A 48,318-nucleotide genomic window follows, 5' to 3' on the forward strand; every position below is an offset into this window, starting at 1 on the left:
TTGTACTTCGTTCGGTTTCGGATGTGGGTGTTTAACCGTTTTTCGCATTTATCGTGAAACGCTTTCGCGTTTTTCGTGCGCCGCCTCACTGGAAGAACACGACAAAATTGCGGTCCGTCACGCGCGCCGGCCTTTTCCGCTCCCCGGCGTCGGGCCTGGGCCTTCGATGAGTGCCCGCAGCGAAGACGACCTGGTGGGCTCAGCTGGCTGAAGCCTGGAAGCCCACCTTCCAGAGCGAGGTCGTTTTCACCCGGCTCTGGGATCGCCGGTCCGGTCAGCCTGCGCCCGGCGCCCAGCGGCCCCGCCCACCCCTGGGCTCCAGCACACCACCGCCGTCGGCGACGGACGGCGCGCGGCGAAGGCGTCGAGGTTCTTGTCGGTTTCGCGCCAGCGAGCCGCAGGCGGGTGCGTTCGTCTCCCGTCGCGGCGCGGGCGTTGCACCAGGCGATGGCCGTCGACCAGGTCGGCGTCGGCCTCCGGGCGTGATTGGAGGGTTGAGCCACCAGGCGGGTTCGCAGGCCCCACCCGTTCATCGCCAGCGTGACCAGGTTCCGGGCCGTCCTCCAGGTAGGCGACGATGACGCGGCGGGTCGCCGGTGCGGCGTCCGGTCGTGGTCAGCCGGAGCACCCCAGCGTCGCCCGCGCGGCCGCCGCAGCGCGACCCTCCCGCCCAGCACCCCGGTAACCGCCGCGGTGCACCACCCAGACCAGCCGGATGAACCAGCGCGGCGGCGGGCGTGGCGTCTGCGTCTATCGTCCGACCGGCACGACGGCCTCCCGATGCCCTCAGCAGCGGCGGTTCCCAGTACACGAAGGTAGCGGCAGGCGTCGGAGGCCGGTAGAGCCGTGGCGCCGGGCCTCAGGGGCAGTAACGGCGACGAGCCTGCCGGCTCAGGCGGGGGGCTCATCAGAGAAATTGTGCCGGATCGGGCGATCGGGCGACCGGTCGCGTCGAGGGTCAGCTCGATCCGACGAACAGCACCACGGCAGCAGCCACACCACCGGGCGGTGGGCAGCAGCGGAGTCCGGAAGAGCGGTCCGCCCGATGCCGCCACGTGGCGGGAGCAACAGCGTCCCCATGTCCTTGATGCCGAGATCCCGCTTGATCATGGACTCGCCCAGGTCACCGAGCGTCGCGCTGCACTGCGGCGACGAGGACACCGAGCACGCAGGCCCTGCCACCACGTGCCGTCGTCCACCAGGAACTGCATGCACAGCACGCCCGCCACCATCGCGAACGACAGCACCGCGCCGAGCAGACCCTCGGGTCTTGCCGGGAGCTGACCGCGGCGCGAGCTTGTGCTTGCCGAACCGCCAGCCGATCGCGTACGCCTCGGTGTCGCTGACCACGGTCAGGATCCCGGAACGTGAGCACCCGCCACGCCGTCGTCCGCGGTGAGCATCATCGCCACGAACGTCGCGAGGAGCAGGGACGTAGAAGGCCGCGAAGACACCGGCCGTGACGTCAGCTTCAGATAGCCCGGCAGTCATCCGTCATGCGCCACACCAGGACGGCCAGCGCGGTGAGCGCCATCGCCACCCAGGCGCCCTCGGGGGCCCCGGACGTATCCGGCGACGACCATCGCCGCGCCACCGACGGCGAGCGGCACGAGCGGCGCCTTGATGCCCTTGCGCGCCTCGAGCCGCGACGTCAGCTCCCACAGGCCGACGACGACGGCGACCGCCATCACGCCGACGAACACGGCCTTGACGATGAACAACGACGCGATGATCACCGCACTGAGCCCGACGCCGACCCCTATGGCCGCCCCGGAGGTCGCGGCCCGCGCTCTTCTTTCTCTGCTTTCGGCGCCGCCGCGGGGGCGGGGCTGCGGTGCTGCGCTGGGCATGGGCTCCTGCGGTGTCTGCGGCGCCTGCGGTGTCTGCGGCGTCTCGTCGCGGAACAGGGGGGCCGCTCAGCTGAGCGACCCCCGGTCGCCATCCTGGTCGGCGTCTCCGCCACCAGCGGGCACGCCGGGCATATCGGGCACGATGGGCATGGGCCGAGTCTCCTCCAACCGCGTGCCGCTTTCGTACGCGGGACCCGCCGGAGCGCGTCCCTGGTCGTACGAGGGCCCCTGACCGTAGGCGGGCCCGTGGCCCTGGTCGGCGGGCCCCCAGTAGCCAGGCCCGGTCGGCGCCCCCAGGAAGAGTCGTTCACGGATTCCTCGAACCTCGATGTTCCGCGCTCGCTCAGACTTCGAGCAGCTCGGCTTCCTTGTGCTTGAGCAGCTCGTCCACCTGGGCCACGTACTTGGCGGTGGTGTCGTCCAGTTCTTCTCGCCGCGACGGCCCTCGTCCTCGCCGATGTCGCCGTCCTTGATCGCCTTGTCGATGGCGTCCTTGGCCTTGCGACGGACCGAGCGGATGGAGACCTTGCTGTCCTCCGCCTTGGTCTTGGCGACCTTGATGTGAGTCGCGGCGACGCTCCTCGGTGAGCTCCGGGAACGTCACACGAATGATGCTGCCGTCGTTGCTCGGGTTGACGCCCAGGTCGGAGTCGCGGATCGCCTGCTCGATGTTGCGCAGCGCGCTCTTGTCGAACGGGGTCACCACGGGCCATCCGCGGCTCGGGCACCGAGAACGAGGCCAGCTGGTTGATCGGCGTCAGCGCGCCGTAGTAGTCGGCCACGATCTTGTTGAACATCGCCGGGTGCGCACGACCGGTGCGGATCGCGGCGAAGTCCTCCTTGGCGACCACGACGGCCTTCTCCATCTTTTCCTCGGCCTCGAGGAGGGTCTCTTCGATCACCACTTGCTCCTGCGTGTCTTGAGTGAGGCCCGGCATGCACGGGGGCGGCCGGCTGCGTCGCGTGTCTTTCCTGCACGGTGTCCGACCGGCAGGACATTGTCCATCCCTCGGGGACCTCCGGGGGCCCGGGGCCCCGGGGACGGACGGCTGGGTCAGGCGCGGGTGCCCTGCTCGCCCACGAGCGTCCTGATCTTCTCACCCTTGACGGCGCGCGCGATATTGCCCGACGTGAGGAGCTCGAAGACGAGGATGGGCAGCGTGTTGTCCCGGCAGAGGGTGATCGCGGTCACGTCGGCGACCTTCAGGTCGCGGGTGATGACCTCGCCATAGCTGAGGGCGTCGAACTTCACGGCCTCGGGGTTCGTCTTCGGGTCCGAGTCGTAGACGCCGTCGACGCCGTTCTTGCCCATGAGCAGCGCCTCGGCGTCGATCTCCAGGGCGCGCTGCGCCGCGGTGGTGTCGGTGGAGAAGTACGGCATGCCCATGCCGGCGCCGAAAGATGACGACGCGCCCCTTCTCCAGGTGGCGCACGGCGCGCAGCAGGATGTACGGCTCCGCGACCTGGCCCATCGTGATGGCGGTCTGGACGCGGCTGTCGATGCCTTCCTTCTCCAGGAAGTCCTGGAGGGCCAGGCAGTTCATGACGGTGCCGAGCATGCCCATGTAGTCCGAGCGGGCCCGGTCCATGCCGCGCTGCTGGAGCTCGGCGCCGCGGAAGAGTTGCCGCCGCCGATGACGACGGCGATCTGCGCCCCGTCGCGGACGACGGCCGCGATCTCACGGGCGATGGCGTGCACCACGTCGGGGTCGACCCGAGACCCCCGCCCCGGCGAACGCCTCACCGGAAAGCTTCAGCAGAAAGCGCCCGCGCCTTTGCCGTCGTCGCTCTTGTCGCCCTTGTCGGCCTGGGTGGTGGTCATGGAATCTCCTCGTGGTGCACATACGAAGAAGGCCATTGCCGGTGGGGGTGTTTCGCATCCCATGCGCGGCAATGGCCTCCGCTCACATCTGCGGTCGTCCGGAGCGTTCCCGAACGACTGCTGTCGACCCTATCGGGGTCTCGCGTCGGGCGCGGTACGGACTCAGATGCCGACCTTGATGCGCGAGAAGCGCTTCAGGGTGACACCGGCCTCCTGGAGGACCTTCTCGACGGACTTCTTGTTGTCGAGGGCGCACGGCTGACCGAGCAGCGTGGCCTCTCGAAGAAGCCGCTGACGCGACCCTCGACGATCTTCGGGAGCGCGGCCTCCGGCTTGCCCTCGGCGCGGGTGGTCTCCTCGGCGACGCGGCGCTCGGAGTCGACGACCTCGGCCGGGACGTCCTCGCGGGAGAGGTACTTCGGCGCGAAGGGCGGCGATGTGCTGCGCGACACCCTTGGCGAGGTCGGCGTCGGCCTTGTCCAGCTCGACCAGAACACCGATCTGCGGGGGGCAGGTCGGGCATGGTGCGGTGCATGTAGGCGGCGACGTAGGCGCCCGAGAACTGCGCGAAGCGGTCCAGGACGATCTTCTCGCCGAGGTTGGCGTTGGCCTCGTCGACGAACGCCTGACGGTCTTGCCGGCCTCGATCTCGGAGGCGAGCAGGGCCTCGAGGTCCGCGGGGCTCGTCTTGGCGACGTGCGCGGCGAGCTGGTTGGCGACCGACTGGAACTTCTCGCCCTTGGCGACGAAGTCCGTCTCGCACTTCAGCTCGACGAGGACACCGGAGGTGTTGTCGTCGGCGATGAGGGACACCACGGCGCCGTTCTCGGCGGAGCGGCCCTCGCGCTTGGCGACGCCCTTCTGGCCCTTGATGCGGAGCGCCTCGACGGCCTTGTCGACGTTGCCCTCGGCCTCGTCGAGCGCCTTCTTGCAGTCCATCATGCCGGCGCCCGTGAGCTCACGGAGCTTCTTGACGTCAGCGGCGGTGTAGTTCGCCATGATCCTGGTTTTCTCTCTACGAAGTCTGAAGCAGTCTGCGAAGGAAGGTCACGGGTGAACGGCGGGGGCCGAAGGGGCCCCCGCCGTCACCTCGCGAAACCGGTGTTGATGCCGGTACCCGTACGGGTCAGGCCTGCTCGGCGTCCGCGGCCGGGGCCTCGGCGGCCCGGAGCCTCGCGCGGCGGGCGCCTCGGCAGCGGGGGCCTCGGCGGCAGCGGCGTCGGCGGCCGGGGCCTCCTCAGCCTTCTCGTCGGCCTTCTTCTCGCTCCTCGAGCAGGTCGCGCTCCCACTCCGCGAGCGGCTCGCCGGCGGCCTTCTCGCCCGGCTTCTGGTCGCCCGTGGCCACGCCGGAACGGGCGATGAGGCCCTCGGCGACGGCGTCGGCGATCACGCGGGTGAGCAGGGGTGACGGAGCGGATCGCGTCGTCGTTGCCCGGGATCTTGTAGTCGACCTCGTCGGGGTCACAGTTCGTGTCGAGGATCGCGACGACCGATGTTGAGCTTCGGGCCTCGCCGACAGCGATGTGTCCTTCTTGGTGTCCACGATCCAGACGGCGCTGGGAACCTTGGACATCTCGCGGATACCGCCGAGGGTCTTCTCCAGCTTGGCCTTCTCGCGCGAGAGACACGAGAAGCTCCTTCTTGGTGAGACTGGACGCGCGACGTCCTCCGAAGTCGATCTGCTCGAGCTCCTTGAGGCGCTGCAGACGCTTGTAGACGGTCGAGAAGTTGAGTGAGCATGCCGCCCAGCCAGCGCTGGTTCACGTAGGGCATGCCGACGCGGGTCGCCTGCTCGGCGATCGCTTCCTGCGCCTGCTTCTTCGTACCGACGAACATGACCGTGCCGCTGTGGGCGACGGTCTCTCTGACGAACTCGTAGGCGCGGTCGATGTACGACAGCGACTGGAGAAGGTCGATGATGTAGATGCCGTTGCGCTCCGTGAAGATGAAGCGCTTCATCTTCGGGTTCCAACGACGGGTCTGGTGACCGAAGTGGACGCCGCTTTCCAGCAGCTCCTGCATCGTGACGACGGCCATGGCCGTACTCCTTGTGTGTTCTCGGTTGTGTCCTGACGCCCTGCTGCGCCTGCCGCGTACGTTCCGTACTGGGACCGATAGGCGCCTGACACGAACCTCATGAAGGACATGGGGGCCCGGTGCCGGGCGTGCGAAGTCGATCCGGTGGCCCGGATCGCCACATGAAGTGTACGGGACCCGCGAGGTACCGGGTGACGCGCTGTCCACAACCGATCGGTAGTCCACGTTTCCCGGCCAAGATCCCCGGACTCGGGCTCGCCCGGGATCGTGGGGCACCATGCGAAAAACTACTCAGCGTGATGCCGATGTCGCTGCTGTTCGCCCTCGCGACGCCGTCGTACGCGGCTGACTTCTGGCCGGTGGGCGACCGCCCGGCGGTGGTACGCCCCTGGTCTCCCCCGGCCACGCCCTACGGCCCCCGGCCACCGCGGCGTCGATCTCGCGGCCCTCCGATCGGCGCCCTCGGTCCGCGCGCTCACCGACGGCCGGGTCTCCTTCGCCGGCGAGCTGGCCGGCCGGGGCGTGATCGCGGTGGAACTGGCGGACACCGGAGACCCACCCCTGCGCACGACCTACGAACCGGTCACGGCGACGGTGGACCAGGGCGACGAAGTACGCGCGGGCGACCTGGTCGGAGTCCTGGAACTCCCGACGGGCCACTGCCCCCGCACCACGCCGTCCTGCTCCACTGGGGCCTGCTCCGCGGCACGACGTGCCTGGACCCGCTGTCCCTACTGTCCCCGTCCGCACGAACAAGGCCCCCAGCAAGACTCCTACCGATCTGGCCCTTCCCTCCACCTACACCTGAGCCCCACCTCGCTGCGGCGAGCTGCGGCTCGCCGCAGACAGTCGACCGCCGACTAACGACTCCGCCGCTCGCCTTGGGCGGTCTGCCGCCAGCTGACGGCTCCCCGTTGACGGCTCCCCTGCCTTGGGCAATCTGCCGCCTGGGGGCGGCAGGGTGGGCAAGGCGGCACCTCGGTGCAGCGCACCCACACGGGAGGCCCCACCACGACACGGCCAGAAACCCGGCCCCGCCCACCATCCCGACGACCAGAACCAATCACCGGCCACCCAGGCGGCAGCCCTCAGCCCTGAACGCCCCGCAAAGCCATCCCCACGGGCCGCATCCACGATCACGCCAGGATCCTCCGCGGCCCCCAGCTCGATCCGCCGCACGGCCGCGTCCACTACACCCCTGCAACAACATCGCCGCGAGCCGAGGCTGCTCGTGCCCCATCTCCCTGAGCGCCTCGACGATCATCGCGACGAGCCCCCGTGCGCGGCGCGGATCTTCTCCCGCGCCCCGGCATCCAGCTCACTCGGCTGCGGAGATCGCCACGATGCGGCCCGGTGCCGCCGGTCCCTCGACCAGCGCCAGCTGCTCACGCACGTACGCCTGACCTTGCCCCCGGGCGTCGCGGCCCGCGCCATCCCGGCCTGACCTCCGCGGCCCACACTGGGAAGTCGACCTCGCACAGCTCCTCGACCACGGGCCGCGCGGGACTTGAAGTACTCGTAGACGGACGACTCGCGCGAGCCCCGCCCGCTCAGCGAGCGCGGAACGCCAGCGCCTCCGTCCCGCCCTCTCGATCAGCAGGGAACGCGCCGCGTCCAGCGGGCGCCGCGCTGCATCGACCGGTGCTCGGGCCACAGAGGCCGCTCGGAATCCTTGGCACGTCTCCACTTTTACGGACGCGCCGCCCGGTACGGGAGCGCACCGGCCACCCGGGGCCGGGAGCAAGCTCCGGCAGGGACGATTCACCACGACCGCCCGCCCGGCACCCCCTCAGCGCCGGAAACTCGCCAGCTTCGCCCGCAGCTGCAGCACCGACTTCGTGTGTGATCTGACTGAACCCGGCTCTCGGTGACGCGAGCATCGTTGCCGATCTCGGCCAGCGTCAGGCCTTCGTAGTAGTAGAGCGTGACGACGGTCTTCTCACGCTCCGGCAGCGTGCGTTGATCGCTCGCCAGATAGCGCCGCAGCTCGCGGTCAACTCGGCGACCTCCACGGGATTGTCCGCCGCGTGGTCCTCGAGCGTGTCCATGAGGCTGAAGCCGGTCACCGCTCTCGCGGACGTGCAACAGCCCTCGAGCGCCACGGACGTTCGCGAGCGCCAACTGGCTGAAAAACCGCATGCAGTTCTCCAGCGCCACCCCCATCTCTCGGCGACCTCGCTCTCCGAGGGCGTCCGCCGCAGCTTGGCCTCGAGCGTCGCGTAGGCCCGCTCGACGTTGCGCGCCTTCTCGCCGCACGGACCGCGGGATCCAGTCCAGGGCCCGCAGCTCGTCGATCATCGCGCCGCGGATCCGGGTGATCGCGTACGTTCCCGAACTTGATCTTCCCGTCCGATGTCGAACTTCTCGATCGCGTCGATCAGCCCGAAGACCCCCGACGAAACGAAGTCGGCCTGCCTCGACATTGGGCGGCAGCCCCCATCGCTGGACCCGGCCCGCGACGTACTTTCACCAGCGGCGAGTAGTGCAGGATCAGCTGCTCCCGCAGCCGCTCGTCGCCTTCCGTCGCCTTGCAATGACCTCCACAGCTCCTCGAGGGAGGAGGGAGCCGGAGGCCGCACAGCTGGAACCGCGGGCCGCGGGAGGGACCGCCGCCCGGTCGGAACCGGAGGTGTGCCGTGGCATGCGCCGCCTTGTGCCGTTCTGCTGCGTACCGAGGAGCCGACCTCGAGAGACTCGGAGGAACTGGAGGAACTGGAGGAACCGGAGAAACTTGGAGAGACCAGTGAAAACCGGTGAGGTGCCTGAGGTGGTGGTCGTAAGGGCCGCTTTGGTTGCCTTGGTCGCTTTGGTCTTGAAGATGCCGTGCTGCCCGTCTGGTGATGACTGGCACCGAGCTGCCTACCTGATTCGCGGATTGAGGGGACGAACCCGAATCCTGGTGAGCGTAGCGTGACTGGAGTGTCGCAGTGTGCGAAGGGTAGGATCGTACGCGCGCAGATACGTTCCGTTGGGCGACTGGCGCGGCCTCTTTCGGGCTCCGCACGCGACCCGGGCCGGAGCGCCAACTGCTCTGAATTCGCCAAGCGTCATCGGGGGTCATCCGGACGGCGGAACGTCAGGCGTCAGGGGAACTCTTTCGAAAGTCCGGCCGGTCGCCTGGCGTGTCAACTGCCAGCCGTCGCCGTGCCGTTCGACGAACCCCACCGAGCGCAGTTCGTACAACTTCCCGATCGCCCCGTCCTGCGTCGCCCCGCGCGCCCGGCTAGGCCGATCTCCGCGACGCTGCGCGTCCCCGCGCGGGCAGCACCGCGAGGCAGTCGCCGCGCCGCCGCGGGCCCGCGGCAGCAGATCGCGCGGCAGCACGGGCCCCCGCCGCTCCGGCGCCAGCTCCCACATCTCCGACCAATAGCTCAACGACTTCCGCGGCGTCCGTCACCAGCACGGCCTCCTTCCGCAGCAGCGCCGTGCACGCGGAGACGCTGCTGGTCACCGGCCCCGGCACCCCCACCGAGTGCCGGCCGAGCCGCCGCGCCCACCGGGCCGTGCCCAACGCCCCCACTGCGATAGGCCGCCTCGACGACCACGGTGCCTCTGGTGGAGAGCCGCGATCACCCGGTTCCTGGAGGGATGAAGCGACTGGGGTCGGCGATCACCGGGGCGGCAACTCACCCACCACGAGCCCCTGTTCCGCGACCCGTGGTCGATCAACTGGGCGTGACCGCGCGGATAGACGCGGTCGACCCTGCAGGCGAGGACCGCCACGGTCGCACCTCGTCGCCCCCGAGCGCCCCACGGTGCGCCGCCGCGTCCACCCCGTACGCCCCGCCTGAGACGACGACCTGCATTGTCGCCCGCGAGCCCGGCCCCGAGGCTCGCCCCGATCCGGGCACCCTGTAGTCCGTGCAGGCCCGCGGCTCACCACGGCCACCGAGCGCAGCAGCGCCCACATCCGCAGGCTGGGCCCGCCCTGCACCCACAGACCGATCGGCCGCGTCCCCCAGGTCGTCCAGCTGACCTGGCCACTGGCGTCCCCGGGCACACGAAACCGCGCCCCCGAGCTCCGCGACCCGGGCTAAGTCCGCGCCCGCGGGCGGCGCTTCACGGGACCGGGCGACCAGTCCTGCCCAGCGCTCCGCCCGCACCCCCGGCAACGGCCCTGCGCTCGGCACCGGCACCACCGTCACGGCCATCACCGACGCGCCGGTCGCACCGGTCACACCGATCGCGGCCCTAGTCGTTCCCCGGCCGGCCGCCTCGCCGATCCGCCGCATCTGTCTCGACCGCCCCTGAACTTCCCGCAGCCACCGCCCGGACCACCTCCGAGCGCCGGGCTTCCGCCGATCCAGTGTCAGCTCGCGCCCGGGCGAGCCGCACCTTCGTCCGGGACGCCCACCCCGTCAGCTTGAGCCGGCCCCGATCGTCAATCGGCACTCCCGCGCGAGGATCCTCGGTCGCAGTTGCAGCGCGCGAGCGTCCACGTTCCGGCGAAGGGCCGCTCTGGCCCGCGAGGTCGGCGACGGTCCACGCCACCCGAAGCACCCGGTCGAGCCCGCGAGCGGTCAGGAAGCCGCGCTCCAGGTCCAGTTCGGCCTCGTCCAGGGCTCCCGGCGCGGCGCCATCTCGCGCGCAGCGCGTGCCCCGGCACCTCGCTGCTGGGTCCGCCACGGGGTGTCCGCGAACCGTGCGGGCCGCCCGCTCCCGCGCGCTTCCCGCACTCCGGTCGGCAACCACCTGCGTGCTGTCGCCCCGCGGCCCGTACCCGGCACAGTTCGCTGCGCGCGACGGCGTCCACCTCGACCCTGAGGTCCACCTGAGCCGATCAGCGGCCCGGAGAGCCGGGCCCGCACCGCCGCACGGCGGCCGGTGGACGCGTCGCACCCCCGCCCAGGGCGCGGTACTGACTCGCAGGGCGCACGGGTTCGCGGCCAGCGCCATCAGGGAACCGCGCGCAGCCGCATTCACTCCCTGCGCTCGCGCGATCACCACGTGCCCCGACTCCAGGGGCTGGCGCAGTGCGTCCAGGGCCCGGCCGTCCGGGTGAACCGGGCGCCTCGTCCAGGAAGAGCACGCCGCGATGCGACAGCGAGACCGCGCCGGGCCTGGCCACGCCGGGCCCTCCCCGACGAGGGACTGCATGGTCGCCGAGTGGTGCGGTGCGCAGCACGGCGCGGTGTCGATCATCGCCTTGCCGGGCGGCAGCATGCCCGCCACCGGAGTGGATCGCCGTGACCTCCAGGGACTCCTCGCGGGTGAGGGGCGGGAAGGACGGTCGGCAGCCGCTCGGCGAGCATGGTCTTGCCCGCGCCCGGCGGCCCGGAGAGCATGACGTGGTGGCCGCCCGCCGCGGCCACCTCGATCGCGGTGCGGGCCGACGGCCGTCCGACGTCCGGCGAGGTCGAGGCCCGTGGCCGTCGTGCAGTGAGTCCGCCGAGGCCGGTGCCCGCGCGCCGCTCCCGGGCATGCTGAGCCCGGCAGGCGGGAGATCGGGGCGGGTGCGGTCCTCCCGGCGGCTCGTCGGCACCGGCACCGTCCGTGAGCACCGCGATCAGCTGGCGCAGGCTGCGTACGCCGAGGACCGAATCCCCGGCACGAGGGACGCCTCGCCCGCCGTGCCCTCGGGGACCACGACCTGCTCGTACCCGCGTCGGCCGCCGCGAGCACCGCCGGGAGCACGCCCTCGACCGGTCGCACCCGCCCGTCCAGCCCCAGTTCGCCGACCATCACGATGTCGGCGAGGATCCGTGGGTCGATCCGCTCGGCGGCACCGGAGCACGGCGCAGGCGACAGCGAGGTCGAATCCCGAACCGCCCGCGGGCACGGACGCCGGGCTCAGTCCACCGTGAGCTTCTTCTGCGGCCAGTCCGCCCCGGAGTTCACCACCGCGGCCCTGACCCGGTCCCGGCTCTCGACGAGGCTCTTGTCGGGCAGCACGAGGTGTGACGGCAGACCCCCGGCTCCAGGTCCGCCTGCACCTCGACGACGACGCCGCTCGACCTACCAGACCACCAGAACACGTACGCGCGAATCCCATCAGGACACCGCGCGTACTCGACGCGGGCGGCCGCGCGCGGTCCCGGCAGCAGGATCCCCGATCACGTCGATGCGCACTCCGCCGGGTGGCGCTCCCGCCGTGCTCACTGCGCCCAGCGCTCCGCGAGGTCCCGCAGGCGTCGTTGCCTTGACCGGCGTGATCGCGGCCATCGGATGCCGGGAAGGCACCGTCCGCCCCGCGCCGCCCCCGGCGGGTCTTGACCTCAGCACACCACGATCGCGTCGCCGTCCCGCGCCACGATGTCGATCTCACCGAGCCTGCTCCGCGCGCCAATTCCGCGCGAGCACCCGTCATCCTGGCGATCGGCCAGCCGCCTCGCGGCCAGGTCCTCGCACGTGGTTTCCCCATCGCGCCCCGTGCGTTTCACGTCGGCACCACCTCTCCGGCACCCACGCTGACGCAGCGCAGAACAAGAAGTGGATCTTGGTGAACCACTCACGGGTTGTGGACAGAGTCCGCCACCCGCCAGGGGTTCCGCGACCGGCCGAGGCGAGGGAACGCCCGGCCTCAGCTGCCCGGAAGCTCCAGGTCACTCTTGTTGAGCTCCTCGATGTTCGACGTCGCTTGGAACGTCCAGAACGCGCACCTGCTTCACGAAGCGTGCGGGCCGGCACATGTCCGGAACCCAGGCATCCGCCATGGACACCTCGAAGAACACCTCGCCCTGGACCGAGCGCACTCTGCACCTCGTAGTCGTTGAGTGAGGTAGAAACGCCGCTCGGTCTCGATCACGTATTTGAACAGACCGACGACGTCGCGGTACGGTAGAGCTTCAGCTCCATCTCGGTCTCGTACTTCTCGAGGTCCTCGGCGCTCATGGCATGTTTCCCTTCAGCCGTGCGTCCCCTGTATTGCGCGCCAGCCTCTGGTGTCTCTAGACGATTTCCGTGTCGAGGACCAACGGCCGGCTCGGGGACCGTCGTCGAGCAATCGGTTCAGCAGCTCGGCGAGGTCTGGTCGGATACACCGTCTCATGCGCTTCGGCCAGTTCCTTGGTACGTCCACCAACGTGCTCCTTCGACGCTGCGATCGTTCGGGTCGGTCAGGCCGTCGTCGTTGATCTCGACCCGGTCCTGCGCAAGACGCCAGCCACGGGCCAGGAAGTACCACTCGTCCTGGTCCCAGCGCCGTCCGTCGAACGGGAACGAGCAGGTCCGCTGCCACAGCGCGGGGCCCAGCTCCACCTCGGTGATGCCGCCGGTCTCCCCGGCGGTTCCTGCGCCGCGCACGCGCGTCCACGCGTCTCGTCGCTCCAGACCGCCGCCCGGCGTGAGACCACCAGTCGACCGCCGCGCGTCATCGGGCTCGATGGCCGTGCAGGAGCAGGACGCGGTCCTCTACGGGTCGAGCAGCACGACCTCTTGCGCCACCTGGCGCAGCACCCTGCCGAGCCTCAGGCACGAAGGCCGCGCCTGGAGCGCGGTGCGCGAGCTCGCCGTGGCCAGCTTGGCGAGGGGCCCGTAGGCCGCCACTGCCGAGCACCAGGACCGCGTCCGGCCTGCGACTGGCACGGTCAGCATCAGCCTGAGCGTCCGGCGCGGAGGTCGCGGCGAGCACGCGCTCGAAGCCGGTGGGCTTGGCCGGCGCGCCGTCCGGCGGGCCAGGCTCACTGGTGTCGCGCGCCTGCACGGCGCCGGCGCTCCACCGAGCCGTTCGCGAGTCTCCGAGGTGGACGCTGAGTCGCCAGCGAGCCGCTGCGCTCGTCGCCGGGGAGGAAGAGGCGCTTGACGGTCGTGGACTTGATCGGTGAGCGAGGCGTTCGTGTCAGCCGGGAGATACGGTTCTTCGACCTTCTCGCCGTTGACGGTCAGCTTGCCGTCGGTGCAGCAGGCGATTCCTGTCGCCGCCGATGCCGACGACGCGCTTGACCATCGGCATGTCACCCCAGGTCGCCCTCACTGGAGACGACGACGTCGCCGCGCTTGACCTCACTGCCGTCGATGCGCTGGGCGAGGACGGTCGCCGGCGCCGATCGTCGGCGTCATCGAGGTCGGTGGGCACGCGTGCGGCTGGTACACGAAGCGCACTTCACACGAATCCGCCGAGGAACAGCACACAGCCGGGGGCCACGGCTATGCCCGACAGCGCGCTGCCGACCTTGCCGTGGCCCTCGGCCGCGTACCGACGTGTCCTGCTCATCCCAGTTGCCGCGTCGGTAGCTCGACCTTTCGCGGCCCGGCCTCGGAACGGCACGGACCGCGGAAGATCGGCGATCTGGGACGGCACCCTACCCGGCGGTACCGGTCGCAGAAACCCCTGGTGTTTCTCGGTAAGGCGCTGGTTGATCTTGCGCCTGCGCCACAGGACCAGCGGCAGCGCACCCGCGAGCCCGAGCGCGCCTGCCGCGCTCTTCGCCGCGGCGTCGATGCCCGACTGGTCGAAGGTGTCCGGCACGGGCAGCGTCGACCAGTGCGTGGGCGGCCAGGCGACGACGATGGCCCGCCCACGACGTTGTCGACGGGGACGAAGCCCTGGTTCTTGTCGTTCTGGTGGTAGCGTCCATGGAGTCCTGGCGGTGGTCACCATGACCCAAACTTTGCCTTCTGGAACCTTCACCTTGAAGGTCCCGCCCGCGTTGTCCCGGGCTGCACGGGGTGTTGCCCGCGTAGACGTACGGCTCGTTCAGCGCCTTGCCGTTGACCTTGAGCGCCCGTGCCCTTGCACTCGATGGTGTCGCCGCCGACACCGACGACGCGCTTGATGAGGTCCTTCTCGTCGGCGGACGGCATCAGACCGATCCAACTGAGCACCTGCTGCACGGCGTTGGGCTCCGCGGTGGGCTCGCCCTCCAGCCACCCGTCCGGGTCGTGGAAGACGATCACTCGCCGCGGTCCGGCTCCGGCAGCCCGAACCACGGGTGAGCTTGCCGACCAGCACCCGGTCGCCGATCTGCAGCGTGTTCTCCATCGACGCCGACGGGATCGAGAACGCCTGGACCAGGAACGTCTTGATCACCAGGGCCAGCACCAGGGCGATGGCGATGAGGAGCGGCAGCTCCTTCCAGAAGGAACGGGCTTCTTGGTTGCTCCTGGGTTCGTCGCCGTCGGCTCCCGAACCGCCCGTGGAGCTCGCCTCCACGCCGTCACCGTCCCGGGCACGGAACCCGTCACGGCCGGACTCGCCGCGTCGTCGGATCGCCCGGGCTGCTCCCTCGGGCCCATGCCCTGACCGTGCGCCGACCGCCAGTCCCCCACATCCACCTCACTCCGTGCCGCTGCCTGATCCCTACGCGATGCAGGCCCACCACTCCCATAACGAGCGGGAGTTCCGCAGGGAGTCGGGAGGGGGATCAATCCGTCCGAATCCGATGCGTTCCGGACGGTACGGCGCTGTTCGTGGTGGCCACCTTATGCGACGTATGAGAGCCGCTGGTCGACCCGTCGCCTTGCGCGTCGGCCACGGCCGAGAACGTCTCCGGCTCGCCGAGCGTGGTCCAGTGCCCGATGGGCCGACGATGCCGCGGGCCCGTCCGACCATCGACTCCTCGGCGACGGTTCCCTTTGAAGTCGTCGGTGAGGTGGTAGCGCGAGTCCGCCGAGTTGGCACGGTGGTCGCCCATCACGAACAGCCGACCCTCGGGGACCTTCACCGAGAAGTCGAACTTGACGGGCGTTGCCGGGGTGGATGTAGGCCTTCTCGTCCAGCGGCGTCCCGTTGACGGTGACGCGCCCCTGCTTGTCGCAGCACTTCACCGTGTCGCCGCCGACACCGACGACCCGCTTGATGAGGTCGCGGTCGTTGTCCGGACGGCAGGAGCCCGGATCCAGGTCAGGCCTTCGCTTGGATCTCGCTTTCACCCCGACCGGGGGTCCTGCTTGTCGCCCGCCTCCTGGGCGAGCTTTCAGTTCGTCGCTTGAAGACGACGACGTCACCGCGGTGCACCTGCGCGCCGAGCCAGGGGGTGAGCTTGTCGACCGCGACCCGGTCGCGTCGATCTTGATCGTCTGCTCCAGCTGGAGCCGGACGGAATCACGAACGCCTGCACCAGGAACGTCTTGAGGACCAGGGCTGCGAGCAGGGCCACGCCTATGAGGAGCATCTCCTTGATCGCGGAGCGCCTTCGGCGCCGCTTCACCTTGCGCGCGCGAGCTTGCGCCGCTCCGCACGCCCCGGCAGCGTGGGCCCCGCTGCGGGCCGGGCCCCCGGTGGGCAGCTGGTCGTCCGGACCGGTGGCCCGCGCGCACGAGCTTGCCCCGGCTACCCATGCGCACCCCCGGGTGCGGGCGCACGCGCGCGTAGACGTCGTTGCGCGGACAAGGAGTGCCAGTGACCCATCGGCGGAGCGATCCACTGGGCCCGGCCGATCACCTGGTCGACCGGGACGAACCCGCCGCCGGGCGCACCCAGGCACTCGCGGGAGTCACGAGTCGCTGCGGTGGTCGCCGAGCAGGAAGAGGGAGTCCTCGGGAACCTCGATGTCGAAGGGCACATCCGAAGGCGCGTCCCCGGCATGCAGCACGGCGCGCTCGTCCACGGACTGCCCGTTCACCTCGATCCTCCCGTTGCTGTCGCGGCAGACCACATGGTCTCACGCCCACGACGCGCCCGATGTAGTCAGCATCACCGAAGTACCCACTTGCCGTCGAGGCACGACCACGTCTCCCTCGCCTGCCCGGCACCGAAACGGTACGCCAACTTATTTACGAGGAACGCGGTCCCCGACCCTCAATGTGGTCTCCACCATCGAGCTGCTGGGGATCTGGAAACGGCTGCATCACGAAGACGCTGAAGGCGAGCAGGAACGCCATGCACAGTGGAGCAGCGAGAGCGTGATGCGGCGCCGGGCGGCCAGGCGGTCGCGGACAGCAAAGAAGAGAGCGCGACCGGTCCTCCCTCAGCCCTGTGAGGGTCGTGACTCATGGGGCTGGGAGGAACGCGGTCGCGCTCCACGTGCTACGTAGCTTCGGTGTCCATCGAGACCAGATGCTATCCGGCTCTCCTGAGGACTCCGCGGTCGCGAGATGCGCTGGCGCTCTCGAGGGGCGCCGAGCGGCTCAGTTCTCGCGCTTCCTCCTTGATCTTCGCGGCCTTGCCGCGCAGCTCGCGGAGGTAGTACAGCTTGGCGCGACGGACGTCACCCTTTGGTGACGAGCTCGATCTTCTCGACGATCGATGTGCACCGAAGGTGCGCTCGACGCCGACGGAGAAGGAGACCTTGCGGACCGTGAAGGTCCGAGACACCGGCGCCCTGGCGACGGATGACTACGCCTCGAACTGCTGCACACGGGAGCGGTTGCCCTCGATGACGCGGACGTGACGTTGACGGTGTCACCCGGGCGGAAGGCCGGGATGTCGCTACGCAGCGACGCGGAGTCGACGGAGTCGAGCAGGTGAGACATGATCGTCTGCTTTCTTCGCCGATGCCACAGGTCATCAGCGGGAGGTATGCGATGAGTTTCGGTAGCTGATCGCGTCGGGCCGCGCGCGTCCCCCTGTGGCAGGGGCGCAGGCTGGACGTACAGCAGCGGCCTATTTCCTTCCACGGCCTCGGGCGTTGGCCCAAATCGTCCGTCGGGACCCGGCCGCCAGCCCCAGGGATCGAGAGCATTTCCCGGTCCTTCTTGGTCGAAGGCCTTCGGGTCGGTGCGCTCGATCAGATCGGGCCGGTTGCGCGTGGTGCGACGGCAGCGCCTCGTCCCGGCGCCACCGCGCTGATCCTGCCGTGGTGGCCGCTGAGCAGCACGTCCGGGATGTCCCGGCCGCGCCACTTTGGAGGCTTGGTGTAGACGGGCCCTTCCAGGAGGTTGGCCATCGCGCCGGGCGCGAAGGAGTCGTCCTGGTGCGAGGCCGCGTTGCCGAGCACGCCCGGCAGCAGCGCGCGCCACGGCCTCCGTGACGACCAGCACGGCGGCTTCCCGCCCGCGAGGACGTAGTCGCCGATGGAGACCTCGTAGACCGGCATGCTGGGTCGCGTACTGCCGTCGATGACGCGGCGGTCGATGCCCTCGTAGCGCGCGCGTGAAGACCAGCCAGGGCGCTCGGAGAGCTCCACGGCGAGTTCCTGCGAAGAGGGCGCCCGGAGGGCGTGGAACGACCAGGACGGGCCCGTGGGCCCCGTTCTCGTACCCGTCGGCGAGGACGTCGTCGAGCAGTCGCCCCCACGGCTCGGTCTTCATGACCATGCCGGGGGCCGCCCCCGTAGGGGTGTCGTCGACCGTGTTGTGCCGGTCGTACGTCCAGTCCGCTCAAGTCGTGCACCTGGACGTCGAGTTGGCCACGCGCGCGTGCCTTGCCGACGAGCGAGACGTTCAGCGGTTCCAGGTACTCGGGAGAAGATCGTGACGACGTCGAGGCCTCAGCGCGCCCTCTTCCTCCCGCGGTGTCGCGCGGACGCGATCTCGGCGCGGTCGTCGATGAGGCCGGGCGGCGGCGTGGATGATCGCCTTCTGCTCCTCGAGGTCGGTCTCGCTGACGATCTCCTCGACGAACGGGATCATGACCTCGGTGCCGTCGGGGCGCTCCCACGATGAACAGGTCCTGCGAGGGCAGGTGGGAGATCTCCGTGATCCCGGCTCGACCTCGATCCCGTCGACGGTACGACGTCGAGGTCCATGAGCTGGTGGTCGTAGGACCGTCCTCGTCGCTCCGGGCCGCGCTCCTCGGGTCGACCTCGGCGATCAGGAGGGTGTTGCGCAGCGCCTCCGCGCCGGTCCGGTCGCACGCCCTCGAAGCGCAGCAGCAGGCGGCCGCTGTGCACCCGGCCGACTCGATGGTGAGCGGTCCCGGAAGCGGCGGGGTCGGTCGCGAGCACCGCGCCGGGGCCGAGCCGCAGCTCGGGCTCGTCGGTGCGCACCTCGACGGTGACGCTCGCCCTTTGGATGTCCCGTGGGCGCGGCCGATGCGCCCGACTACCAACTGCACGATCCGAAACTCTCCTGTCCAACCACTGGGGCTCAACGACAGGGCCGGGGACGGCTAGCCAGCCCTCCCGGCCTCGAGCCGGTGTTCAACTTTGTCAGCAGAACCTGGTCGACGTCGACGAGGTCGACACGCGGACACCGGCCGCCGATGGCGCCCCACGACGGTGCGCAGAGCGCGCGCGTGCGGCCGTTGCGGCCGATCACCTTGCCGAGGTCGTCAGGTGGACCCGGACCTTCCAGCACGCGCCCCACGGCGCAGGTTGCGCGCGGCGACCTGCACGTCGTCGGGGTTGTCGACAATGCCCTTCACGAGGTGCCGCCCAAGAGCCCTCGGAGCATGCTCGGAGCCTCGGTCGACTCCGGACGCAGCCCCAGCGGCCCTCGTCCTCTCTCTCAGCACTTCCTTCTTCTGGGTGATGGCCTCACCTTGGGCTCGTCGGCCGTGGCCGAAGCGCCTCTCGAGAAGGAGGGACGGGCCTTCTTCGGCTCGGCGACCTTCCAGCGGCTCCGGGGCGGGCGGGCCCTTGTGCTTCTGCCAGTCGCCGGTGAGCTTCAGGATGGCCATGACCGGCTCGGTCGGCTGCGCGCCGACACCCAGCCAGTACTGCGCGCGCTCCGAGCCGACCTCGATGCGCGACGGGTCTGCACCGGGTGGTACAGGACCGATCTCCTCGATGGCCCGGCCGTCACGGCGGGTACGGGAGTCGGCGACGACGATGCGGGTAGTGAGGCGAACGGATCTTGCCCAGACGCTTCAGCTTGATCTTGACTGCGCGAGTGGTGTCTCCTGGTCTTGACGTGGGTGGGCACGGCGAGAGTTGCCGCGTGGTCTGCGGTACCCGGAGTGCCCGGATGGACGCGCCAGCCGCGATAGAGGGGTCCTGTGCGACTGTCGAGTACAGCTAGCCATTGTGCCCATACGTCGACGGCGGCCGAACCCGCATACGGCCGCCCCACCAGGGCCGAGCGTCAGCTCGCGGCGCCGCTCGACGACCTCCGGGATGCGGAAGGGCTTTCCGCATCCGCCGCACACGATGGGGGCCTGTGCGAGCACCGGGGCACGACGCGGACATTGCGACCGCAGTGCGCAGACGGCCTTGATTCCGCACCCCGCCTCCTGAGGAGCCGTGCCGGGCGGCCGGTCCCGCGGAAGCTGCGTTGGTGTCCGCGGCGGTCGCCACGGTGTGCGCCTTGAGCGCGATGGAGCCGCCTCGATCGTCTGCCGGTAGCGCTGCTTTCGCCTCGAGGTTCAGGCGTGACCAGCGAGCAGCCACCGCTGGGATGCGGCTCCTCGGGGTGGTCGAGGCCCAGCTCCTCGGCGAGCTGGCCAGGAATCTGCGGCTGTGGTGGCGGCCGGCGCGCGAGGTGTCGCGGATTCCGGCGCGCTGCGGCGATGCCATGGACCGCCTCGTGGAGGAGTCGCTCGGAGGAGAGCCCGTGTCCGCAGGCGGACGACGACTCCCCGGATCAGATTCGGGCGCGGCAAAGATCCGGCAGTTCGGGGTGGTGCCGCTGAATGTCGGCCCACGCCCCTGCCAGCTCTGCGGCGAGAACAGGTGGTGTCGTGCTCACGTCGTGACAACGAGCCGGGGTGCCTCTGTGTTCTTATTCCGGGGCATCCCAAATATTTTGCACGTACCAGTCAGTTGCCGCTCATGCGTCCCGGACGAGGGCGGGTGCGCTGATCTGCGGAGAAGCCGCACAGCTCGCCAAGGGGTGCGTAGTGATACATACGCCCCGGGATGTACGCGATCCACACGCCGGGGCGTCGCTCGAACAAGAGCTGTTTTCGGCCTCAGTACGCGCGTGCCACCACGGCGACGTTACTGGGTGCGTCATCGGCGTCCGGCACCGACCCGTCCGCGGCGAGCAGACACCGCACGGAGACGGAGTGCTCGGCCCAGCCGCGCCTCGCCCGCCTCGCCGAGCGTGGCCCACGGAATGCTCGCCCAGCCGCCGGCCGAGGTCACCTCGACGGCCTCCTCCAGCGTGGCGACCTCGCTCGTACGGGACACGCGGCGTTCGCGGGACTGCTCAGGAGCAGCGCCTGGTCCTCTTCGAGGATGCCCGGCAGCAGTCCGGCCAGGGCGTCCACGGGCACCGGCTCCTTGCCGCCGGGAATGCGGCGGGCCAGCATCGCCGTACCGCCCTCCAGGTCGCGCGGGCCGATCTCGATCCGTACGGGGACGCCCTTCGCTCCCAGTCGACGGCCCGGCGCCCGAAGGGGGTGTCGGTGCGGTCGTCGACCTGGACGCGATGCCGGCCGCCTTCAGGGCGTCACCGATCTCGCGCACCTTGGCGAGGACGGCCTGTCGCCCTTGATGGCGAGGACGACGACCTGGGTGGCGGCGAGGCGCGGCGGCACCCGTAGTCCGTTGTCGTCGCCGTGCATCATCACGAGGGCGCCGATCATGCGGGCCGTCGATCCCCAGGAGGTCTGCCAGACCAGCTCCTGCTTGCCTTCCTTCGACAGGTACTGCGTGTGGAAGGCCTTGGCGAAGTTCTGCCTGAGTTCGTGGCTCATGCCCATCTGAGGCCTTGCCGTCGCCCATCATCCCTTCGAGGGTGAGGGTGTTGATGGCGCCCGCGAAGCGCTCCTTGGCGGTCTTGCGCCCCAGGACGACGTCCATGGCGAGCACGTTCTCCATGAAGTCCGCGCGTACGTGCCGGTGGGATGCGCGCCGCGAAGTGCGCGCGCCTCCTCGTAGGTCGCGTGCGCCGTGTGGCCCTCCTGCCAGAGGAATCCGGGTCGTCCGCAGGAACAGCCGGGGCCGCAGCTCCCAACGGACCACGTTACCACTGGTTGATGAGCAGGGGCAGGTCGCGGCAGCTCTGCACCCACTTGGGAAAGTAGTCGTTGACGATCACTCGGAGGTGGGCGGACGACGGCGGGCTCTTCGAGCCCTTTGCCGCCGCCGTGGGTGACCACGGCCAGTTCGAGCGCGAAGCCCTCGACGTGGTCGGCCTCCTTGGTGAGGTACGACTGCGGGATCAGAGCGGGAAGTACGCGTTCTGCGTGCCCGTCTCCTTGATGCGCGCGTCCATGTCCTGCTGCATCCGCCCCCACAGGCAGCAGCCGTACGCGGTCGGATCACCATCGTCGCGCACCGGTCCGTTGTCGGCCAGCCTGGCCTTGGTGATGAGCGTCCTGGGTACCAGCGCGGAAAGTCTTCCGCCTGGGGCGTGAGAACGGGTGCTTTGGCCATGTCGCGCATGCTACGGCGCGGACTGCGGGCACGGGAATCCTTTTCGCCCGTATGCCTCTATGCCACTGGCATAGGGCCTTCAGGGGGCGCACGACGGAGTACGCGCAATGTCGGCACGCCTGCCAAACACCCCCCTAGACGTGACGGACGATGCGGAGTTCTCTGACATACGGGGGAGTGCGAGCAGCGCGCGAACACGGTCAACACACCACGGCGACAACTCTCGGCATCTCTCGGTGGATTGGGGCACTTTCGATGACACCTACGCTCGTGCAGCGACACCTCCCCCCACGCGGCACCGGTGTCGCGCGCGGACCTGTGCGCACGCGCGCGTGACGTGGGCGGAGATCCAGAGCGGATGTTGGTCCCGCTCTACGAAGCGGTGTACGAGCGGCTTGAGGTCGGCCCGGGCACACGCCTTCTGGGACTCGGCTGCGGTTCCGGGTCCCGCCCTTCTCATGGCGGCGTCGTCGCGGCGCGGCCGTGACCGGCGTCGAGGCCGCGGAGCCGGAGCGGGCTCAGCGCTCGCCAGGGAGCGGCTGCTGCCCGAGGCGTGGAGCGAGCAGGAGAGCACGGACACCCGTCTCACGGACGGCCGGGACGACGCGGTCGTCGCCGCGCCGGACGACGCCCCGTGCACCCTGATCACCGCCTTCCAGCCGATCGGCTGCACGGCGGGGGACTCTCGAGCGGCTCTCCACGCCCTGGAGAGCGCCGCTCCGCTGGCCGAGCGGAACGCCTCCCGTGGTGCTGGTCGGATGGGGCCCTCCGGAGCGCTGCACGGCTTCGTCCGTCTACGGGTGGCCAGAAGCTCGCCGACCCCCTTCGTAGTGCGGGGAGTTGGCGGCCGGCTCTCCGGCGTGACGACCTGGAGGAGGCCGCGGGCGGGGCTGCGGCCCGACGGATCGGGCGGGTGGCGTGCCCGCCCTTCGGGTACGCGGACACGGAGAGTGCGGTGCGCGGCCTGCCGTCGACGCGGTTGTTCGACGCGTAGCGGTCGTGCGACGGACCAGACGCAGGTGGACAAGGAGGTGACGGAGGCGCTGCAGCCGTACGTGCGGGCCGACGGCACCGTCTGGATGCCGAACGTCTTCCGGTACCTGATCGCGCGTACGACCTGACAGTGCGTACGACCACGGCGTCGCAGGAGGCAGGAGGACGGATCCGGTTCAGTCCTTGGTGAGGCGTGTGATGCCGGCGACCCGGTAGGCGTCGGCCTCCTCCAGCGTCTCGTTCTCCAGGAGCGCGGCCGCCAACGCGTTCAGCTGGTCGCGGTGGTCGCGCAGCTTGTGGCACGCTCTCTCTCGTAGCACTCGTCCACGATGCGGCGCATTTCTCCGTCGATCGTGTCGAGGGTGTCGGGCGCGGCGGCGAGACCGTAGGCCTGCTGCGCATCGTTCGGGAGGGCCGACAGACGGCCGACCTTCTTCGCTCATGCCCCAGCGGGCGACCATGCCGCGGGCGATGTTGGTGACCTGTTCGAGGTCGTTCTCGGCACCGGTGGTGATGACTCCGTAGACGACCTGTTCGGCCGCCATGCCGCCCAGCGCGCCGATGATGCGTCTCACGCAGGTACTCCTCCGTGTACGCGTACTTGTCGGAGTCCGGGGTGGACAGGGTCACGCCGAGCGCCCTGCCGCGCGGCACGATGGTGATCTTGCGGACGTCGGCGCCGGGCTGGAGCATGCCCAGGAGGGCGTGGCCGCTCTCGTGGTAGGAGCGCGTGGTGCGGCGGCGCTCCCTCGTCGGGCATCATCAGGGGCCGCTCGCGCCCAGCTGACCTTCTCCAGCGCTTCGGACAGGTCGGTCTGCGTGACTTCCTTCTGCTTGCGCTTGACGGCCAGGGAGCGCTGCCTCGTTGGTGAGGTTGGCGAGTTCTGCGCCGGTCATGCCCGGGGTCGTGCGGGCGACTTGGGCGAGGTCGACGTCGGGGGCGAGCGGGATCTGGCGGGCGTGGATCTTGAGGATGGCTCTCGCGGCCGCCGCGGTCGGGCGGGGAGACGCTGACGATGCGGTCGAAGCGGCCGGGGCGGGTGAGGGCCGGGTCGAGGACGTCGGCGCGGTTGGTGGCGGCGATGACGATGACGCCCTCGGAGCCGGTGAAGCCGTCCATCTCCGTGAGGGATCTGGTTCAGGGTCTGCTCGCGCTCGTCGTGGCCGCCCATGCCGCTGCCGCCGCCACGCGCGCGGCCGATGGTGTCGATCTCGTCGATGAAGATGATCGACGGCGACCTTGCGGGCCTCCGCGAACAACTCCCGTACGCGGGAGGCGCCGACGCCGACGATCATCTCGATGAACCCGAGGCGGAGGCCGAGAAGAACGGCACTCCGGCCTCGCCGGCCACCGATAGCGCGCGAGCAGCGTCTTGCCGGTGCCGGGCGGGCCCGCGAGGAGCACGCCGCGCGGCATCTTGGCGCCCATCTTGCGGTAGGCGTCGGGGTTCTTGAGGAAGTCGACGACGTCGTTGAGCTCGCCCTCGACCTCGTCGATGCCGGCGACGTCGTCGAACGTGGTGCGCTTCTTGCCGGGTTCCAGTTCGACGGGGCTTGGGCGGCTGTTTGCGGCCGAGCATGCGTCGCCGGCGCCGCCCATGCCCTGGCTCATGCGGCGCGCGATGAAGATCCACAGGACGACGAGGGAGCAGCATCGGGGGCGAGCGAGATGAGGAGGTTGGACAGGAAGCTGCGCTCCTGGACGACCGGTTCGGCCGTCACGGTGACGTCGTGCTTCTCCAGGTTCGCCCAGAGGTCGTCGTCGGCGAAGGACGGGCGCTGCGTCGTGAACTTCGTGTAGTTGTCGGCCTTGCTGCCGCTGTCGTCCGGGGTGGGCTGCTCAGCTGCTTGAGCTGGCCCTGGATCGCGTCGCCCTTGGCGTAGATCTTGGTGACGTTGTCGTTGGCGACCTGTTTGCTGAACTCGGTGTACGAGATCGTCGGCTCGTCGCCCTCGTTGAAGAACGACAGGACCAGGTTGGCGATCAGGTAGACGATCAGGGCCGTCAGGGATGAGGCTCGCCCCCAGCCGCCGGGCATCTTGCGCTTGGGCGACTGCGGAGGCGGCGGGGGCGGCACCCTCGGAGCGCCAGGGCTGATCGGTGCGGTCGCGCGGGGGTACGCGATTCGCCACGCCTGTCTCTCCTCCTGCCGCCTGCCCTCTGCCGAGGCTCCGGTCTCGGGCCCACGAGCCTGGGCCCATGACCACGCACAGATCCCGGACCCTTGCCAGTATCCAGAATCCCTGGTTACTGTCTGAATCGTGAACGGTTTCCGACGATCGCTCTCACGCAACGGCCTCGCGGCCCGCCGGCTCGCGGTCCTCCTCATGGGCCACGAAGCCGGACACCCGCCTGCCCCGCGTACGGGACTTCGCCGAGGAGCTCGGCTGCGGGAACGGAACCGTGCGGGCTGCTCTCCGCCTCCTGGAGGAGGCGGGCGCCATCGAGACCGCCGCTCCGTGGACACCTGGGCACCTTCCTGGTCGCCTCGGACCGCGCCATACTGTGGCGCCTCTCGGGGCTCGGCACTCTGCTGGCGGCGATGCCCTCCCCTACTCCCGGCGCTACGAGGGCCTGGCCACGGGCCTGCGCGCAGCCTTCGAAGAGGCCGGTACGCCTTTGCCATCACCTTCATGCGCGGTGCGGGCGCCCCGAACCGCGGCCCTCCTGAAGGCAAGGTCGACCTGGTCGTACTGTCGCGCCTCGCGGCCGACGGACTGGTCGAGCAGCACAGAGACCAGTTGGCGCTCGTCGCCGACCTGGGACCCGGCCACCTATGTAGGCGCGCACGGCTTCCTCGTGCGCGATGGCGCCCTCACTGGACGCCCCTGGACTGCGGGTCGCCGTCGACCACGCGTCGGAGGACCAGCGGATGCTGGCGGAGCGCGCCTCTCGGGGCGCTCGGACATCCAGTGGGTCGAGTCGTCGTACATGCAGCTGCGCGAACCTGTTCGCACAGAACAAGGCCGACGCCACCGTCTGGAACCTCGACGAGGTGCAGGGACGGCTCGGCATGGAGGTGGACGTGCTGCCCCTGGGCGACGAGGTCACCCGCGATCTGGCGCTGCGCAACTCCAGCGCGGCGATCATCGGCAGGACCGAGGGCGCCAAGGCGCTGTCCGCGGTGCAGGACGCCCTCGATCTGTCCCAGGTGGCGCAGTTGCAGGCCGAAGTGCTGCGAGGCGATCGCATCCCCTCGTACTGACGACCCCGCACGGACGACGGGCTGTCGTGATCCCCTCTCGGGACCTTCGGCCCCCCTCAAAATCCAGAATCCCGGTTACTGTCTCGATTGGGAGGTCCCATGGACGACCAACTAGCCCTCCGCATCCGGCTGTTCCTCGAAGGAGGCCAGGTCAGGCCCGAGGTCGCCGACTTCGTGTACTCGCCGAGCTGACCGCTCTGGAGGACGAGGGCCGCATCGTCACCGAGGAGAGCGCCGGATGCTCACCAGCCATCTGATGATGGCGCTCACCCGGCTCCCTGGACGGCGCCCCTGATCGAGCAGTTCCTCACGGACGAGCAGGTCGCCGCCGAGCTGGCCGACCATCCGGCGGCCGTGGAGCGCGCCCGCCGCGTGTCCCGCCGGGCCCACGCCGAACTCGGCGCGACCCTGCCCGAGTCCGAGATCAACTTCCTGGCCATGCACCTCGCCGTACTGGCGCAGCAGCCCACCCACTGAAGTCCGCAGGGACTACGGAAAGAAGGAACCCGTCATGACGAAGATCCTCACCGGCGGCGTCGGCAAGGTCAGAAGTGGCGAACACGATCAAGGAGTTGGGGGCTCGACGGCGTCGAGGTCACCGTCTCCAGCGACATGGATGCCGCCATGAAGCTGCGCGCGGGCCAGGCCGACTACTTCCTGGGCACCTGCCACACCGGGGCCGGGGCATCGCTCGGCGTCCTGGTCGGCCTGATGGGGCAGGCCGCCTGCCACACCTTCGGGCGCGGCGTGCCCACCGAGGAGGAGAGGTCGGCACCCTGCTGGCGGACGGCAAGAAGGTGTTCGGCTTCTCCATGGACCAGATCGACCGGATCGCGCCGCTGATCGCCCGCGCGATCGCCACCCGCGCCTGAGCACGCAAGGGACATGCCATGAACTCCTCCCCGGTACCGTCCTCGCCGCCGGCGCGAACCTCGACTTCACGCTGGCCCAGCAGCTCACCGTGATCGCCCTGTGCGCGCTGACCGCCTTCATCTCGGGCATATGGCCCTGGCCGTCTTCAACGACGGCGTGCGCCCCTTCATGCTCGACTTCATCCAGGGACGCACCACCCGCAGCGCCACCGGCGGTGCTCCTTCGGCCTGTCCGCCGGCTTCATCTTCGGCCTGGGCGCGCCGATGGCCCTGTCCACGGGCGTCCTCAGCCCGTGGCTGGTCTTCCTGCCCACCGACATCCTCGGAATCCTGGCGCCCAAGAAGTGGCTCGCGCCGATCCTGGGCGGCGCCTCGGGGCGCGGTCGTCGTCTTCGGTCTGAACGGCGCCAACAACCTGGCGCACGACCTGCCCGTCGACTTCCTGACGGCGATGCAGCAGATGTCGACGCCGATCCTGTTCCTGTTCACGCTGTTCCCGGTGCTCGCCATCACCAAGCAGTTCGGACGCAAGTGGGGGCGCGATCGCGGGCGTGGCCGAACTGGCCCTGGTCGTCATGACGATGAAGCTGTGGCCGAAGGTCTTCGCGGGAGCCATCGCCATGGCGGTCGGTGTCCTGATGCTGATCGCTCTGGCGGTCGCCAAGGACCTCAGGCAGCGCAAGACGGACCGGGCGAACGGGGTCGAGGAGATCGCCCCTCGCCGACGACCCCATGGCGTCCCTGTTCAGCGCGAGCGCGGCCCGGCTCCGCAAGTACCTGCCGCTGTTCATGGTGCTCGGCGCCGGCGTCTGCGTCCTGGCGCAGATGCACATATTCGGCGGTGGCGAGGCCACCAGCTTCCTGATCGCCAAGGGGGCAGTACGGGGAGGCCGCGCAGGTCGACTTCTACCGCGTCTTCGGCTTCATCCCGCTGATCGCGACGACGGCCCCGGCCTCCGGCGCGTACGGCATCGCGGGCTTCACGCTCGTGTACACCCATCGGCTATCTGATGCCGAACCCGTTCCTCGCGGCCGTCGTCGGCGCCCTGGTCTTCGCGGTCGAGGTGCTCGCCCTGTCGTACATCGGCAAGTTCCTCGGCAAGCTGCCGAGCGTGCGGGGACTCCTCGGGAGCACCTGCGCAGCGCGATCACCGACACCCTGCAACTGGCCATCCTGTTCTGGTTCGCTGATGGCGGCGAACGCGATGGGCGCGGGCCTCGGCATCCTGATCGTGGGCGGGCTGTACCTGCTCAACGAGGCGATGGGCCGCCCGGTCGTGCGGATGGCGGCGGCGCCCGCCGCGGTGATCGTCGGCGGCATCCTGCTCAACGTCCTGTACTGGCTCGACCTGTTCACCCCGATCAAGGCCTGAGCCGGACCGGCATCGGCGACGTCGGCAACCACCTCTTTCGACGATCTCGTAACGCTGCGTGAAAGTTTCCCCAAGATTCGTCACGCTCCGTGGAACTCGTGCGGAACGCGAACCGTTGAGGGAGTGAGCGGGCGAAAGAGGCCGCGCGACACGGCCCGCCCGCCGGGCCAGTACTCACCGGAGAGGACACCCCCCACCATGCACACCACCACCCTCCACACCGTCACGGGCCCTCTTTCCCACGAAGCCGTCCGCGGCCCCGCCCTCGCCCATGAGCACCTCGTCCTGGACCTGGACCTCAAGGGCGACGGCGGGCAGCCGTCCTCGACGCGCAGCGGCACGGCCCGGCGGTCACCACCGAACTGGCCGCTCTGCACGAGGAGTTCGGACTCTCCCTCGTCATAGAACTGACCTGCCGCGGCATGGCCGCGACCCGAGCGCGCGCTCGCCGCGATCGCGCGGGACTCCGGGTCGCGGTCGTCGCGGCCACCGGCTGGTACTACGAGCCTTTCCACGCACCGGAGTTGGCGGACGCGAGCGTCCCGAGCGGCTCACCGACGTCCTCGTGCGCGAGATCGAGAGCGGCCTCGACGGCACGGGGATCCGGCCCGGCGTCCCTCGGCGAGGTCGGCAGTCACGGCGACCGGCCGAGCGAGCCGAGACCCGCCTTCCCTGCGCGCCGCGGCGCGGGCCGCGGACGCCACCCGGGCCGTCCGTCGCCACCCACGCCCAGCTCTGCGGCGCGGCGGCCTCGCCCAGCTGGAACTGCTCACCGCCGAGGGCCTGCCCCCGCACCGCGTCTCCATCGGCCACCAGGACCTCTCGATGATCCGGGCTGCACAAGGAGCTGGCGGCGAGCGGTGCGTACGTCGCGTTCGACACGGTCGGCAAGGAGAGCTACCAGAGCGACGACACGCGGCTGCGGCTGCTGCTCGGTCTGATCGAGGCCGGGCACGCCGACCGGGCCCTGCTCAGCTGCGACATCTCCCGGCACGGGTACCTGGAGGCGGAGGGCGGCCAGGGGTACGGGCATCTGTTCCGCTCCTTCCTGCCGCGACTGCGGGCGGCCGGGGTGGACGAGGACCTGATCGACCTGATGACGCGGCGCAATCCGCTGCGCTTCCTGACCGGCGCGAGCGTGGAGGAGATCTGACCACGACAGCCGACATGACAGCCGAGAAGACCCTTCGCTGCCTGCCATCATCATCCGCTGGGCGACCGTCGCCGTCGAGGACGCCGCGCCCGCCAGTTCCGGCTCCTGGAGTGCACGGCCGCGCACTTCGAGGGCACGGAGCTGTTCACCGCGGACGCGGGCGTCGTGCCTGACTCGGCCGGCCGCGGACCACGGCCCAGGTGGAGGCCGTGCTCGCCGACTTCTTCGGTGCCGAGGACGCCGCGTTCGTCCAGGGCGCGGGCACGGGCGCGATCAGGGCCGCGTTGAACGGGGCGGTGAGCGCGGGCGACCCCGCTCATCCACCGCGCGCCCGTCTACCGCACCACCGAGGTCACCCTGCGCGGCATCGGGGTCCGCACCGAGGAAGTCGACTTCAACGACATGGGGGCGCTGCGCAAGGCACCCTGCCTCCGGCCGCTTCCGGTGGGCGTACGTGCAGCACACCAGACAGCGCCTCGGTGACGCGTACGACCCGGGCGAGGTCCTCGCGGCGTGCCGGGCGGCGGGGGTGCGCACCATCGTCGACGACAACTACGCCGTGATGCGGGTTCCGGCCTCAGGTGTCGAGCTGGGCGCCGACGCCTCCTAAGCTCCCTGCCCTAGCTGCTCGCACGGACCGGAAGGTCGGCGACCGTCGTCGGCGCCCGGGACCTGGTCGAGCACGTGCGCCGGGACAACTACTGGGGGCGGCCAGGTCCAGGGCCACTCAGGCGCTGACGCGCTGCGCGCTCACCCACGTGCCGGCAGGATGTGGGCGCTGCAGTCGCGTCGGGGCCGAGGTGGCCGAGCTGGCCTCGCGGCGGGCGAGGTGCCGGCGGTCGCCGAGGTCCGGATCGCCAATGCCCAGGACCGCTGCCCGCTGGTCCGGCTCGACCGTCTGTCGCTCGGGAACCAGCCGTGGGCGGTGGCGGCGCGGTCTGCAAGGCGGCGCTGCATCCGGTGGGCAATCCGGTACGAGATCGCGCCGCTCTTCTACCGCGCATGTCCAGCTCGGCCCTCGACGACGCGGAGCTCGCCGACTGACGGTGCGGACCAACTCCGATGCGCGCGGGCGCCGACCTGGTCGTCGACATCCTGCGCCGCTTTCGCTCCACGAACTCAGCAAGGACTGACCGACCGTGTTCCTCGACAGCCTCGCTCACCCGCAACGAGCTGGTCGACGCCGCGGCCGACCTCCTCCACCGGCGCGGGTGCGATCCCGCCTGACACCTGGCGTGATGGACCTCGACGCGATCGAGGGAACGCGCGGCTGCCCGCCGCCGAGGCCGAGCGGCTCGGTCTCACCCTCTGGTTCGTCGTCAAAGCAGCTCGGCCGCAACCCGAGGCTGATGGGGCCATCGCCCGGCGCATCCGCAGTACGCCGCCATCGACTCCGGCCCGAGGCCCGCACCCTGCACGCCACCGGCGCCCGGGCCGGGAGTCTCGGACACCTCGTGCAGATCCGCGCCGCGACCTGCCGGAGATGCTGGCCGCGTCCCGGGAACGGTGACGGTCCACGACCTGGCGAACGCCAGGGCGGTGTCCGACACGCGGCGGCTGGGCTGCCTCGTGCAGGACGTGTTGATCCGCCCTGGAGAGCGCCGAGGAGTCCTGTGCACCCGCAGGAGGGCGGGTCCCGCTTCGCCCGGGATCGACAGAGTTCGCCGCGGCGCTGGAGCGGCTGCCCGGCGATGCGGATCGCGGGCGATACACGCGTTCCCGTGCGTACCGTGCGATCCGGCCACGGGCGCCCCGGCCCCACTGAACTTCGGAACTCGCCCTCAAGGCCCGCCAGACACCGGCCGCCCGCGGGCACCACGGCCCCTCAAGCTCAGCGCCAGCGCGCGTCCATGGCCACGCTCTCGCGCTGCTCGCCGAGCCTCGGCGCCACCCGCGGTGACCCGGCCACTCCGCTGACCGGCACCAATTCTTCTGCGCACGCCCGCGACCCTCGCCGGCCCGAGAAGCTCCGCGTACGTGGCCGTCACCGAGGTCGCGCACACCTCGCGGACGGCCGGGCCCGCGGTCCACGGAAGGCGGCTTCTATCCCCGCTCGAACATCAAGGCAAGGCGGCGCTGCTCCCCGCACCGGTCTGCGCCTGCCGGTGGCAGGACCGCGCCGCCAGACATCGGACTTCTACCGGCTGCTCGACGCCCCGCACCCCACGCGGACGTCCGCGTATGGGGCGACACCGCGCTGCTGCGCGTTCCGTACACGAGATCTTCGCGACGCGCTCGACGGTCGCGGTGTGGCAGGAAGACTCTCCGTCGGGGCGCCACGGCCTCGTCGGGCTGTTCGGCGCACAGGAAAGAGCCGCCTCATGCAGAGCAAGACCGTGATCGTGGTGGTGGACGGATTCGGTGTCGGCGCGATGCTTCGGACGCCGGCGCTGCGCCCGGGCGACGTGGCGGCGGACACCTGCGGGCTGCTGCTGGACCGGTGCGCGGAGGCGTTCGGCAGACCGCCTGCGGCTTCCGGTGCTCGGCGCGCCCGGCCTCGGCCTGCGCACCTGCGCACGACCTGGCCCGGCGCACGCATCTGCCGCCGGTCGCCGCGGGCAGGGCGACCAGCGCTCGGATATCCAGCGAGACACGCCCGCCGGGCACCAGACGATGATGCCAAGGCGCGGACTTCAGCAGGGTGACGGTGGCCCGGCTCGCCGAGCACCTGGGCAGGTGACGCGGGCCCTGACGGACCCGCACCGGGTCGAGCTCCTCGACGGCAAGCCGTTGCTGCTGGTCGACGGGGCCGTGCCGTGCACGACAACCCGGAGGCGGACGGGCATCAACTGGAACGCGTCGGGCCGGCTGGACGACTATCGGCTTCTGACGGCATCCTTCGGCGTGGCCCGTACGGTCCGGGCCGTCGCGCCGGTCGCGGGTCATCGCGATGAGCGGTCGTGCCGACGGGCCGCTCGGCGACTTTCTGTGCGGGCGGGCGACGGCGGCACGGTCGGCCTGGACACGCCGGTGGCGACCGGCTTCTACCGCAACGGCGGGCTGCAAGTGCAGCACCTGGGCGCCGAGTTGGACCACGCGGCGGCTCCCGGACCTGGGCGCGCGCTGGGCGCATCCCGGTGACGCCCGTCGGCTTAAGGCGGTGGTGGCGGACATCCCTGGCCTGCAAGAGGCGGCGGTGCGGCGTCCGGCGGTGGACACACGGCGGAGGTGCTGGCCCACACCCTGGAGGCGGGTGCGGGCCGACGGAGACGCGCTGGTCGTGGCGAGGCGTGGCAGGAGAGCTGCGCTGGGCACCAGCAGGGACGTCGAGCGGTACGGACCGGATCCTGGAGCAGGTCGACGCGGGCCTTCGCGGCGTTGGTGTCCCTGCTGTCCGAGGCCCGGCGACCGGCTGATCGTCACGGGCGACCACGGCAACGATCCGACGATCGGGCACGCGTACCACACGCGGGAGTTCGTGCCGGTACTGATCCACCGTCCCGGGGCGCCGGGCGTGGAGCTGCTGCCCGACGCGGCGAGCCTCGCCGACGTGGGTGCCACCGCGGCGGCGGCGCTCGGCCTCGACCCGAAAGGGCCTCGCGGCCGGCACGGAGATACGCGAAGCCGCGGCGCGGGCCGCCTGACCGCCTCCGTACAGAGGTGAGGGGCGCCCGCACGCGGCGAGCGCCCTCGTCCCTCCGCGTACGGAAAGGTCATCGACCCATGGCAGCAGCCCGGCCGGCGCTTCCCGCCGGCCCGACCGAATCAGCCCATGAACTTCTTGAACTCGTCGGGGAGTTCGAAGTCCCTTGGCGTCCTGTCCGGCGCCCGGCAGCCCGGAGCGCCGCCTCGCCTGGCCTGCGGCCTCGCGGCGGAGCGGCCTCCTCCTGCTCCTCTGCTGCTTGCGCTTCATCGGGTTTGCCGGAGCGCTGCTTGCCCTTGGCCTTCTTCGGCTGCTTCTCCTGCCGGCCCGGACCGCCGCCCATGCCCGGCATCGGGCATCGGCATGCCGCCGCCCTGCGCCATGCGGGACGCATCATCTTGCGGGCCTCGAAGAAACCGCTCGACCAGGTTCTTGACGGCGCTGACTCGACACCGGAGCCCTTGGCGATACGGGCACGGCGCGAGCCGTTGATGATCGTGGCGTCGGCGCGCTCGGCCGGGGTCATCGACTTGATGATGGCGGCGGTGCGGTCGACGTCGCGCTCGTCGAGGCTGTTGATCTGGTCCTTGATCTGGCCCATTCCGGCAGCATGCCGAGCAGCTTGGAGAGTGGAGCTCATCTTCCTGACCTGCTCCATCTGCGCCAGGAAGTCGTCGAGCGTGAAGTCCTGGCCCTCTTGGAGGCCAGCTTCTCGGCCATCTTCTCGGCCTCTTGCTGCGAGAAGGTCTGCTCGGCCTTCTCGATCGCGCGAGCATGTCGCCCATGCCGAGGATGCGGGACGCCATGCGGTCGCGGTGGAACGCGTCCGAAGTCGTCCAGCTTCTCGCCGTTCGAGGCGAACATGATCTGGCGGCCGGTGACGTGCGCGATCGACAGGGCGGCACCACCACGGGCGTCACCGTCGAGCTTGGAGAGCACCACGCCGTCGAAGCCGACGCCGTCGCGGAAGGCCTCGGCCGTGTTGACGCGCGTCCTGACCGATCATGGCGTCGACGACGAAGAGGACCTCGTCAGGGGCTGACGGCGTCGCGGATGTCCGCGGCCTGCTGCATCAGCTCCTGGTCGATGCCGAGGGCGACCGGCGGTGTCGACGATGACGACGTCGTAGACCTTGGACTTCGCGTACTCGATGGAGTCCTTGGCGACCTCGACCGGGTCACCCACCCCGTTGCCCGGCTGCGGGGGCGTAGATGCCGACGCCGGCGCGCTCGGCGACGACCGGCAGCTGGTTGACGGCGTTGCGCTGGAGGTCACAGGCGACGAGCAGCGGCGAGTGCCCCTGGCCCTTGAGCCACGTGGCCCAGCTTGCCCGCGAGGGTCGTCTTACCGGCACCCTGCAGACCCGCGAGCATGATCACGGTCGGGCCGGTCTTGGCGAAGCGCAGCCGGCGGGTCTCGCCACCGAGGATGCCGATGAGCTCCCTCGTTGACGATCTTGATGACCTGCTGGGCGGGGTTCAGCGCCTGGGAGACCCTCGGCACCGGCCGCGCGCTCCTTGACCTGCTTGATGAAGGCACGGACGACGGGCGCGACGTCGGCTCCAGCAAGGCGATGCGGATCTCGCGCGCCGTGGCGTCGATGTCCGCCTCGCTGAGGGCGACCCTTGCCGCGGAGGTTCTTGAATGTCGCTGCGAGGCGATCGGAGAGGTCGAACACGGCGGTCAGCGAACTCGGGTCGGGTGGCATTGGGACGGGTCGCCCTCCAGGGTATCCGGACGAGCGGGTTGGGTCAGCGGCCCGGTCGTCCCCGACCGCCGACCCGCCTATCCACGCAGTGCGCCCTCCAGTGCCCTGGGCCACCGACACGGCCTCCTCCGACGGCAGCGGAGCCCCTTCGGGACCGGTCACGTAGAAGGCGTCGACGGCGTTGAGACCAGCGCGATGGAGACGTGCGCCGACCGCACCCGCACGTCGGAGAGCTCCAGGGCCCGCCCGATGCGGTGCAGCAGTCCCGGCGCGTCCTGGGCCCGCACCTCGATGACGGTCGCGAGCCGGGAGCCCGCCGACGCCACCGTCGCCCGGGGCGGCGGCGCCACCACGCCGCGCCGCCGCGGGTAGGCGGCGTCCCGCTCGGCGAGCCGGGCGACGATGTCGAGGGAGCCGTCGAGGGCGCGCACGAGGTCGGCGCGCAGCCGCGCGCGCTCGCGGAAGGGAGCCGTACTCGGCGGCGACCCGCCAGTCCAGCAGGAGCACGGAGCCGCTTCCGCCCTGCCGTCGGGTTTCCGTCCCGCTCCCCCGCCCCATTCCGTCGGCAGGGACAGCGCCCGCAACTCCGCGGTGCGCACGGTGAGCCGGTGCATCGCGAGACACCGGGAGACGGCCGGCAGCACCCCGGGCTGGTCCGGCACGGCGATCAGCAGTTCGACGCTCGAGCGGCTCCGGTTCCGTGGCGGCGTCCCCTCTCCCGCCGTCCGTGGCGACCGGTTCCGTCTGCGCCCGCAGCGCGAGCACGGGCCCCCCGGTGCGGAACGCCTCGACGGCGAGCCGCTCCTGCTCGGCGGTCGGGTCGATGTCGTCAGGGTCGACGGGCTCGTCCCCGGCGAGGACCGCCGAGACCCGCTTGACCAGATCGGCGACGAGCGAGCGCGCTGTCACGACGACCAGGCAGCGGGGGCCGGTGGCCAGCGCGTCCGCCCTCGGTGAGGGCGTGCAGGAGTTCCAGCGTCCCGGCGGAGCCGACCGCGTCGGCGACGGAGCGCACGGTCGCCGGGTCCTCCAGGTCGCGCCGGGTGGCGGTCTCCCGATGAGCGGCAGGTGATGCCGGACGAGCGAGGCGAGGACGGCGACGTCGGTCCGGTCGGAAGCCGATCCGCGCGGCGACGTCCCGGGCGATGATCTCGCCCGCGACCGAGTGGTCCCCCAGCCAGCCCTTCCCGATGTCGTGCAGCAGGGCCGCGACCAGGAGCAGGTCGGGGGCGGCCGACGCGCCGGGTCAGTTCGGCGGCGCGGACGGCGGTCTCGACAGGTGCCGGTCGACGGTCCAAGTGTGCACGGGCGTTGCGCTGCCGGCAGCGGACCGCTCCCCAGTCCGGCAGCAGCCGGGTGATCAGGCCCTCCGCCTCCAGTGCCTCCCACCTCGACGGTGGGCCGACCGGCGCCGACGGCGTCACCAGCTGCTCGCAGGGCCTCGGCGGGCCAGGGGGTGGGCAGCGGGCGGGCGGCCGCGGCCATCCGCCGCACCGCGTGCAGGGACAGCGGCAGACCGGCCTGTGCGGCAGCGGCGGCGGCCCGCAGCGGGAGCACAGGGTCCCGGTCGGGCTTGGCGGCGCGGGCCAGCACCACCTCGCCGTCCATCTCGACGACGCCCTCGGCGAGCAGGGGACCGCTCGACCGGCGCCGACCGGCTGCCGCCGCCGAGCATGGCGCGCAGCCGGGGCCGCACGGCACGGGGACTTGAGGACGCAGCCCACCTCCCGCCAGGTCACGTCGCTGGCGTAGGAGACGGTGCGCGCGGCCTCGTAGACCTGGCGCAGCAGGGTGTCGGCGTCCAGCAGAGCCGAGTTCGGCGGCGACCTGGTCCTGTTCCTGGAGGGCGAGCCGGTCGGTGGCCCGGCCGGTGGTCAGATGCAGCGCGTCGCGCACGTCGAGCAGCCGGCGCCGGGCGTCGGCCAGGCCCTCGCGCGCGGCGCGTCCGCCAGCCACGAGGCGGCGACGGCCCGCAGCGCGGTCACGTCGGAGGCCGCCCCGCGCCTCGCTTCAGATCGGGTTCGAGCAGATACTGCAGTTCGCCCTGGCGCTCGGCGCGCTCCTCGCACAGCTCGCGCAGTTCCGGCAGGCGCTTGGGCGCCTGGTTGCGCCAGTCCGCGAGGACGGCGGTGCGCAGGCCCGCGGTCAGGTCACGAGGTCACCGGCGACGTGCCGGGCGTCGAGCAGGCCGAGCTGCTACCTGAGGTCGTCGCCCGCGGTCTTGCGCGCCTCCGCCGGGGTCGCGCAGCGGAGGGTCGAGGGCGAGGCCCAGATCCCAGACGGGGTACCAGATGCGGTCGGCGAGCGCGGCGACCTCCGCCGTGGTCCGCGCTGCCGTCGTGCAGCAGGAGCAGGTCGAGGTCGCTGCGCGGGAGAGTTCACCGCGGCCGTATCCGCCGGCGGCGACCAGGGAGACACCCGCGGAGGTCGCTGCCGAGAGGTTCGGTGAGACCGGTCGTCCGGTGAAGAGCTCCGCGAGGACCGCCGAACGGCGCGGCAGCCCGGACCGCGCCTCCCTGGAGGAGGCGCGGCCGGGCACGCACGCACTTAACCGCTGGGTGCAGGAGCCTTCGTCGTCCCGTGCTCCCGGTCCCGTGCGTCGTTCACCTACTCGTCGCCCGAGCAGGACTCCCGGTTCCGTCCGCGAACGATCGGTTACAGCAGCGTCGGTCCGCGCGCGCTCAGCCGGTCGGACCCGGACGGCGAGTCTCGGCGGGGACCGCCCAGACACTCGCCGTCGATCTTGCCGGTCGCTGCCGCCTTCCTCCGACGTCGATCCGCTGCTCGGCGTCGTCGTCCTCGACCAGCACCTCGATGCGGATCGCGCACCAGGTCGACGTGTACTTTCGGCACGGTAGGCCTCGGGTGTGGCCGCGCTGGCGGCCGTAGCCGCTGGCCTCGGTCTACGGTCAGGCCCTGGACGCCGAAGGCCTGGAGGGCCTCGCGGTCTCGTCGAGGCCGGTGCGCGGCCCGAGCGGCCCGCTGGTGTTGAGACTTCAGCCGTCCACCTTCTTGGAGTCCTTGGCAGCGGCGACCGAGATTTGCGGGCACGGCCGTTCGGGCCGCGGTGCCGCCGCCCGCGCCACTGAAGTCGTACGCGGTCTCGGCGTGCTCGACCTGGTCGATGCCGGAACCTCGTCGTCCTCGCTGGCCACCGCATACCGATCGTCTTGTCGATCAGGAAGGCGAGGATCGCTGGAGGCGACGTAGCTGAGTACGCGAGGACGCGCGCGGCACCCGCGGGCTGCTTCCACGGCTGGGCGAGGAGGCCGCCGCCGTAGAAGGAGCCCACACGCCGCGTCGGACTGACCGCCGCCGGTGGCGAAGAGCCGATCGGGAGGGAGCCGACGATGCCGCCGACGGGGTGGACACCGACGGCGTCGAGAGTCGTCATGTAGGCGCCGCCGGGCCCCACGGCCGCGCGCTACCCTAACGATAAGCGCCGATCGCGATCGCGCCGAGCGGCGAGCAGGACCCACCGGAAGAGCGATCGCGACGAGCGCCGGGCGACACGGCACGGGCGGCACCGAGAGGCGAAACGCCGCGGGCGCAGCTTCTCGTAGGCCAGCCAGGCGAGCATCGCGGGCGGCGGTGGCGACCTGGGTGTTGACGAACATCAGCGCGCCGACGCCGTCGTCGCTGCCGAGCGCGAGCCGGCGTTGAAGCCGAGACCAGCCGAGCGCCCACAGCAGGCCGGCGCCGAGCGTGCGTCACACGGCAGCGGCGTGGCGGCGCATCGGGTCCTTCTTGAAGCCGACGCGCTTCGCCGATTTGACGGAGGATCACGCCGAGCGGCGGGCAGCTGGTGCTGATGTGCACAGCACGTACCACCGGCGAAGTCGATCACGCCGAGGTCCGAAGGCCCAGCCGCCGGTCCCCCACGCAGTGGGCGACGGGAAGTAGACGATGGTGGCCCACAGCGCGGTCGAACAGGGCCCAGGCGCTGAACTCACGCGGTCCGCGAGGGGCACCGCTTATCCGAGCGGGCGTGATGATGGCGAACATCAGCTGGAAGACGGCGAAGACGTAGATCGGGATGGTGTAGCCGTCCCCAGAGCTGGGTCAGTCCGATCCCGCTGAGGCCGACGAAGTCGCCGTCCCAGCCGATCAGCGATCCCTTGTCGGTGCCGAATGCGAGAGAGAAGCCATGCAGCACCCACAGGATCGTGACGATCACGAGGCTGATGAAAGCTCATCATCAGCATGTTCAGGATGTGCTCTTGACGCGGACCATGCCTCCGTAGAAGAAGGCCAGGCCCGGGGTCATAGAGCATCACCAGGGCGGAACAGATCAGCGCATGAAGCCTGTGTTGGCGGACGACAGTGTGGGTGCGTCCGCCGCAAGCGTGATGGCTGATGCCATCGGCGTCTCCTCGTCGTTGGTACGGCCCCCGTGCGGGCGCAAGCCTGAAGCGGTCATGAGGGGTGGGCCTGTTATGCGCCAGACTTTGGCCCAGCGCGGTTTCCGTGGGCGCCCCTCGATGTTTCGCCGCAGTGACGAAGAGGTCCTGGGTGTTACGCGTCAATGAACTGCCGGATGGCGGGTCCGCCGATCGTTATCGTGGCGGAACTTCCGCGGACGGCGCCGACCGCGGCCGTCCGTCCTCGATGACCTGGCGTGGGGAGCCGAGTCGAGGCTGTTTCGGGACGATCGTGGTCGCGGCCGGGGTCGCGGGCGTGATCCCAGGGATCGGGGTCAGACCGCCGCTTCCCGGCGGCGGTCTCGGGCAGGTGCACCGGCGAGGCTGCTCGGTCCAGCTGGATGACCTCGGCGACGTCCCGAAATCCCGCACGGCGGTGTCGACGGTCTTGCGGACTCGGGTGCGCGACCCGCTCGAGGCGCACCTTTCCTGGCGATGCCGAGTGCGTCGCCGGCCGGGAGTCGTGGCCTCGCTCCGGCTCCCTTCTGGGAGCAGGTGCACCGTGGCCATGCCGATGAGGTTCAGCGCGTACGAACGCTGGTGCTCGGGCATCCTTCCTCTGGAACGACTCGGCGGCGCGCCGCATCAGCGGGCTCGGCCATCGACGCGTACGCGCTGCGCCCGGCGGCAGACGTAGGCGAGGTCGCGGAACCAGCGGCCGTTCTCCCATGCAGTTCGGCCTGGAGAAGAAGCGGATCCAGTCGGGATCGGAATCGTCCCAGTCGTCCGCGTCGGTGAAGGTCTCCTCGGCCGATCCGCACGGCGCGCCGGCACCCTGCCGGGCCGCTCCATGTTCGCGTACGCGCGGGCCTCCATCGCATGCTACGCATGGACTGGGTGCGGGGGCTGGCGCAGTCGCGGCCGCCGTCGCTGGGCGAGGTGGATGAGCTCCAGGGCGTCCTCGGGGCGGCCGAGGTGGATCATCTGGCGGCTCATGCTGCTGAGGGACGTACGAGCGAGCGGCTTGTCGCCCGCTTCCTTGGCGGCGTGCAGGGCGAGCACGAAGTACTTCTGGGCGGTGGGCTGCAGGCCGACGTCGTAGCTCGTCCAGCCGGCCAGCTCCGCGAGTTCGGCAGCGACCTTGAACGGAGCGCGCACGGTGCTCTCGGGCTGGGACTCCTGAGGCGTCAGGCGACCAATGCAGCTGCCCCACGGCCGCCTACGGCGCAGGCCTCCGCCGCACTGGGCGTCCCCACTGCCGGATCATGGACGGTGGTGGACTCCAGGAGGTCCAGCTCCGGTTTGGACGGCCCGGTTTGCCCGCGGCGCGTGGCCGGCTGCTCGAGGCTCGGGCTTCGCTTCGACGAGCTGCCGCTTTGGCGTCGGCACTCAGCCGGCGCTGCATCGGCTCGGATGGTAGAGCGAGCCCGCGGCGAGGCCGCCAGGGCTGCCGAGCGGTGCCCGCGGCGCGCGAGACATCAGGCGTCGCTGCGCGAGAACTCGCCGATCAGCGCCACGGTCTCGCGGTCCGGTCCACGGCAGGTCGACGCCGGACCACCGAGGGCGACTGGTGCGCGGCGCGCAGGCCGAGGTCCTCGACGGCGACGACGCAGCCGAACCGCTTCGGAGGAACAGCTCGCTGAGGATGCACGGGGATCGGCTCGCGCGGGTTCTCCTGTCCAGCCAGCGCCGCGCACGCGGGCGTCGCACGAGATGTGGTTTCGCGCCCAACTGTCGTGCCCGGCGGTTCACCTGGCGCGCCAGCTCGCCCTTGGACCAGCCACTGCGCACGAACCACGAGCCGGAGCGGTTCGTTCGGGCGCTTTCTCAGCGTTCATCACGCTTCCGCCGCTGCCGCCCACTGGAACGCCCCCATCCCTGAAGCCTCTTAGGGCGACTCAACGCCAAGTCCTGTGTCGGCCACTCTTGTCAGCAAGCCCTACCAGGAGCGCCGGCGTCAACCACGGCCTCCCGTCCGGCAGTTGTCACTCCTCGAACAGGAAAAACCGACTTGCCTGCGGCATGCCCACACGGGTGCACTCACCCCTCAGGGTTCGATGCGCTGAAAGTAATCCTACGATCACCCCTCCGGCGAGGGCGAGCCCGGAAACGCCACCTCATTCGCCACCCCCTTCGAATGAACTCAGCGGCGGCCACACGCGATTCACTTGACATGGGACAACTGGAACTGCGAACGGTGTGCGCCGGGAGCGCGTGGCACGGGGGCGCACCACCCTCGAGCACGTCGCGGCGCCGTCACGATACCAGGGCGGGCGTGCGCAATCCGGGTCACGATCGATTCCGTCACGTAACCACCGACGCGCAGGGACCCGCCGGAGTGTGCGCGGGCTTCACGATCGGCGGCACTCGCGAGATGCGCGCTCCGGCCACGTCGCCGCGGCCCGCCACGTCCCGCCGCGCTTCCGGACTGCACCACGGTGGCGGAGTTCACCGGACTGTGGGGCTGGGACGTGGTGCCGGGCGCGCGTGCCGCGGCGGCGCGTGCTCCTGCGGCAAGGCGGACTGCCCGGCACCGGGCGCGCGCCCGCTCGACCCGGCGGCGGTGGTGCCGGCGGGCGCCACGCTCGACGAGGTGACCGAGTCCGCGGGACGGTTCCCTCGGCGCCGCGGTGCTGCTCGTGGGCCGCGCCTTCGACATCGCCCGACGTCGAGGCCGGCCGATGGCCGCCGCGCCCTGACCCGCCTTGGAGCGCATGGGGCCGCCGCTGGGCCCGGTCGTCGCCACGAGGGCCGCGCGCACTGCTTCGTCGCGCGGCGGTGCCGCCGAGGCTCCCCGCCCTGCTCTACCGCATGGGCTGGGACGACGCGTCCCTCGACCTGCACGCGCGCTGGGCGCCGGCGCGCGTATCACGGCCCCGCCCTCGGGACCGCGCGGGCCTAGGCCCCACGTCCTGGCTGCGCGCCCGTCCCTGGACACCGCAGCACAAACTCACCCCAGAGCACGCCTGCTCCACTCGGCATCCTGGCCTACGTGGCCCACAGGTCCCCCTGCGTCAGCGCCCCTGAAAGGGGCGCGAACTGCGCGACCAGCCACACACGGGCCCCGAAAGAGGACGCGCGCAACTCCACGACCGGCGACACACAGAGCCCTGAAAGGGGCGCCGCTCACACGCCCAGCCACACGGGCCTGAGCGGCGCGGGAACTGCGCGACCAGCCGCAACGGCCCACAGTCACACACACAGAACACCCCACGACGCGAGATCCACACACGGCGCACGCACCACATCGGGCACGCGCCCCAGCACACACCCATCACGGGCACCACGATCGGACCCCGCAAGCGGAGCGCCTACTCCCCGATCAACGCATCCACGAGCGCACTCCAGGCTCCGAACGGCGCCAAGATCGTCCGCGCCGAGACCCACGGCTTCACCGGCGCGCCCAGCTCCCGCTGCACGGCCACGACGATGCCGCCCTTGGCCAGCGCCGTCCAGCTTGGTCAGCACGATGCCGGTGATGTCGACGACCTCGGCGAACACCCGGGCCTGCACGAGCCCCGTTCTGCCCGGTCGTCGCGTCGAGCACCAGCACCTCGTCGAGCGGGGCGTGCTTCTGACGACGCGCTTGACCTTGCCGAGCTCGTCCATCAGACCGGTCTTGGTGTGCAGACGCCCGGCGGTGTCGATGAGCACGACGTCCGCGCCCGCCTCGATGCCCTCCTTGACGGCGTCGAAGGCGATGGACGCCGGGTCGCCGCCTCGGGGCCGCGCACGGTGCGGGCGCCGACGCGCTCGCCCCAGGTCTGCAGCTGGTCGGCGGCGGCGGCCCGGAAGGTGTCCGCGGCGCCCAGCACGACGTTCTGCCGTCGGCGACCAGGACGCGGGCGAGCTTGCCGGTGGTGGTCTTGCCGTGCCGTTGACCCCGACGACCATCACGATGCCCGGCGTGTCCAGGTTCGAGTCCGTCTTCACGGAGCGGTCGAACCCGGGCACGAGCAGCTTGAGCAGCTCCTCCGCGGAGCAGGCCGCGCAGTTTGTCCGGCGTGCGGGTGCCGAGCACCTTTCACGCGCTCGCGCAGGTTCTCGACCAGCTCCGTGGTGGGCTGCACACCGACGTCGGCGGTGAGCAGGGTGTCCTCGACTCCTCCCAGGTGTCCTCGTCGAGGTGCTCGCGCGACAGGAGCGTCAGCGGCCCCTTGCCGAGCGCGTTCTGCGAGCGGGACAGCCGGGCGCGCAGCCGCACCAGGCGGCCCGCGGTCGGCTCCGGCACCTCGATCTCGGGTGCGGCCGGAGCCGTCGGAGCTTCTTCGACGACCTCCTCGGTGGCCGGCTCGGCAGCCGGGAGGTCGACCTCCCGATCGTGCGCGGCGCGCCTCGTCGCGCGGTGTCTCGGCCTCGTCGCCGACGTGCGGCTCGGCCGGCGGAGCGGCGGTGATGTCGGGCGCCGAGCGGCGGGGGCAGCTGCTTCTTCCTGCGACTGCCGACCACGACGCCCGCCGAGCGCGCCGATCACGACCACGGCGATGACCATACAGCAAGGATGACGATGTCGCATAACCCGTCCAGTATCAGCCATGGGGCCTGCGCGAGGCCGTTCTGGTTGCTTCCTCCAAAGAACATACGGAACCGGAGGGACGACTCGGACTAAAGTACGATGGAAGAGGCCGCGTCAACGCGCGTAGAGTCCATCGCGATCACCCTCCCCGTGGTCATCCCCGCCCCCACCCCCACAGAGGCACGGAACCCCACCGCATGAGCAAGACCGCGAATCCGAAGGCGCCCTGAGACGCGGCATCGAGCCCGTCCCCGATTCCGAGCGCACCGCCCAGACCCGCGAGCTCTTTCCCTACGTGGGTCGCGGCCAACATCAGCGTGCTGCTGCTCACGATGGGCGCGAGCCTCGTCGTGGCGTACAAGCTCAACTTCTGGCAGGCCCTCGTCGTCGCGATCGCGGCGCCGATCGTGCCGTACGGCCTCGTCGGTCTCATCGGCATCGCGGGCAAGCGCGGCGGCGCCCCGGCATGGCCCTGTCCCGCGCGGTCTGGGCGCGCGGCAACCCCGCCGCCCGGCTCGCTGATCTGGGTGATCGCTGGCTGGGAGACGATCAACGCGGTGACGGGCGCGTACGCCGTGCTCACCGTCCTGGACATCCTGTTCGACATCAGCAGAACGACTCCTGGTGATCGTCACGCTGCTGTGCTTCGTGGTCGCCACGTTCGCGATCTCGGGCCTCGGCATCAACGCCGTGTATGAAGTGCAACAAAGTATGTGACGTACCTCTTCGGTATCTTCTCGGTCCTGGTCCCGGTGTGCCTGATCATCGACACCGACTGGTCCGAGGTCTTCGGGCGGCCCGCCGGCTCGACGTCGCTGATGGTCGCGGGCATCGGCATGATCGCCGCGGGCGGCGTCAGCTGGATCCCGTCCTCCCCCGACTTCACGCGCTACCTGCCGCGCACGGCCTCGTCGAGGGCGATCGTCGGGAACTCGATCGGCGGCGCCGGAATCGTCGTGCTGCCGATGCGTCCTGATGGGTGCCGTCATGGCGGTCTCCGTGCCGGACCTGGCGAACGCCCCGACCCGGTCTCCTTCCTCGGCGAGATCCTGCCGATGTGGATCGCGGTGCCGTACCCTGTTGATCGCCCTGGTCGGCATGCTGCTGATCAACGCGATGTCGATGTGACTTCGGCCGGCTTCACCGCCAGACGCTCGGCTTCAAGGTCCCGCCACTGGGCCGTGTCCATCAACGCTGATCTCGCTGGTCTTCGGCGCCACTCCTGATGCTCGTCGCGACCAGCCCGCATGCGTCGTCCATCGCGTTCCTCTCGCTGCCTCGCGGTCGTGCCTTCTCCGCGTGGGCCGGCGTCTTTCGGTGCGGACATGTACCAAGCGCAGGCTCTTTCTGACGGCGCCGCCCCGATCGGACACGACTCCGCACCAGCGCCTACTGGTACATGGCGGCTTCTCCCCCGCGGCGGTGATCGCGTGGGCGGTCGGCCTGGTGAGCGGGCTTCGCTTCACGTCCTCCGACCGAACCTACGGACCGCTCGCCTCGAAACAACTTCAATCGCGAGCACGGCCTCGGCTGGGTCGTCACGATCGTCGCCTCCAGGGACTGCTCTACCTGGCCCTGCCGGAAAGCCATGCGTCACCACGACGGCGCACGGACGATTGGTCTGGCCGAGGAGTCCGCGGCCCTGGCTGTCTGACGCTCCGTGGCTACCGTCCCGCTTCACCCCGAGTCCGTGTGAAGGGGATCGTCGCATACGTGTCCGCCGCACGGTTCAACCTGGTCGACCCAGCCGGTGCGCCGAGCCGCTGAGCTGCCTTCCCGCCACAAGCGCGGTGCACGTGGAGATGGCGGCGTACGCCGACGACCGGGAGCATCGACACCGTCCAGACCGAGGAGCACCACGGGGTCGCCAGCAACTGCGCGTGCCCTCGCCCTTCACCTTCGCGGCGCGCGGTCTTCGGCGCCACCCGCCGCATCGCGAGTCACGGTCTCGGCGATCATCGGCCCGCTGCACGATCCAGCTTGCGGCTCGCCGAGGACATCGCCGTACCGGACCCGGCGAGCGGCGGACGCCTGCAGACGGTCGCCGACCGGCTACCGGCGCGGAGGACGCGCAGATCGACGTGGGTGGAAGCGGCGCGGCGAGGCCCAGGACGAGGCTGCTCCGAGACGCTGCTGACGGCGTGGACCGGCGAGGAGTTCACGTTCCGGGGGCGTGCCGGGTCCGCGTCACCCCGCGCCCGTTCACCTGTAGCCCGTCCGCTCCTGCTGGTCGGCGGCTCCTCGCAGGCGGCGCGCGCCGGGCGGCCCGGCTCGGCCTCCTTCTTCCCCGAGCGCGCACCTGCCGGACAGCTGAGACGTACTACAAGGAGCGCCTGGTCGGAGTACGGGACCCGAGTGGCTGGACCATGATAGCGGCGAGACGACCCCGCTCCTGCACCTCTCCGAGGACGCGACCGCACCTGGGCCGAGCACGGCGCGCACTCTCCTGCACGAGGCGCGGACCTACGCGTCGCGCAGTCGCAGGACATCAAGTCGGCGGTGCGCTCGGGCGCCACGACGGTCGAGGGAGCTGCGCGCCGAGGGCGTGTACCGGATCGTCACGCCCGACGGGTGCCTGGCGCAGGGCCTCCGACAACTACGTCACGCATCCACTGAGCGGCGGCATGCCTCGACGAGGGCTGGCGCAGCCTCGGGCTGTACTGCGAGCGTGCTGCCGCGGCTCAAGGACTGAGCAGGGATCCTCGACGCCGCACGGATACCGGGGACCGCGCCTCGGAATTCGCCGTCGGGACGCGTGGCCGGGAATCGACCTCGCGACATGACGACGCCGCCCTCCGGTCCGCGCGAGGCGGGTGAGAGGGCGGCGACGTCAACGGGGGGCCGGCAGCGGGGACTTGACCCGTCCCCCGGGTCCTCGCGGGGAGGAGCGGGGGTCAGCCCATCTCCTCCAGTGCCTTGCCCTTGGTCTCCTTTGACGAGCTTGAGCACGAAGGGGATGGAGAGCGCGGCGAAGATCGTGCAGATCACGTACGTCGCGGAGAGGTTCCAGCTCGGACAGCGACGGGAAACTAGCGGTGATCGCCCAGTTGGCGAGCCACTGGGCCGGAGGCGGCCACGCCGAGCGCCGCGGCGCGGTGTTGGGTCGGGAACATCTCGCCGAGGAAGACCCAGACGACGACGCCCCACGACATCGCGAAGAAGAAGACGAAGAGCGTGCGCCGCGATCAGGGCGACCCTAGCGCCCTGCGTCTCGGGCAGCTTGCCGTCGACGAGGTCGTAGCTGAACGCCCAGGCCTCGGGAGGGCGAGCCCGATCACCATGCCGACGGAGCCGACGAGGGGCCAGGGGCCTGCGGCCGATCCGGTCGACGAAGATCATCGCGACGACGGTACCGATGATGTTGATGATCGACGTCGTGAACGAGTAGAAGAACGAGTCAGTCGGGTCGACGCCAACGGACCGCCACAGCGTCGAGGAGTAGTAGAACGCGACGTTGATACCGACGAACTGCTGGAAGACCGACAGGCCGATACCGACCCAGACGATCGGGCGAAAGAAGCAGCGCGCCGAGCAGGTCCCGAAGGTGGACTTGTGCTCGCTGCGCATGGCCGTGTGGATCTCGGCGACCCGAGCGTCGAGGTCGACCTCCTTGCCCTCGACCTCCTCCAGGACTTCTTGGCCTCTCTCCTCCTTGCCGGCGGAGTCAGGTAGCGCGGGGACTCGGGGATCGCGAGGGACAGCAGGCCGTAGAGGACGGCCGGGATGACCATGACGCCGAGCATGACTGCCAGGCCTCCAGGCCCATCAACTCGCCGCGCTGGTCGCCGCCCGCGAGCGTTCAGCAGGCCCCAGTTGACGAGCTGCGAGATCGCGATGCCGATGACGATCGCGGCCTGCTGGAAGGAGCCAAGACGGCCCGGTACGCGGCGCGCGACCCGGCGATATAGGCCGGGCCGATCACGGACGCCATGCCGATGGCGAAGCCGCCGATGATCCCGCCAGAACGCGAGGTCCCCACAGTGCGAACGGCAGCGCGGAACGACGGCGCTGACGGTGAAGAGACCGCCGCGATCTGCATGCAGCGCGGATCCGGCCGATGCGGTCGGCGATCCGGCCTGCGGTCGCCGCGCCGATCGCACAGCCGATCAGCGCGATGGCGATGACCTGGGCGAGCGCGGCGGAGCCGACGCGTCGCTGGCGGTCGCGGATGGCCTCGACCGCGCCGTTGATGACCGGCGCTGTCGTAGCCGAAGAGGAAGCCGCCCATGGCGGCCGCGGCCGCGATGAAGGCGACGTGGCCGAGGTGGTCGGGCTGGGCGTGCCCGGGCGCCCGGCGCCGTCAGCGCAGTGCTGGTCGACGTGTGCTCCTCGGGCCACCGGCCTCGCTCGCCCGGGTGTGAGGCGAGCCCTTCGGTTGCGCTCCAGTGGCGCACAAGCTCGCGCCGCCCACCACCCTGAAGGTAAAAGCAACGCGCAGAGACTATGCCTTCAGCTTTCGGAAGTCAACAGGTGGTGTCGTGACTTTTCGGCATGGAAGTAGCACAGCTAGCTCAAGACTTGAGACATGACTCGGTGCCAACCCGCAGCAGCTGATCGCGGGCCGCTGGCTGATCACCTTCGACACCCCGTCGCCCTGCATGGAGACGCCGTACAACGCGTCGGCGACCTCCATCGTGCGCTTCTGGTGCGTGATCACGATCAGCTGCGAGGCTCCCTGCAGCTCCTGCATGATGCGGATGAGCCGCTGCAGGTTGGTGTCGTCGAGGGCGGCCTCGACCTCGTCCATCACGTAGAACGGGCTGGG

Annotated in this window: 30 protein-coding genes and 37 pseudogenes; 17 read left to right on the forward strand and 50 right to left on the reverse strand. The window is 70.6% G+C overall.

Annotation, left to right across the window (positions count from 1 at the left end; translation table 11 throughout):
- Positions 1-891: 891 nt before the first annotated feature.
- The 9 genes and pseudogenes from RBJ77_RS36770 to rpsB form a co-directional block, all read right to left on the reverse strand.
- Positions 892-1,491, reverse strand: a complete 600-nt coding sequence (locus RBJ77_RS36770; RefSeq protein WP_372348926.1) for a phosphatidate cytidylyltransferase — start codon at positions 1,489-1,491, stop codon at positions 892-894.
- A complete protein-coding gene (locus tag RBJ77_RS36775; RefSeq protein ID WP_372348927.1) occupies positions 1,488-1,736 on the reverse strand; it encodes a hypothetical protein in 249 nt (82 codons plus the stop codon). Before RBJ77_RS36775 ends, RBJ77_RS36770 begins: the two co-directional genes overlap by 4 nt.
- A gap of 457 nt (positions 1,737-2,193) precedes the next feature.
- Positions 2,194-2,752: pseudogene (gene frr / locus RBJ77_RS36780) on the reverse strand (ribosome recycling factor).
- Positions 2,753-2,904: 152 nt separating this feature from the next.
- Positions 2,905-3,672 (reverse strand): annotated as a pseudogene (pyrH, locus tag RBJ77_RS36785) (UMP kinase).
- Between the two features lie 194 nt (positions 3,673-3,866).
- Complete coding sequence (locus tag RBJ77_RS36790) at positions 3,867-4,169, reverse strand: hypothetical protein (protein WP_372348946.1); 303 nt, start codon at positions 4,167-4,169, stop codon at positions 3,867-3,869.
- Positions 4,102-4,671, reverse strand: a pseudogene (tsf, locus tag RBJ77_RS36795) (translation elongation factor Ts); the annotation flags it as partial. The gene RBJ77_RS36790 and the pseudogene tsf, both read right to left, overlap by 68 nt.
- Before the next feature lie 238 nt (positions 4,672-4,909).
- Positions 4,910-5,062, reverse strand: coding sequence for a hypothetical protein (locus tag RBJ77_RS36800; protein WP_372348928.1), 153 nt, complete (start codon positions 5,060-5,062; stop codon positions 4,910-4,912).
- Positions 5,063-5,135: 73 nt separating this feature from the next.
- Positions 5,136-5,378, reverse strand: a pseudogene (locus tag RBJ77_RS36805) (30S ribosomal protein S2); the annotation flags it as partial.
- Between the two features lie 79 nt (positions 5,379-5,457).
- Positions 5,458-5,988: pseudogene (gene rpsB, locus RBJ77_RS36810) on the reverse strand (30S ribosomal protein S2); the annotation flags it as partial.
- Between the two features lie 20 nt (positions 5,989-6,008).
- On the opposite strand from rpsB, the pseudogene RBJ77_RS36815 reads away from it, so the two are divergent.
- Positions 6,009-6,509, forward strand: a pseudogene (locus RBJ77_RS36815) (M23 family metallopeptidase); the annotation flags it as partial.
- Positions 6,510-6,797: 288 nt separating this feature from the next.
- Here RBJ77_RS36815 and RBJ77_RS36820 read toward each other — a convergent pair.
- From RBJ77_RS36820 to RBJ77_RS36920, 21 genes and pseudogenes are all read right to left on the reverse strand, one after another.
- Positions 6,798-7,363, reverse strand: a pseudogene (locus tag RBJ77_RS36820) (TetR/AcrR family transcriptional regulator).
- A 107-nt stretch (positions 7,364-7,470) separates the two neighbouring features.
- Positions 7,471-8,142 (reverse strand): sigma-70 family RNA polymerase sigma factor, encoded by a 672-nt coding sequence (locus tag RBJ77_RS36825; protein ID WP_372348947.1) that lies wholly within the window; start codon positions 8,140-8,142, stop codon positions 7,471-7,473.
- 1,014 nt (positions 8,143-9,156) lie between these two features.
- Positions 9,157-9,432: a hypothetical protein gene (locus RBJ77_RS36830; protein ID WP_372348929.1), complete on the reverse strand. Its 276-nt coding sequence runs from the start codon at positions 9,430-9,432 to the stop codon at positions 9,157-9,159.
- A 468-nt stretch (positions 9,433-9,900) separates the two neighbouring features.
- Complete coding sequence (locus RBJ77_RS36835) at positions 9,901-10,806, reverse strand: ATP-binding protein (RefSeq protein ID WP_372348948.1); 906 nt, start codon at positions 10,804-10,806, stop codon at positions 9,901-9,903.
- Positions 10,775-10,906, reverse strand: a pseudogene (locus RBJ77_RS36840) (hypothetical protein); the annotation flags it as partial. The gene RBJ77_RS36835 and the pseudogene RBJ77_RS36840, both read right to left, overlap by 32 nt.
- The gene (locus RBJ77_RS36845; protein WP_372348949.1) at positions 10,848-10,994 is read right to left on the reverse strand and encodes an ATP-binding protein; all 147 of its coding nucleotides are present in this window, start codon (positions 10,992-10,994) and stop codon (positions 10,848-10,850) included. The gene RBJ77_RS36845 and the pseudogene RBJ77_RS36840, both read right to left, overlap by 59 nt.
- 364 nt (positions 10,995-11,358) lie before the next feature.
- Positions 11,359-11,601 (reverse strand): annotated as a pseudogene (locus RBJ77_RS36850) (magnesium chelatase domain-containing protein); the annotation flags it as partial.
- A gap of 323 nt (positions 11,602-11,924) precedes the next feature.
- The gene (locus tag RBJ77_RS36855; protein WP_372348930.1) at positions 11,925-12,089 is read right to left on the reverse strand and encodes a hypothetical protein; all 165 of its coding nucleotides are present in this window, start codon (positions 12,087-12,089) and stop codon (positions 11,925-11,927) included.
- A gap of 140 nt (positions 12,090-12,229) precedes the next feature.
- Positions 12,230-12,540: pseudogene (locus RBJ77_RS36860) on the reverse strand (DUF2469 domain-containing protein).
- 56 nt (positions 12,541-12,596) lie between these two features.
- Positions 12,597-13,119 (reverse strand): annotated as a pseudogene (locus tag RBJ77_RS36865) (NUDIX domain-containing protein).
- 830 nt (positions 13,120-13,949) lie between these two features.
- A pseudogene (gene lepB, locus RBJ77_RS36870) lies at positions 13,950-14,857 on the reverse strand (signal peptidase I).
- Between the two features lie 154 nt (positions 14,858-15,011).
- A complete protein-coding gene (locus RBJ77_RS36875; protein ID WP_372348950.1) occupies positions 15,012-15,281 on the reverse strand; it encodes a hypothetical protein in 270 nt (89 codons plus the stop codon).
- Between the two features lie 103 nt (positions 15,282-15,384).
- A pseudogene (locus RBJ77_RS36880) lies at positions 15,385-15,927 on the reverse strand (hypothetical protein); the annotation flags it as partial.
- A 155-nt stretch (positions 15,928-16,082) separates the two neighbouring features.
- Positions 16,083-16,211: a hypothetical protein gene (locus tag RBJ77_RS36885; protein ID WP_372348931.1), complete on the reverse strand. Its 129-nt coding sequence runs from the start codon at positions 16,209-16,211 to the stop codon at positions 16,083-16,085.
- A 437-nt stretch (positions 16,212-16,648) separates the two neighbouring features.
- Complete coding sequence (locus tag RBJ77_RS36890; protein ID WP_372348932.1) at positions 16,649-16,903, reverse strand: 50S ribosomal protein L19; 255 nt, start codon at positions 16,901-16,903, stop codon at positions 16,649-16,651.
- Positions 16,904-17,315: 412 nt separating this feature from the next.
- Positions 17,316-17,714, reverse strand: a complete 399-nt coding sequence (locus RBJ77_RS36895; protein WP_372348933.1) for a hypothetical protein — start codon at positions 17,712-17,714, stop codon at positions 17,316-17,318.
- Positions 17,715-18,017: 303 nt separating this feature from the next.
- A pseudogene (gene rimM, locus RBJ77_RS36900) lies at positions 18,018-18,583 on the reverse strand (ribosome maturation factor RimM).
- A 101-nt stretch (positions 18,584-18,684) separates the two neighbouring features.
- Positions 18,685-18,892, reverse strand: a pseudogene (locus RBJ77_RS36905) (RNA-binding protein); the annotation flags it as partial.
- A pseudogene (gene rpsP, locus RBJ77_RS36910) lies at positions 18,889-19,346 on the reverse strand (30S ribosomal protein S16). The pseudogenes RBJ77_RS36905 and rpsP, both read right to left, overlap by 4 nt.
- Positions 19,347-19,570: 224 nt before the next feature.
- Positions 19,571-20,154, reverse strand: a pseudogene (locus tag RBJ77_RS36915) (hypothetical protein); the annotation flags it as partial.
- Positions 20,155-20,377: 223 nt separating this feature from the next.
- A pseudogene (locus RBJ77_RS36920) lies at positions 20,378-21,788 on the reverse strand (His/Gly/Thr/Pro-type tRNA ligase C-terminal domain-containing protein).
- Between the two features lie 358 nt (positions 21,789-22,146).
- Between RBJ77_RS36920 and RBJ77_RS36925 the strand changes: the two are divergent.
- Positions 22,147-22,909 (forward strand): annotated as a pseudogene (locus RBJ77_RS36925) (cyclopropane-fatty-acyl-phospholipid synthase family protein).
- A 48-nt stretch (positions 22,910-22,957) separates the two neighbouring features.
- On the opposite strand, the gene RBJ77_RS36930 reads toward RBJ77_RS36925, so the two are convergent.
- The 6 genes and pseudogenes from RBJ77_RS36930 to RBJ77_RS36955 form a co-directional block, all read right to left on the reverse strand.
- Positions 22,958-23,356: a hypothetical protein gene (locus RBJ77_RS36930; protein WP_372348934.1), complete on the reverse strand. Its 399-nt coding sequence runs from the start codon at positions 23,354-23,356 to the stop codon at positions 22,958-22,960.
- Positions 23,357-23,408: 52 nt separating this feature from the next.
- Positions 23,409-23,474: pseudogene (locus tag RBJ77_RS36935) on the reverse strand (hypothetical protein); the annotation flags it as partial.
- A 69-nt stretch (positions 23,475-23,543) separates the two neighbouring features.
- Positions 23,544-23,678: a hypothetical protein gene (locus RBJ77_RS36940; RefSeq protein ID WP_372348935.1), complete on the reverse strand. Its 135-nt coding sequence runs from the start codon at positions 23,676-23,678 to the stop codon at positions 23,544-23,546.
- A gap of 166 nt (positions 23,679-23,844) precedes the next feature.
- Positions 23,845-23,901: pseudogene (locus tag RBJ77_RS36945) on the reverse strand (hypothetical protein); the annotation flags it as partial.
- A 55-nt stretch (positions 23,902-23,956) separates the two neighbouring features.
- Positions 23,957-24,010, reverse strand: a pseudogene (locus RBJ77_RS36950) (hypothetical protein); the annotation flags it as partial.
- Between the two features lie 489 nt (positions 24,011-24,499).
- Positions 24,500-24,859, reverse strand: coding sequence for an ATP-dependent metallopeptidase FtsH/Yme1/Tma family protein (locus RBJ77_RS36955; protein WP_372348936.1), 360 nt, complete (start codon positions 24,857-24,859; stop codon positions 24,500-24,502).
- 275 nt (positions 24,860-25,134) lie between these two features.
- Here RBJ77_RS36955 and RBJ77_RS36960 point away from each other — a divergent pair.
- From RBJ77_RS36960 to RBJ77_RS37020, 13 genes and pseudogenes are all read left to right on the forward strand, one after another.
- Positions 25,135-25,179 (forward strand): annotated as a pseudogene (locus tag RBJ77_RS36960) (hypothetical protein); the annotation flags it as partial.
- 409 nt (positions 25,180-25,588) lie between these two features.
- Positions 25,589-25,987, forward strand: a complete 399-nt coding sequence (locus RBJ77_RS36965; RefSeq protein WP_372348937.1) for a YhfZ family protein — start codon at positions 25,589-25,591, stop codon at positions 25,985-25,987.
- A 354-nt stretch (positions 25,988-26,341) separates the two neighbouring features.
- The gene (locus RBJ77_RS36970) at positions 26,342-26,464 is read left to right on the forward strand and encodes a hypothetical protein (RefSeq protein ID WP_372348938.1); all 123 of its coding nucleotides are present in this window, start codon (positions 26,342-26,344) and stop codon (positions 26,462-26,464) included.
- 147 nt (positions 26,465-26,611) lie between these two features.
- Positions 26,612-26,830, forward strand: a complete 219-nt coding sequence (locus RBJ77_RS36975; protein WP_372348939.1) for a DUF2620 family protein — start codon at positions 26,612-26,614, stop codon at positions 26,828-26,830.
- A gap of 198 nt (positions 26,831-27,028) precedes the next feature.
- A pseudogene (locus tag RBJ77_RS36980) lies at positions 27,029-27,171 on the forward strand (YhfT family protein); the annotation flags it as partial.
- Between the two features lie 115 nt (positions 27,172-27,286).
- A pseudogene (locus tag RBJ77_RS36985) lies at positions 27,287-27,337 on the forward strand (hypothetical protein); the annotation flags it as partial.
- A gap of 254 nt (positions 27,338-27,591) precedes the next feature.
- A pseudogene (locus RBJ77_RS36990) lies at positions 27,592-27,672 on the forward strand (hypothetical protein); the annotation flags it as partial.
- Between the two features lie 197 nt (positions 27,673-27,869).
- Entirely contained in the window at positions 27,870-28,232 is a 363-nt protein-coding gene (locus RBJ77_RS36995) for a YhfT family protein (RefSeq protein ID WP_372348940.1), read from the forward strand.
- Between the two features lie 198 nt (positions 28,233-28,430).
- A complete protein-coding gene (locus RBJ77_RS37000) occupies positions 28,431-28,637 on the forward strand; it encodes a hypothetical protein (RefSeq protein WP_372344074.1) in 207 nt (68 codons plus the stop codon).
- Positions 28,638-29,079: 442 nt separating this feature from the next.
- Positions 29,080-29,385: a hypothetical protein gene (locus tag RBJ77_RS37005; RefSeq protein WP_372348951.1), complete on the forward strand. Its 306-nt coding sequence runs from the start codon at positions 29,080-29,082 to the stop codon at positions 29,383-29,385.
- A gap of 37 nt (positions 29,386-29,422) precedes the next feature.
- A pseudogene (locus tag RBJ77_RS37010) lies at positions 29,423-30,612 on the forward strand (aminotransferase).
- Between the two features lie 1,449 nt (positions 30,613-32,061).
- On the forward strand, positions 32,062-32,466 hold the full coding sequence (locus tag RBJ77_RS37015; protein WP_372348941.1) for a hypothetical protein: 405 nt from the start codon (positions 32,062-32,064) through the stop codon (positions 32,464-32,466).
- 139 nt (positions 32,467-32,605) lie between these two features.
- On the forward strand, positions 32,606-32,989 hold the full coding sequence (locus tag RBJ77_RS37020; protein WP_372348952.1) for a hypothetical protein: 384 nt from the start codon (positions 32,606-32,608) through the stop codon (positions 32,987-32,989).
- A 49-nt stretch (positions 32,990-33,038) separates the two neighbouring features.
- Here the strand turns inward: RBJ77_RS37020 and RBJ77_RS37025 are convergent, their stop codons facing one another.
- The 8 genes and pseudogenes from RBJ77_RS37025 to RBJ77_RS37060 form a co-directional block, all read right to left on the reverse strand.
- On the reverse strand, positions 33,039-33,608 hold the full coding sequence (locus RBJ77_RS37025) for a hypothetical protein (RefSeq protein WP_372348942.1): 570 nt from the start codon (positions 33,606-33,608) through the stop codon (positions 33,039-33,041).
- Positions 33,605-34,153, reverse strand: a pseudogene (locus tag RBJ77_RS37030) (hypothetical protein). Before RBJ77_RS37030 ends, RBJ77_RS37025 begins: the two are co-directional and overlap by 4 nt.
- Positions 34,146-34,256, reverse strand: coding sequence for a hypothetical protein (locus RBJ77_RS37035; RefSeq protein ID WP_372348953.1), 111 nt, complete (start codon positions 34,254-34,256; stop codon positions 34,146-34,148). Before RBJ77_RS37035 ends, RBJ77_RS37030 begins: the two are co-directional and overlap by 8 nt.
- Positions 34,240-34,341, reverse strand: a complete 102-nt coding sequence (locus tag RBJ77_RS37040; RefSeq protein ID WP_372348943.1) for a hypothetical protein — start codon at positions 34,339-34,341, stop codon at positions 34,240-34,242. Before RBJ77_RS37040 ends, RBJ77_RS37035 begins: the two co-directional genes overlap by 17 nt.
- A 412-nt stretch (positions 34,342-34,753) precedes the next feature.
- A pseudogene (locus RBJ77_RS37045) lies at positions 34,754-37,215 on the reverse strand ([protein-PII] uridylyltransferase).
- Positions 37,216-37,353: 138 nt separating this feature from the next.
- Positions 37,354-37,676 (reverse strand): annotated as a pseudogene (locus RBJ77_RS37050) (P-II family nitrogen regulator); the annotation flags it as partial.
- Positions 37,673-39,039, reverse strand: a pseudogene (locus RBJ77_RS37055) (ammonium transporter). The pseudogenes RBJ77_RS37055 and RBJ77_RS37050, both read right to left, overlap by 4 nt.
- A 344-nt stretch (positions 39,040-39,383) precedes the next feature.
- Positions 39,384-40,899, reverse strand: a pseudogene (locus RBJ77_RS37060) (hypothetical protein); the annotation flags it as partial.
- Between the two features lie 512 nt (positions 40,900-41,411).
- Here RBJ77_RS37060 and RBJ77_RS37065 point away from each other — a divergent pair.
- A pseudogene (locus RBJ77_RS37065) lies at positions 41,412-42,044 on the forward strand (bifunctional DNA primase/polymerase); the annotation flags it as partial.
- Between the two features lie 185 nt (positions 42,045-42,229).
- Here RBJ77_RS37065 and RBJ77_RS37070 read toward each other — a convergent pair.
- The 3 genes and pseudogenes from RBJ77_RS37070 to RBJ77_RS37080 form a co-directional block, all read right to left on the reverse strand.
- Positions 42,230-42,852 (reverse strand): annotated as a pseudogene (locus RBJ77_RS37070) (hypothetical protein).
- Positions 42,853-42,966: 114 nt separating this feature from the next.
- A complete protein-coding gene (locus RBJ77_RS37075; RefSeq protein ID WP_372348944.1) occupies positions 42,967-43,107 on the reverse strand; it encodes a hypothetical protein in 141 nt (46 codons plus the stop codon).
- Positions 43,062-43,529 (reverse strand): hypothetical protein, encoded by a 468-nt coding sequence (locus tag RBJ77_RS37080; protein ID WP_372348945.1) that lies wholly within the window; start codon positions 43,527-43,529, stop codon positions 43,062-43,064. Before RBJ77_RS37080 ends, RBJ77_RS37075 begins: the two co-directional genes overlap by 46 nt.
- Positions 43,530-43,885: 356 nt before the next feature.
- Between RBJ77_RS37080 and RBJ77_RS37085 the strand changes: the two are divergent.
- Positions 43,886-44,779: pseudogene (locus RBJ77_RS37085) on the forward strand (cytosine permease).
- 1,803 nt (positions 44,780-46,582) lie between these two features.
- Here RBJ77_RS37085 and RBJ77_RS37090 read toward each other — a convergent pair.
- The 3 genes and pseudogenes from RBJ77_RS37090 to RBJ77_RS37100 all read right to left on the reverse strand — a co-directional run.
- Complete coding sequence (locus RBJ77_RS37090; protein WP_372348954.1) at positions 46,583-46,705, reverse strand: hypothetical protein; 123 nt, start codon at positions 46,703-46,705, stop codon at positions 46,583-46,585.
- Between the two features lie 211 nt (positions 46,706-46,916).
- A pseudogene (locus RBJ77_RS37095) lies at positions 46,917-47,653 on the reverse strand (MFS transporter); the annotation flags it as partial.
- 461 nt (positions 47,654-48,114) lie between these two features.
- Positions 48,115-48,318, reverse strand: a pseudogene (locus RBJ77_RS37100) (chromosome segregation protein SMC); the annotation flags it as partial.

This window comes from Streptomyces sp. KL116D, from assembly GCF_030766975.1.
GTDB lineage: Bacteria > Actinomycetota > Actinomycetes > Streptomycetales > Streptomycetaceae > Streptomyces > Streptomyces longispororuber_A.

What these genes read in the sequence shown, in the direction of transcription:
- RBJ77_RS36770 (WP_372348926.1), bottom strand. Translation starts at nt 1,491, where the DNA reads ATGACTGCCGGGCTATCTGAAGCTGACGTCACGGCCGGTGTCTTCGCG.
- RBJ77_RS36835 (WP_372348948.1), bottom strand. Translation starts at nt 10,806, where the DNA reads ATGCAGTCCCTCGTCGGGGAGGGCCCGGCGTGGCCAGGCCCGGCGCGG.
- RBJ77_RS36845 (WP_372348949.1), bottom strand. Translation starts at nt 10,994, where the DNA reads ATGCTCTCCGGGCCGCCGGGCGCGGGCAAGACCATGCTCGCCGAGCGG.
- RBJ77_RS36875 (WP_372348950.1), bottom strand. Translation starts at nt 15,281, where the DNA reads ATGGGCGACCACCGTGCCAACTCGGCGGACTCGCGCTACCACCTCACC.
- RBJ77_RS36940 (WP_372348935.1), bottom strand. Translation starts at nt 23,678, where the DNA reads ATGACCGGCGCAGAACTCGCCAACCTCACCAACGAGGCAGCGCTCCCT.
- RBJ77_RS36965 (WP_372348937.1), top strand. Translation starts at nt 25,589, where the DNA reads ATGGCGCCCTCACTGGACGCCCCTGGACTGCGGGTCGCCGTCGACCAC.
- RBJ77_RS36975 (WP_372348939.1), top strand. Translation starts at nt 26,612, where the DNA reads ATGAAGCTGCGCGCGGGCCAGGCCGACTACTTCCTGGGCACCTGCCAC.
- RBJ77_RS36995 (WP_372348940.1), top strand. Translation starts at nt 27,870, where the DNA reads ATGCCGAACCCGTTCCTCGCGGCCGTCGTCGGCGCCCTGGTCTTCGCG.
- RBJ77_RS37000 (WP_372344074.1), top strand. Translation starts at nt 28,431, where the DNA reads ATGCACACCACCACCCTCCACACCGTCACGGGCCCTCTTTCCCACGAA.
- RBJ77_RS37025 (WP_372348942.1), bottom strand. Translation starts at nt 33,608, where the DNA reads ATGAGCTCCACTCTCCAAGCTGCTCGGCATGCTGCCGGAATGGGCCAG.
- RBJ77_RS37040 (WP_372348943.1), bottom strand. Translation starts at nt 34,341, where the DNA reads ATGCTCGCGGGTCTGCAGGGTGCCGGTAAGACGACCCTCGCGGGCAAG.
- RBJ77_RS37080 (WP_372348945.1), bottom strand. Translation starts at nt 43,529, where the DNA reads ATGGTCATCGCCGTGGTCGTGATCGGCGCGCTCGGCGGGCGTCGTGGT.
- RBJ77_RS37090 (WP_372348954.1), bottom strand. Translation starts at nt 46,705, where the DNA reads ATGTCGTGGGGCGTCGTCGTCTGGGTCTTCCTCGGCGAGATGTTCCCG.